The sequence below is a fragment of the Isoptericola sp. NPDC056573 genome, from assembly GCF_042793335.1.
GTDB lineage: Bacteria > Actinomycetota > Actinomycetes > Actinomycetales > Cellulomonadaceae > Isoptericola.
The window spans coordinates 119,205-175,669 of record NZ_JBHTUY010000007.1; the positions used below are offsets into that span (position 1 = coordinate 119,205).

Annotated in this window: 51 protein-coding genes, 1 tRNA gene and 4 riboswitches (2 of these 56 cut by a window edge); of the genes, 33 read left to right on the forward strand and 19 right to left on the reverse strand. The window is 75.4% G+C overall.

The genetic code is table 11. The features are described 5' to 3' along the window. From ACFQ8E_RS13860 to ACFQ8E_RS13870, 3 genes are all read left to right on the forward strand, one after another. A protein-coding gene (locus ACFQ8E_RS13860) for an aminotransferase class IV (RefSeq protein WP_430551135.1) crosses the window boundary here: on the forward strand, nt 1–752 show its 3' portion. 115 nt of this gene lie to the left of the window's left edge; 752 of the gene's 867 nt are visible here — the last part of the coding sequence; its start codon lies off the left edge, out of view; its stop codon occupies nt 750–752. A 59-nt stretch (nt 753–811) separates the two neighbouring features. After that, nucleotides 812–883: transfer RNA gene (locus ACFQ8E_RS13865), tRNA-Val, on the forward strand. A 220-nt stretch (nt 884–1,103) separates the two neighbouring features. After that, a complete protein-coding gene (locus ACFQ8E_RS13870; RefSeq protein ID WP_430551136.1) occupies nt 1,104–2,756 on the forward strand; it encodes an FAD-binding protein in 1,653 nt (550 codons plus the stop codon). Between the two features lie 68 nt (nt 2,757–2,824). On the opposite strand, the gene ACFQ8E_RS13875 is transcribed toward ACFQ8E_RS13870, so the two are convergent. Together ACFQ8E_RS13875 and ACFQ8E_RS13880 are read right to left on the reverse strand one after the other, a co-directional pair. Next, nucleotides 2,825–3,469 (reverse strand): maleylpyruvate isomerase family mycothiol-dependent enzyme, encoded by a 645-nt coding sequence (locus ACFQ8E_RS13875; RefSeq protein WP_430551137.1) that lies wholly within the window; start codon nt 3,467–3,469, stop codon nt 2,825–2,827. A 98-nt stretch (nt 3,470–3,567) separates the two neighbouring features. Continuing rightward, entirely contained in the window at nt 3,568–4,356 is a 789-nt protein-coding gene (locus ACFQ8E_RS13880) for a hypothetical protein (protein ID WP_430551138.1), read from the reverse strand. Between the two features lie 167 nt (nt 4,357–4,523). Here ACFQ8E_RS13880 and ACFQ8E_RS13885 point away from each other — a divergent pair, with 167 nt between their 5' ends. Further along, nucleotides 4,524–6,056, forward strand: a complete 1,533-nt coding sequence (locus ACFQ8E_RS13885; RefSeq protein ID WP_430551139.1) for an amidohydrolase family protein — start codon at nt 4,524–4,526, stop codon at nt 6,054–6,056. After that, nucleotides 6,053–7,717, forward strand: coding sequence for a S41 family peptidase (locus tag ACFQ8E_RS13890; RefSeq protein ID WP_430551140.1), 1,665 nt, complete (start codon nt 6,053–6,055; stop codon nt 7,715–7,717). Before ACFQ8E_RS13885 ends, ACFQ8E_RS13890 begins: the two co-directional genes overlap by 4 nt. A 42-nt stretch (nt 7,718–7,759) precedes the next feature. Here the strand turns inward: ACFQ8E_RS13890 and ACFQ8E_RS13895 are convergent, their stop codons facing one another. Further along, nucleotides 7,760–8,320, reverse strand: coding sequence for a TetR/AcrR family transcriptional regulator (locus ACFQ8E_RS13895; RefSeq protein WP_430551141.1), 561 nt, complete (start codon nt 8,318–8,320; stop codon nt 7,760–7,762). Between the two features lie 123 nt (nt 8,321–8,443). On the opposite strand from ACFQ8E_RS13895, the gene ACFQ8E_RS13900 reads away from it, so the two are divergent. Both ACFQ8E_RS13900 and ACFQ8E_RS13905 read left to right on the forward strand, forming a co-directional pair. Continuing rightward, nucleotides 8,444–10,264: a flavin-containing monooxygenase gene (locus ACFQ8E_RS13900; RefSeq protein WP_430551142.1), complete on the forward strand. Its 1,821-nt coding sequence runs from the start codon at nt 8,444–8,446 to the stop codon at nt 10,262–10,264. A gap of 54 nt (nt 10,265–10,318) precedes the next feature. Continuing rightward, a complete protein-coding gene (locus ACFQ8E_RS13905; protein ID WP_430551143.1) occupies nt 10,319–11,338 on the forward strand; it encodes a LacI family DNA-binding transcriptional regulator in 1,020 nt (339 codons plus the stop codon). Between the two features lie 46 nt (nt 11,339–11,384). Here the strand turns inward: ACFQ8E_RS13905 and ACFQ8E_RS13910 are convergent, their stop codons facing one another. Beyond that, the gene (locus ACFQ8E_RS13910; RefSeq protein ID WP_430551270.1) at nt 11,385–12,113 is read right to left on the reverse strand and encodes a GTP pyrophosphokinase family protein; all 729 of its coding nucleotides are present in this window, start codon (nt 12,111–12,113) and stop codon (nt 11,385–11,387) included. Nucleotides 12,114–12,371: 258 nt separating this feature from the next. Next, nucleotides 12,372–12,485: riboswitch (SAM riboswitch) on the forward strand. A 380-nt stretch (nt 12,486–12,865) separates the two neighbouring features. Between ACFQ8E_RS13910 and ACFQ8E_RS13915 the strand changes: the two genes are divergently transcribed. The 12 genes from ACFQ8E_RS13915 to ACFQ8E_RS13970 all read left to right on the forward strand — a co-directional run bounded on the left by ACFQ8E_RS13915 (nt 12,866) and on the right by ACFQ8E_RS13970 (nt 24,415). Continuing rightward, nucleotides 12,866–14,125, forward strand: a complete 1,260-nt coding sequence (locus ACFQ8E_RS13915; RefSeq protein WP_430551144.1) for an LLM class flavin-dependent oxidoreductase — start codon at nt 12,866–12,868, stop codon at nt 14,123–14,125. 94 nt (nt 14,126–14,219) lie between these two features. Continuing rightward, entirely contained in the window at nt 14,220–15,176 is a 957-nt protein-coding gene (locus ACFQ8E_RS13920) for a DUF1684 domain-containing protein (protein WP_430551145.1), read from the forward strand. Next, nucleotides 15,173–16,237: an amino acid ABC transporter permease gene (locus ACFQ8E_RS13925; protein WP_430551146.1), complete on the forward strand. Its 1,065-nt coding sequence runs from the start codon at nt 15,173–15,175 to the stop codon at nt 16,235–16,237. Before ACFQ8E_RS13920 ends, ACFQ8E_RS13925 begins: the two co-directional genes overlap by 4 nt. Then, nucleotides 16,234–17,091, forward strand: coding sequence for an amino acid ABC transporter ATP-binding protein (locus tag ACFQ8E_RS13930; RefSeq protein ID WP_430551147.1), 858 nt, complete (start codon nt 16,234–16,236; stop codon nt 17,089–17,091). Before ACFQ8E_RS13925 ends, ACFQ8E_RS13930 begins: the two co-directional genes overlap by 4 nt. Before the next feature lie 77 nt (nt 17,092–17,168). Beyond that, nucleotides 17,169–18,203, forward strand: a complete 1,035-nt coding sequence (locus ACFQ8E_RS13935; RefSeq protein WP_430551148.1) for an ABC transporter substrate-binding protein — start codon at nt 17,169–17,171, stop codon at nt 18,201–18,203. Nucleotides 18,204–18,265: 62 nt separating this feature from the next. Further along, nucleotides 18,266–19,258 (forward strand): nitroreductase family protein, encoded by a 993-nt coding sequence (locus tag ACFQ8E_RS13940; protein WP_430551149.1) that lies wholly within the window; start codon nt 18,266–18,268, stop codon nt 19,256–19,258. Nucleotides 19,259–19,359: 101 nt separating this feature from the next. Beyond that, nucleotides 19,360–20,559: an LLM class flavin-dependent oxidoreductase gene (locus ACFQ8E_RS13945; RefSeq protein ID WP_430551150.1), complete on the forward strand. Its 1,200-nt coding sequence runs from the start codon at nt 19,360–19,362 to the stop codon at nt 20,557–20,559. Between the two features lie 31 nt (nt 20,560–20,590). Beyond that, nucleotides 20,591–21,028, forward strand: coding sequence for a rhodanese-like domain-containing protein (locus ACFQ8E_RS13950; protein WP_430551151.1), 438 nt, complete (start codon nt 20,591–20,593; stop codon nt 21,026–21,028). 42 nt (nt 21,029–21,070) lie between these two features. Continuing rightward, nucleotides 21,071–22,207, forward strand: coding sequence for an LLM class flavin-dependent oxidoreductase (locus tag ACFQ8E_RS13955; protein WP_430551152.1), 1,137 nt, complete (start codon nt 21,071–21,073; stop codon nt 22,205–22,207). After that, nucleotides 22,207–23,343, forward strand: coding sequence for an LLM class flavin-dependent oxidoreductase (locus tag ACFQ8E_RS13960; RefSeq protein WP_430551153.1), 1,137 nt, complete (start codon nt 22,207–22,209; stop codon nt 23,341–23,343). The genes ACFQ8E_RS13955 and ACFQ8E_RS13960 overlap by 1 nt, the downstream gene beginning before the upstream one ends. A gap of 108 nt (nt 23,344–23,451) precedes the next feature. Next, nucleotides 23,452–23,898, forward strand: a complete 447-nt coding sequence (locus ACFQ8E_RS13965; protein ID WP_430551154.1) for a thioredoxin family protein — start codon at nt 23,452–23,454, stop codon at nt 23,896–23,898. Between the two features lie 61 nt (nt 23,899–23,959). Beyond that, complete coding sequence (locus ACFQ8E_RS13970; RefSeq protein WP_430551155.1) at nt 23,960–24,415, forward strand: DUF4395 domain-containing protein; 456 nt, start codon at nt 23,960–23,962, stop codon at nt 24,413–24,415. 6 nt (nt 24,416–24,421) lie between these two features. On the opposite strand, the gene ACFQ8E_RS13975 is transcribed toward ACFQ8E_RS13970, so the two are convergent. Both ACFQ8E_RS13975 and ACFQ8E_RS13980 read right to left on the reverse strand, forming a co-directional pair. Then, nucleotides 24,422–25,288: a GntR family transcriptional regulator gene (locus ACFQ8E_RS13975; RefSeq protein WP_430551156.1), complete on the reverse strand. Its 867-nt coding sequence runs from the start codon at nt 25,286–25,288 to the stop codon at nt 24,422–24,424. 50 nt (nt 25,289–25,338) lie between these two features. Further along, entirely contained in the window at nt 25,339–26,607 is a 1,269-nt protein-coding gene (locus ACFQ8E_RS13980; protein ID WP_430551157.1) for a carotenoid oxygenase family protein, read from the reverse strand. Nucleotides 26,608–26,788: 181 nt separating this feature from the next. After that, a riboswitch (SAM riboswitch) is annotated at nt 26,789–26,902 on the forward strand. A gap of 72 nt (nt 26,903–26,974) precedes the next feature. On the opposite strand from ACFQ8E_RS13980, the gene ACFQ8E_RS13985 reads away from it, so the two are divergent. The 12 genes from ACFQ8E_RS13985 (at nt 26,975) to ACFQ8E_RS14040 (ending at nt 41,653) form a co-directional block, all read left to right on the forward strand. Further along, entirely contained in the window at nt 26,975–28,612 is a 1,638-nt protein-coding gene (locus ACFQ8E_RS13985; RefSeq protein ID WP_430551158.1) for an ABC transporter substrate-binding protein, read from the forward strand. Between the two features lie 4 nt (nt 28,613–28,616). After that, a complete protein-coding gene (locus ACFQ8E_RS13990; protein WP_430551159.1) occupies nt 28,617–29,597 on the forward strand; it encodes an ABC transporter permease in 981 nt (326 codons plus the stop codon). Further along, the gene (locus ACFQ8E_RS13995; RefSeq protein WP_430551160.1) at nt 29,594–30,511 is read left to right on the forward strand and encodes an ABC transporter permease; all 918 of its coding nucleotides are present in this window, start codon (nt 29,594–29,596) and stop codon (nt 30,509–30,511) included. The genes ACFQ8E_RS13990 and ACFQ8E_RS13995 overlap by 4 nt, the downstream gene beginning before the upstream one ends. Next, on the forward strand, nt 30,508–32,235 hold the full coding sequence (locus tag ACFQ8E_RS14000; RefSeq protein WP_430551161.1) for a dipeptide ABC transporter ATP-binding protein: 1,728 nt from the start codon (nt 30,508–30,510) through the stop codon (nt 32,233–32,235). The genes ACFQ8E_RS13995 and ACFQ8E_RS14000 overlap by 4 nt, the downstream gene beginning before the upstream one ends. Then, entirely contained in the window at nt 32,232–33,632 is a 1,401-nt protein-coding gene (locus ACFQ8E_RS14005) for a M20/M25/M40 family metallo-hydrolase (protein ID WP_430551162.1), read from the forward strand. Before ACFQ8E_RS14000 ends, ACFQ8E_RS14005 begins: the two co-directional genes overlap by 4 nt. A gap of 107 nt (nt 33,633–33,739) precedes the next feature. Then, on the forward strand, nt 33,740–34,207 hold the full coding sequence (locus ACFQ8E_RS14010) for a GNAT family N-acetyltransferase (RefSeq protein WP_430551163.1): 468 nt from the start codon (nt 33,740–33,742) through the stop codon (nt 34,205–34,207). Nucleotides 34,208–34,293: 86 nt separating this feature from the next. Continuing rightward, nucleotides 34,294–34,407, forward strand: a riboswitch (SAM riboswitch). Nucleotides 34,408–34,421: 14 nt separating this feature from the next. Beyond that, nucleotides 34,422–35,750 carry an O-acetylhomoserine aminocarboxypropyltransferase/cysteine synthase family protein gene (locus ACFQ8E_RS14015; protein WP_430551164.1) on the forward strand — a complete coding sequence of 443 codons (1,329 nt, stop codon included), beginning with the start codon at nt 34,422–34,424 and terminating at the stop codon, nt 35,748–35,750. Continuing rightward, entirely contained in the window at nt 35,747–37,066 is a 1,320-nt protein-coding gene (locus ACFQ8E_RS14020) for an LLM class flavin-dependent oxidoreductase (protein WP_430551165.1), read from the forward strand. The genes ACFQ8E_RS14015 and ACFQ8E_RS14020 overlap by 4 nt, the downstream gene beginning before the upstream one ends. Before the next feature lie 190 nt (nt 37,067–37,256). Then, the gene (locus ACFQ8E_RS14025; protein ID WP_430551166.1) at nt 37,257–38,498 is read left to right on the forward strand and encodes an LLM class flavin-dependent oxidoreductase; all 1,242 of its coding nucleotides are present in this window, start codon (nt 37,257–37,259) and stop codon (nt 38,496–38,498) included. 81 nt (nt 38,499–38,579) lie between these two features. Continuing rightward, nucleotides 38,580–39,971, forward strand: a complete 1,392-nt coding sequence (locus ACFQ8E_RS14030; protein WP_430551167.1) for an NtaA/DmoA family FMN-dependent monooxygenase — start codon at nt 38,580–38,582, stop codon at nt 39,969–39,971. A gap of 19 nt (nt 39,972–39,990) precedes the next feature. Then, on the forward strand, nt 39,991–40,509 hold the full coding sequence (locus ACFQ8E_RS14035) for a gamma carbonic anhydrase family protein (RefSeq protein ID WP_430551168.1): 519 nt from the start codon (nt 39,991–39,993) through the stop codon (nt 40,507–40,509). A 124-nt stretch (nt 40,510–40,633) separates the two neighbouring features. After that, entirely contained in the window at nt 40,634–41,653 is a 1,020-nt protein-coding gene (locus ACFQ8E_RS14040; protein ID WP_430551169.1) for an aldo/keto reductase, read from the forward strand. Nucleotides 41,654–41,684: 31 nt separating this feature from the next. On the opposite strand, the gene ACFQ8E_RS14045 is transcribed toward ACFQ8E_RS14040, so the two are convergent. The 8 genes from ACFQ8E_RS14045 to ACFQ8E_RS14080 all read right to left on the reverse strand — a co-directional run bounded on the left by ACFQ8E_RS14045 (nt 41,685) and on the right by ACFQ8E_RS14080 (nt 48,086). Further along, nucleotides 41,685–42,050 (reverse strand): nuclear transport factor 2 family protein, encoded by a 366-nt coding sequence (locus ACFQ8E_RS14045; RefSeq protein ID WP_430551170.1) that lies wholly within the window; start codon nt 42,048–42,050, stop codon nt 41,685–41,687. 50 nt (nt 42,051–42,100) lie between these two features. Then, entirely contained in the window at nt 42,101–42,493 is a 393-nt protein-coding gene (locus tag ACFQ8E_RS14050; RefSeq protein ID WP_430551171.1) for a hypothetical protein, read from the reverse strand. A 141-nt stretch (nt 42,494–42,634) separates the two neighbouring features. Further along, a complete protein-coding gene (locus ACFQ8E_RS14055) occupies nt 42,635–43,369 on the reverse strand; it encodes a GNAT family N-acetyltransferase (protein WP_430551172.1) in 735 nt (244 codons plus the stop codon). 34 nt (nt 43,370–43,403) lie between these two features. Then, nucleotides 43,404–44,831, reverse strand: coding sequence for an LLM class flavin-dependent oxidoreductase (locus ACFQ8E_RS14060; protein ID WP_430551173.1), 1,428 nt, complete (start codon nt 44,829–44,831; stop codon nt 43,404–43,406). 9 nt (nt 44,832–44,840) lie between these two features. After that, entirely contained in the window at nt 44,841–46,046 is a 1,206-nt protein-coding gene (locus tag ACFQ8E_RS14065; RefSeq protein ID WP_430551174.1) for an LLM class flavin-dependent oxidoreductase, read from the reverse strand. Nucleotides 46,047–46,063: 17 nt separating this feature from the next. Beyond that, nucleotides 46,064–46,630 carry a flavin reductase family protein gene (locus ACFQ8E_RS14070; RefSeq protein WP_430551175.1) on the reverse strand — a complete coding sequence of 189 codons (567 nt, stop codon included), beginning with the start codon at nt 46,628–46,630 and terminating at the stop codon, nt 46,064–46,066. Next, nucleotides 46,627–47,235: an NADPH-dependent FMN reductase gene (locus ACFQ8E_RS14075; RefSeq protein WP_430551176.1), complete on the reverse strand. Its 609-nt coding sequence runs from the start codon at nt 47,233–47,235 to the stop codon at nt 46,627–46,629. Before ACFQ8E_RS14075 ends, ACFQ8E_RS14070 begins: the two co-directional genes overlap by 4 nt. Nucleotides 47,236–47,257: 22 nt before the next feature. Next, nucleotides 47,258–47,389: riboswitch (SAM riboswitch) on the reverse strand. Nucleotides 47,390–47,504: 115 nt separating this feature from the next. Continuing rightward, complete coding sequence (locus ACFQ8E_RS14080; RefSeq protein WP_430551177.1) at nt 47,505–48,086, reverse strand: NADPH-dependent FMN reductase; 582 nt, start codon at nt 48,084–48,086, stop codon at nt 47,505–47,507. A gap of 155 nt (nt 48,087–48,241) precedes the next feature. On the opposite strand from ACFQ8E_RS14080, the gene ACFQ8E_RS14085 reads away from it, so the two are divergent. Next, entirely contained in the window at nt 48,242–48,712 is a 471-nt protein-coding gene (locus ACFQ8E_RS14085; protein ID WP_430551178.1) for a winged helix-turn-helix transcriptional regulator, read from the forward strand. Nucleotides 48,713–48,764: 52 nt separating this feature from the next. Here ACFQ8E_RS14085 and ACFQ8E_RS14090 read toward each other — a convergent pair whose 3' ends face one another. Further along, complete coding sequence (locus tag ACFQ8E_RS14090) at nt 48,765–49,340, reverse strand: DoxX family membrane protein (RefSeq protein WP_430551179.1); 576 nt, start codon at nt 49,338–49,340, stop codon at nt 48,765–48,767. A gap of 139 nt (nt 49,341–49,479) precedes the next feature. Here ACFQ8E_RS14090 and ACFQ8E_RS14095 point away from each other — a divergent pair, with 139 nt between their 5' ends. Beyond that, nucleotides 49,480–50,562, forward strand: a complete 1,083-nt coding sequence (locus tag ACFQ8E_RS14095) for a DNA polymerase IV (protein ID WP_430551180.1) — start codon at nt 49,480–49,482, stop codon at nt 50,560–50,562. Nucleotides 50,563–50,581: 19 nt separating this feature from the next. Here the strand turns inward: ACFQ8E_RS14095 and ACFQ8E_RS14100 are convergent, their stop codons facing one another. The 4 genes from ACFQ8E_RS14100 to ACFQ8E_RS14115 form a co-directional block, all read right to left on the reverse strand. Then, on the reverse strand, nt 50,582–51,682 hold the full coding sequence (locus tag ACFQ8E_RS14100; protein WP_430551181.1) for a GDSL-type esterase/lipase family protein: 1,101 nt from the start codon (nt 51,680–51,682) through the stop codon (nt 50,582–50,584). After that, entirely contained in the window at nt 51,679–54,408 is a 2,730-nt protein-coding gene (locus ACFQ8E_RS14105) for a Tat pathway signal sequence domain protein (protein WP_430551182.1), read from the reverse strand. The genes ACFQ8E_RS14100 and ACFQ8E_RS14105 overlap by 4 nt, the downstream gene beginning before the upstream one ends. A gap of 135 nt (nt 54,409–54,543) precedes the next feature. Beyond that, nucleotides 54,544–55,572 (reverse strand): hydroxyacid dehydrogenase, encoded by a 1,029-nt coding sequence (locus ACFQ8E_RS14110; protein WP_430551183.1) that lies wholly within the window; start codon nt 55,570–55,572, stop codon nt 54,544–54,546. Then, on the reverse strand, nt 55,569–56,465 hold the final stretch of the coding sequence (locus ACFQ8E_RS14115; RefSeq protein ID WP_430551184.1) for a DUF2264 domain-containing protein. 1,302 nt of this gene lie beyond the right edge of the window; 897 of the gene's 2,199 nt are visible here — the last part of the coding sequence; its start codon lies beyond the right edge, outside the window — the gene reads right to left on this strand; the stop codon is at nt 55,569–55,571. Before ACFQ8E_RS14115 ends, ACFQ8E_RS14110 begins: the two co-directional genes overlap by 4 nt.

Below are 56,465 nucleotides of genomic sequence, written 5' to 3' on the forward strand. Positions count from 1 at the left end.
TCGACGGCCGGGCGTTCGCGCTGACGCGGCACCTGCGACGACTCGCGCGCTCCGCGACCGGGCTCGGCCTCGCCGCCCCCGACGAGCAGAAGGTGCGCGACGGCGTCGCGGCCGCGCTGGCCGAGGCCGTGCGCCTGGACGGCGCGTTCGACGGCCGGCTCCGCATCACCGTCACGGCCGGTGTCGGCCCGCTCGGCTCCGGTCGCGTCGACGCGCCGCAGACCGTCGTCGTGGCGGCGCAGCAGTCCGCGATGGCGCCGACGTCGCGGTCCGCGAGGTCGCCGTGGCCCCGCAACGAGCGGTCCGCCGTCGCCGGGCTCAAGACGACGTCCTACGCGGAGAACGTCGTGGCGCTCGCGGACGCCGTGCGCAAGGGCGGCGACGAGTCGATCCTGCCCAACACCGTCGGCGACCTGTGCGAGGGCACCGGCTCCAACGTCTTCGTGGAGCGCGACGGCGAGCTGGTCACCCCCACCCTCGACTCGGGCTGCCTGGCCGGGATCACCCGCGCCCTCACGCTCGAGTGGGCGGCGGAGGAGGGCCTGCCCGTGCGCGAGGCGAAGGACGGCGAGCTGCCGTTCACCGTCCTCGACGAGGTGACCCGGGGGAAGGCGCAGCTCGCCCTCACCTCGTCCGGGCGCAACGTCCAGCCCGTCGTGTGGCTGGACGGCGCCGACGTCGAGGTGGGGGACGTGTCGCGCGCGGCGCGCGAGCTGTTCGAGCGGAACTGCCGCGAGCGCCTCGACCCCTGAGTGCCCGTGGCGCCGGTTTGGTCCGCCGCCCGATCTGTGGCTAATATCGTCCACGCACCGGGCGATTGGCGCAGTGGTAGCGCGCTTCGTTCACACCGAAGAGGTCACTGGTTCGAACCCAGTATCGCCCACCCGTGAGCAAGGCCCCCTGACCGGCGGAAAGCCGGTGAGGGGGCCTTCGTCGTGCGGCGCGGTGGTGCCCGCCTTCCAGGTGATCCCCGGCGACGACGCCGCGGCGCGACCGTGCCCGGCCTGTCGGGCTTCGCCTGACCCCATTGACGCCCGGCCTCCGGTGCAGGACCATCGGTGCTCAGCGAACCGGACAGTGGTGTCCGGATGAGAGGAGCCGTCATGCCTGTGCCGTCCCAGCCCCGGTTCGACCACACCTACGACGTCGTGGTGGTGGGGAGCGGGTCCGCGGGCTTCGCGACCGCCCTGGGCGCCGTGGATGCAGGGCTCAGCGTCCTGATCGTCGAGGGCACGGAGAAGTGGGGCGGCAGCTCGGCGATGTCCGGGGGCGGGCTCTGGCTGCCGGCCAACCCGCTGATGGAGCGTGCCGGCGCCGGTGACTCCCGCGACGAGGCGCTCACGTACCTGGAGGAGACGGTCGGGGAGGTCGGCCGCTCGACCTCCCGGGAGCGCAAGGAGGCGTTCGTGGACGGGGTCGCGGACTTCGTCACGACCGCCGAGCGCCACGGGATGCGGTTCGCGCGTGGCAAGGACTACCCGGACTACTACCCGGAGCTCCCGGGCGGGAAGATCGGGCGGTCGATCGAGGTCGAACCGCTGGACTCCCGGCCGCTCGGCGACTGGTGGGGCACGCTGCGCTCCGCGGTGCCGCTGCCGGCGAAGACCGACGACGTGTGGCTGCTGGGCCGGGCGTGGTCGACGCCGTCCGGGTTCGTGCGGGGAGCCCGGTTCGTGTTCCGCGCCCTGGGCGGCCTGGTGACCGGCAAGCGCCTGGTGGGCATCGGGAACGCGCTGATGACGTCGTTCGGTCGCGCGCTGCTGGTGGAGCGGGACGTGCCGCTGTGGCTGTCCTCGCCGCTCGAGGACCTCGTGGTCGACGACGCCCGGGTGGTCGGCGTCCGGGTGCGGCGCGAGGGGCAGGTCGTGACGGTGGGCGCGAGCCGCGGCGTGATGCTCGCGGCGGGCGGCTTCGAGTCGAACCCCGACTGGCGGCAGAAGTACCACGGGATCGACGGCAACCCGTCGGGCAACCCGGGGAACGTCGGGCAGGTGATCGAGATCGCGCGCGAGGCCGGCGCGGCGCTGGAGCTCATGGACGACGCCTGGTGGGGTGCCTCGATCGAGGCACCGCCGGGTGGCACGCCGGCGTTCATCGTCGGGGAACGGTCGATGCCGTACTCGATCATGGTCGACGCGCAGGGCGCGCGGTTCGCCAACGAGTCCGAGTCGTACGTCGACCTCGGGCACCACATGCTCGACCACGACAAGGACGGGCCGTACTGGCTCGTCTTCGACTCCCGCGCCCCGCGCCGGTACCTGCAGACCTTCGCGATGGACCCGCGCGCCACGAAGGCGATGAAGGCCGCCGGCATCGTCCACAGGGCGGGCACGCTCGAGGAGCTGGCGGCTGCCGTCTCCGTCGACCCGGCGACGTTCCGGGCCACGGTGCAGCGGTTCAACGGGTTCGCGCGGTCCGGCGTCGACGGCGACTTCGGGCGGGGGAACTCGGCCTACGACCGCTACTACTCCGACCCGCTCGTGCACCCCAACCCCAACCTCGGCCCGATCGAGAAGGGACCGTTCACGGCGTACCGCGTGGTCATCGGCGACCTCGGGACCAAGGGCGGCGTCGTGACGGACGCCGACGGGCGGGCGCTGCGCGAGGACGGGACGGTCATCGACGGGCTCTTCGCCGCCGGCAACGCCTCGGCGTCGGTCATGGGGCGCACGTACCCGGGTCCCGGCTCGACGATCGGCCCCGCCACCGTGTTCGGCATGCGGGCCGCCCGCTTCATGGCGAGGTCTCGCGTCTGAGGTCGACGGGGCTGCGAGGACGAGTCGCCGTCCGCCCCGGCTCGTGCGGGGATCCGGCTCGTGGGGGGCTAGAGCCGGCCCGCGAGGAGGGGCAGGCCCGCGCCGTCGAGCCGGGGCAGGACGGCGGAGCGGCCGCACGCGCCCATCAGCAGGTCGATGCCGCGCCCGGTGAGCGCGGCGCCCTCGCCCCAGGACCAGTCGAGGTCGGTGGCCGCCAGGCGCAGCCCGCGCAGCCGGCCGCGCGGGGCGAACCCGACCGCACGCCCCGTCGTGATGAACTCCAGCCCGACGCGGACCGTCCCGGGGTCCGGGTCGTGGCCGAGCCCCAGGGGGAGCCGCATGTCGCCCTCGTGGACGAGGAGGTCGGTAAGGGGCGCTCGCGGGCCGGTCAACGGCGGGCTGAACCGGCTCTCGGCGCGCCGGCGCAGCAGCGTCACGGTCTCCGCGACCGGTCGCTGCCCGGCGCGCCGGGCAGCGGCGTCGTTCGCGCGATGGATGCTGCCCCGGGCATGGACGACGTCCTGCAGGAACTCTCCGAGAGCCCCGGGAGCCGCGGTCTGGGCGAGGTGCGCGCCGACGGTGAGCACGTCCCAGCCGGCGCACAGGCTCGGCGCGGCGAGCTGCGACTCGTCCAACGCCTCGAGCAGGTCCGCGACGGCGCGGCGTCGCTCGGCGGTCGCGGCGAACACGTGCGCCAGTGCGGATCCGTCCAACGCCGGTCCTTCCAGGTGGGGCCGAGAACGGAGGTCGAGAAGAGCATGCCAGGTCTGCCGGGAGTGCGGACCGTCGGACGGCGCAGGGGCGGCGGTCGTCAGGCGGAAGGCACCTCGACGCTGATGTTGGCACGCTCGGTGCCCGGCGGGTCGCCGAGCACCGCCCAGAAGTCGGTGTCGCGCATCCAGGCCGGGATGCCCGCCGGGAGGTCGCGGCTCGGGACGGCGGGCAGCTCGTCCGGCGTGAAGTCGGCGCCGTAGGGGATCAGCGGTCGCACCTCGTCGGGCGCCTGGACCCTCGCGTGCAGCCGTTCCAGCGCGACGTTCCAGTTGTCGAGCAGGTCCTTGCGGCTGATGGGCCCGCCGGGCTTGTCGGCCGTCGGGTGCAGGGCCCGCTGGTGGAACACGGACACCCCGGCTCCCTCGGGGGAGGTCACGAACGTGCGCCAGGCCTCGAAGGCGGGGGTGCCGAAGGTCACGACCGCCTCGATGCGGCCGGGCGCGAGCGCCGCCGCGAACCACCGGTGGCGGTAGGCGACGACCTCCGGGTCGTTCAGGTGCGGCAGCGCCATCGACTGGTTGTAGATGCCGTACAGGAACGCGTTGACCATGAGGTAGCTGGACGTGAACCCGAGCTTCTCGACGAAGCCCTGCACCCGCCGTCCCGCCTGTCCCGACAGGATGCGCCGGGTGAACGCCTCGGTCTGCGCCGGGTCCTGCCCGACGACGAGCAGCCGGGCGGCGCCGTTCGCGCGTCCGCGGTAGAACACCGGCCCCCACAGCGACCGGAAGCCGTCCGTGCCGCGGAACACCGTGTCGTCCGGGTAGGTGCGGCACAGCGTCCGGAACCGGCCGGTCGGCCCGGTGTCGAACGGATCGGTGATCATGGCGCCTCCCTCACCGACAGGGAGCGCCCAGGGCGCGCGACACGCACGCCCGCCACCGGGTGAAGTCGGTGCCCGGGGCCGGTGGGGCACCGCTGACCGTGGCGACAATGAGGCGACAGTCCCGGTGCGGGCGCCCGCCCGCCGGGGTCGACGGCAGGGGGACGGCCATGGCGCAGCTGGTCATCACCGGGAACGTCGCGACGATGGCGCAGGGGGCGTCGGAGCCCCCGTCGCGAGGGCGGGTCTGGATCGACGGCGACACGGTCGTCGACGTCACGACCGGTCGCCGGCAGGTCGCCGGCTTCGCCCGCGCCACCGAGGTCGACGTCGGCGACGCGTCCGTGCTGCCGGGCTTCGTGGACATGCACAACCACCTGGCCTACAACGCGCTGCCGCTGTGGACCGAGCCCGGCCGCACCGAGCCCTGGCTGCACAACAAGCACTGGCCGGACGCCGACACCTACACCGAGTCGATCACCGAGCCCGCCTGGGTGTACGCGAAGGCCTGTCCCGAGGCGTTGCTCGCGTACGTGCAGGTGCGCGCGATGGCCGGGGGAGCGACCGCGGCGCAGGGCTGGCCCACCGCCAACCGCGGGTATCGCACCGTGATGCGCAACGTCGACGCCGAGGACGTCGGCACCGGTCGGGACGACCTGATCTACACCTCGGTGGTCACCAAGACGGGCGAGGCGCTCACCACCGCCGTCCGGCGCATGACCGCCGGCTCCGGGTTCATCTACCACTGCGCGGAGGGGCGTCGCGGCTCCCGGGTCCTGGCCGACTACACGGACCTCGACCGCGCCGACGGGCTGCTCCCCACGCTGCTGGCCGTGCACGCCTGCGCGGTGGACGCCGACGGGTGGGCCCGGTGGGACCCCGCCGAGGCGGGCGGCGTCGTCTGGTCGCCGCTGTCCAACCTGCTGCTCTACGCGGAGACGACCCTCGTGGACGACGCCCGCGCCCGCGGCGTCACCGTGTGCCTGGGCAGCGACTGGGGCCCGTCGGGCACGAAGAACCTCCTCGGCGAGATGAAGGTGGCCCGCATCGCCGCCGACCGTCTCGGCTACGACCTCACGGACGCGCAGATCGTCGAGATGGTCACCAGCAACCCCGGCACGCTCCTCGAGCGGTGCTGGCACCGTCCCGTCGGCCGCCTCGTCCCGGGGGCGCTCGCGGACGTCACGGTCGTGCGGGGCCGCGGGCGCGGGGACGCCTGGACGCGCGTCGTCGCCGCCCGCGAGCGGGACGTCGCCCTCGTCGTCGTCGGCGGCGTCCCCCGCTACGGGGACTCGGGCCTCATGACGGCGGCCGCGGCGCCGCCCACCTTCACCGCCACGGTCGGGGGCCGACGGCGCCGGGTCGCGCTGCCCGACCCGGCCGACCCGCAGCGGGCCTGGTCGTGGCGCGCGGTCCTGGACAGGCTGCGGGAGGTGCAGCAGGACCCCCAGCAGGCCATCGCGACCGCCCAGGCGCGCGCCTCCGCCGGGCCCCGCTTCGCGCCGGACGCCGAGCTCGAGCTCTTCCTCGACATGCCCGACACCCGCCGCACGGGTCGCGCGGGTCCGCCCAAGGACCCGGGCACCGTGCGGATCCCGCCGGTGCCCGCGCTGGAGCACGACGCGGCGTACTTCGACCTCCTCGACGCCGCGCCGATCCCGGACGGGGTCCTCGCCCCGCTGCGCGCGAGGTTCGGGTCGTGACGCCGTCGCCGAGCCCGGCCGCCCTCCGCGCGCGCGCCGGCAGCCGCCTCGACGACGTCGTGCCGTCCCGGGCCGAACCCGGGCCGGAGCCGGTGACGCTCACGGCGACGCAGCAGCACGACCTGGTCGACCTCTGGACCACGCTGCTCACCGACGTCTACGTGCACTACGGGCAGAAGCGGACGCTCTACGGCTACGACCCGCTGCGGGCGCTCGCGGCCCTGCGCCGGGAGATCCCCCTGCTCGACGGCGCCGGGTTCCTGCGGGCGCTCACCAGGGTGGTCAACCGGCTGCGCGACCAGCACACCCAGCTGTTCGTGGGCGTGCCCGGGGCCGACCCGTACGTCGCCGCGCTGCCGTTCCTGGTGGAGTCGTCCGGCCCGTACACGTCGCCCACGTTCCTGGTCACGAAGACGACGGACGAGGTGCCCGACCCGGCGTTCGCCCCCGGGGTCCGGCTCACCACCTGGAACGCGGTGCCCTTCACCCGCGCGGTCGACCTGTTCGCCGACACCCTCACCGGGGGACGGCCGGACGCCCGCCGGGCGCGGGCCCTCGAGACGCTCACCCAGCGGCCGCTCGCCTTCCTGCCGCCGCCGGACGAGCTGTGGGTCGACGTCGGCTTCCGGAGGCCCGAGGACCCGGCGGGAGACCCGGACCGCACCGCCAGGTTCGAGTGGCGCGCCATCCGCCCGGGAGCCGCGGCGACGGCCGACGACCGGGTCGCGACCCGGACGCGCCGCGGGATCGACGTCGTCGGCGAGACCGCCCGCCGCGCTCGCAAGCTGCTCTTCGCCACCGACCTGTGGGAGGGCGACCGGCGGGGCGTGCAGCCCCGGGCGAAGGGCTCCGGGTGGCTGCGCACCAGCATCGCGGACGCCCTCGCCGCCCGGCCGGTGACGACGTCGCACGGCACGTTCGGTTACCTGCGGATCTGGACGTTCGACGTGCGCCATCCCGGCCGGTTCGTCGACGAGGTCGCCCGGCTGCTGCGCCGGCTGCCGCAGAACGGGCTCGTCGTCGACCTCCGTTCCAACCCTGGCGGCGTCGTCGACGCGGCCGAGCGGCTGTTCCAGCTCTTCACCGACGAGCGGGTCGAGCCGGCGCGGTTCGCGTGCCGCGCGACGCCGGCGATGGCCGACCTCGCCGAGGCCGACGGCAACGGGGCCGACCTCGCCGACTGGGCGGGCTCCCTGCGCGCCGCCCTCGACCTCGGCGAGGAGTTCTCGCAGCACCTGCCCCTCGCGGACCCCGACCTGTGCAACGGCGCCGCACGGGCGTACCGGGGTCCGGTCGTCGCCGTCGTCGACGCCAACACGTACTCCTGCGGCGACCTCTTCGCGGCGGGCCTGGTGGACCACGGCATCGGGCGGGTGGTCGCCGTGGGTGCGGCGACCGGCGGGGGCGGCGCGAACGTCTGGAGCGGCGACGACGTCCAGTACGCCTACCACGCGGCCCACCGCGCGCTCCCGCCGTTGCCGCCCGGGATCGGCTTCGCGCTCGCCGTGCGGCGCATGGTCCGGTCCGGCACCTCCGCGGGCCTCGCGATCGAGGACGTCGGGGTGGCGGGCGAGGAGCGCTACGACATGACCGAGCGCGACGTCGTGGACGGGAACCTCGACCTCCTTGAGCACTGCACCGCGCTCCTGGCCTCCGCGTAGCCGCGCCAGCCCGCCGGTGCCGCGCGACCCCCGGCCGCGACGTCAGGACGCCGGGACCGCCGTGGTGAACAGGCCGCGGTGCACGATCTCCCGGGCCTGGGTGCCGCGGGCGCCGCCACGGTCCCGCCGTTCGAGGGCGAGCGCGGACATGGCCATCGGCAGGGCGAGCATGAGGTGCTGCGTCGTCACGCCGGGGTGCACGACGCCGGCCGCGAGGCCACGCGCGAGCAGCGGCGCGAAGGCCGCCGCGGTGCGCCGCGCGAGGTCGGCGAGGGCGGGGGAGTCGCTGAGGGCGACGAGCGCGAACGACGGTGCGGCGACCTGGACGTCCAGCGCGTGATGGAGCAGCGTGACCACGCCGTCGTCCGCGTCGCCCAGGGCGGTGGCGAGCGTCTCCAGGTCGGCGACGTTCTGCTCGAGCACGGCCGACGCCAGCGCCTCGCGGCTGGGGAAGTGCCGGTGCAGGGTGGTGCGGCTGACGCCCGCGGCGGCCGCGACCCGCTCGAGCGGGACGTCGGGGCCCTCGGCCGCGAGCACGCGGCGGGCCGCCGCGAGCAGCAGGTGGCGGTTGCGCGCGGCGTCGCGACGGACGGGTTCGGCCATGGCGCCGAGGGTACCGACGGACCGACACGGCGTCAGAGGCGGACGCAAAACGTACGTTGATGTACGTTTCGTGGGTGCAGGGCTGTCGCCCTGGCGAACCGTTCTCCTGACGAAAGGCCCTCCGTGACCGACACGACGACGCCTGCCGACCGCATCGCCGCCCTCGACCCCGACGCCCTGCGCGAGCGGTACCGGCACGAGCGCGACCGCCGGCTGCGCCCCGACGGGAGCGCCCAGTACCGGCGGGCGGCGGGGGAGTTCGGCTACTACGCGAAGGACCCGTACACCGAGCGCACGGAGCGCGCCCCGCTGACCGACCGGGTGGAGGTGCTGGTCGTCGGTGGCGGGTTCGGCGGCCTGCTCACGGGCGCCCGGCTGCGCGAGGCGGGCTTCGGGTCGATCCGGATGATGGACGAGGCTGGCGACTTCGGCGGCACCTGGTACTGGAACCGCTACCCGGGGATCCACTGCGACATCGAGGCGTCGGTGTACATGCCGCTGCTGGAGGAGACGGGGTACCTCCCGACGATGCGCTACGCGCCCGGGGAGGAGATCCGGCGGCACGCGGTGCGGATCGCCGAGCAGTACGGCCTGTACCGCGACGCCGTCTTCCAGACCCGGGTCACGGAGCTCACCTGGGACGAGGACGGCGCCGAGTGGCTGGTGCGCACCGACCGGGGCGACGCGATGCGCGCCCGGTACGTGGTGGTCTCCTCGGGCACGCTGACCCAGCCGAAGCTTCCCGGCATCCCCGGGATCGAGGACTTCCGCGGGCACACGTTCCACACCAGCCGGTGGGACTACGGCTACACCGGCGGCAGCGCCGACGGCGGGATGACCGGGCTCGCGGACAAGCGCGTGGCCGTGGTCGGCACCGGGGCCACGGGGCTCCAGGTGATCCCGCACGTGGCCCGCGACGCGGCGCACCTGTACGTCATGCAGCGCACGCCGTCGTCGGTGGACGTGCGCGACAACCGGCCCACCGACCCCGCGTGGGCCGCCTCGCTGCGGCCGGGCTGGCAGCGCGAGCGGATGGAGAACTTCCTCGCGATCCTCTCGGGCGAGGATGTCGCCGAGGACCTGGTCGGCGACGGCTGGACGTCCACCGCGCGGCTCCAGCGGCAGATGATCACCGGTGCCGTCGACACGACCCTCGACCCCGCCGAGCGGGAGCGGCGCGACGAGCTCGCCGACTTCGCGAAGATGGACCTGATCCGGGCGCGCGTGGACGAGGTGGTCGCCGACCCGGCCACGGCCGAGGCGCTCAAGCCCTGGTACCGGTACATGTGCAAGCGCCCGGGCTTCAGCGACCAGTACCTCCAGGCCTTCAACCGGGACGACGTCACCCTGGTCGACACCGCCGACCACAGCGGCATCACGCGCATGACCGAGACGTCCGTCGTCGTGGGGGACGCGGAGTACGAGGTCGACTGCGTGATCTTCGCGACCGGGTTCGAGGTCGGCGTCTCCGGCGTCGTCTCGGGCACGATGCCGGTGCACGGGCGCGGCGGGACCACGCTGCTCGAGGCCTGGGGCCGCGGGCCGCGCACCCTGCACGGCTTCTTCTCCCACGGCTTCCCGAACCTGTTCCACCTCGGGGCGATGCAGAACGCGAACTCGGTGAACTTCGTGCACATCCTCACCGAGCAGGCCGAGCATCTCGCCGCCGTCCTCGCCCGCGCGGCCAAGACCGGCGCGCGGTACGTCGAGCCGACGGCGGAGGCCGAGCAGGCGTGGTGCGACACGATCCTCGACGTCACGGTCGACAACTCGGCCTTCCTCGCCGAGTGCACCCCCGGCTACTACAACGGCGAGGGCACGCGCCGCGCGACCCCGACGTCGTACAGCCCCGGCCCCGTCGCGTTCCACCGCCTGCTGGCCGAGTGGCGCGAGGGCGACATGCGCGACGTCCTCGTGCCGCCCGTCGACGAGCTCGCGGTGTGAGCGCGGGTAACCTCGTCTCGTCCCCACCCGCCGGCCCGAGGAGCGACGACCCCGGTGAGACGTTCGTCCCCGAGCATCTCGGACGTGGCGCGCGCCGCCGGTGTGTCGATGGGCACGGTGTCGAACGTCCTCAACGGCACGGTGCGCGTCACCCCCGCGACCCGCGCCCGGGTCGAGGCGGCGATCCAGGAGCTCGGGTTCGTCCGCAACGGCGTCGCGCGCTCGCTGGCGGCCGGGCGGAGCTCGACGCTCGGCTTCGTGATCATCGACCTCGCGAACTCCTACTTCCTGGACATCGCGCGGGGCGCCGAGGAGGAGGCCGGCCGGGCGGGCCTGAACCTGCTGCTGGCGAACTCCGACATGTCGGAGGAGAAGCAGCGCACGTACGTCGACCTGTTCGTCGAGGACCGCGTGGCGGGCATCCTCGTCGCGGCGAACCACGGCTCGACGCAGGACCTGCACCGCTCGGCCCCGGGCGTCCCGCTCGTCGTCGTCGACGCGCCGGGCGACCACTCGGACGTCTGCTCGGTGGTGCCGGACAACGAGCTGGGCGGGTACCTGGCCGCGACGCACCTCGTCGAGCAGGGGCGCCGGCGGCTGCTGTTCGCCGGCACGACCGAGCTCGTGCCGGTCCGGGACCGTCTGCTGGGGGTCGAGCGCGCCGTCGCCGAGCACCCGGGCGTGGTGCTCGAGGTGGAGCAGACGGGGAACGTCCAGGTCGAGGACGGCCGGCGGGTGGGCGACGACCTCGTGCTGCGCGACCCGCGCGAGCGCCCGGACGCCGTCGTCGCCGCGGCGGACCTGCTCGCCGTGGGCGTGCTGCAGTCGCTGCTGCTGTCGTCCTCGCTGCGGGTGCCTGACGACGTCGCGATCATCGGCTACGACGACAACCGTGCCGCGTGGGACTCCGCCGTCCCGCTGTCGACCGTCCGGCAGCCGGGGGAGGCCGTCGGTCGGGAGGCGGTGAAGCTCCTGCTGGAGGAGCTGGTGACGGGCGCCGAGGCCCACCGGCACCGGCTCGTGACGTGCGAGCCGCAGCTCGTGGTGCGCGCGAGCACGGCCGGGCCCGGCTGACCGCCGCGGGGCAGTCGTCGGGTCAGTCGTCGGGTCAGTCGTCGGGTCAGTCGTCGCGGGTGGTGCGCAGCGTCAGCCGCTCCGCCCGAGCCGCGCCCCAGAAGTTGTGGAAGATCTCCTCGGGGCTGAGCAGGGAGTCGCGGCGCTCGACCGGCTCGTCGGCGCCGGCGATCGCCTTGACCTCCTCGTGGATACGTTCCATCGAGCTGTCGAGCGACGCGGCGACGTCCGCGGCGAGCTTGAGGGAGTCGGTGAGGTGGCGCGGCACGTCCCGCTCGTACTTGTAGTAGATCTTGTGCTCCAGGCTGGCCCAGAAGTCCATGGCGATGGTGCGCAGCTGGATCTCGACGATCACGTGCTCCACGCGGTCGGAGAGGTAGACCGGCACCTGCACGATGAGGTGCAGCGACTTGTACCCGTTCGCCTTGGGGTGCGCGATGTAGTCCCGCTCCTCCAGGACGGTGAGGTCGGCCTGGTTCGTGAGCATGTCCCGCACCTTGTAGAGGTCCGAGACGAAGCTGCACGTGACGCGCACGCCGGCGACGTCGAACATCTGCTCGCGCACGCCCTCGGGAGTCAGCGGGATGCCCTTGCGGCGGCACTTGGCGACGATCGACTCGAGCGACTTGAGGCGCGAGCCCACGTGCTCGACGGGGTTGTAGTTCTGCATGTGCCGGAACTCGTCGCGCAGGATCGAGATCTTGGTCATGACCTCGTCGATCCCGAACTTGTACGTCAGCACCAGGCGTCGGAGGTCGTCCACGAGCGCCCTGATCTCGGCGGCGTCGGGGGAGCGGTGCTCCGCGTCGTGTGCGGCGTGCTGCCCTGGGTCGTGCCTCGCGTCCTGGCTCACGCGTCCCACGGTAGACGGGATTCCTGCGTGACCAAGTATCCGATAAATCCGGTCGGATCTGTTCAGTATCCGAGACGTGCGGGGGGAACCGTTGACACCCCCCTGTCGGGCACCTACGTTCCTGCGCACCGGGTCGGACGACCGCGGCGCCGTGAGGCGGCGCGTCCGGCCGTCCCGGGTGGTCACGAGCTCCGACGCGAAGCCCCGGCTGGTCGGACGGCAACCCCCAGCGCGGGTGGGTGCCCCGGGTGAGGACCAGGCCGGCCGTCGCCGACGGTACGGCAACACGCGAACCCCGCCCCGGCGGGGAGCAGGAGAGGACGAGCATGCACCGCGACGCGATCAGCACGCGCCCCCTGTCGTCCCGGACCCGGCACGTGCCGTCCGCCTCGCCGATGTCCATGTCGATGTCCATGTCGACGTCCGTGTCGATGTCCGTGCCGACGTCCACCCCGGCGTGGTGTCGACGCCGCTGATCGCGGCCTGAGCGTCCGCCGCCCCGCGGCGGACGCCCTCCTCGACGGCCCGGCTCCTGCCGGGTCCGGCCGCAGACGGCCCTCGCCCGCCGCTCCTGGCGGGCCTTCCTCCCCTGCCCTCCCGGCGGCGGTGCGCACCCGCGGGTCCACGACCCGCGCCCGAGCGCGCCCGCCCGCCGCGCCCCGATCGGAGCCGACGTGCCGTACTCCCCGACCACCACGCCCGCGCTGCCCACCACGCCCGGCACCGCCCCGTCCCCCCTCGTCGTCGGTGTGGACCTCACGGCGGCCGGCGCCCGCCCCGGCGTCCACCGGGCGCGCGGCATCGTGCAGCCCCGGTCGTTCGACGGCGAGCGCTTCGTCCAGCTCGTGCGCACCGCCGACGACGGCGGCCTCGACCTCGTCACCCTCGACGAGGGCTTCCTGCTGCACCCGGGGCGGCGGCAGGTGACCGGGCGGCTCGACGCCGCCGTCGCCGCCGCGCGGGTGGCGCCGCACACGAGGCGCACCGGGCTGGTCGCCGCCGTCGACACCGCGCACGTGGACCCGGCGCACGTCGCCCAGGCCGTCGCCCGCGTCGACCAGGCGAGCTCCGGCCGGGCCGGGTGGCAGGTCGGCCTCCCCGCCGGCGCCGTCGTGCAGGACGACGCCTGGGCGGCGCAGGCCCGCGGCGTCGCCGCGCAGGTCGTGCGGCACTGGGACGGGCTCGCGACCGGGGCCGCGGGTGACGCCGCCGGCGCCGTCGCCGTGGACGACGAAGGACGCTTCCGCGTGGACCACGACGGCATCCGGTTCGCGGTGCGCCGGCACCGTCCGGCCGAGGGCCAGGCCGCCGACGCCCACCGTGGGGGCGGGACGCGGCAGGGCCGGCCGCCCGTCGTCGTCTCCGTCCGGAGCGAGGCCGCGATCGACCTCGCCGCCCGGACGGCGGACGTCGCCCGCGTGGCCGCCACCGCGCCGGCGCGCGCCATCCACCTGCGCACCCGGCTGCGCGACGCGGCCGAGGCCGCCGGCCGCGACCCCGACTCGCTGCGCGTGCTCACCGAGGCCTACGTCGTGCTGGCCGAGGACCGGGCCAGCGCGCAGGCGCGGCTCGAGCTGGTCGAGGCCCTGGAGGGCCCGGAGATCTCCGGCGGGCTGCTGGTGGTGGCGGGGACCCCCGACGACCTCGCCGAGACCATCGTCGACTGGCGGGACGCCGGCGCGTCCGACGGGTTCCTGCTGCGGCCCTCGTCGCTCGGCCCCGACCTGGACGCCCTCGTCGACGGGGTGCTCCCGCGGCTCGTGCGCGACGGCGTGCGGGCGGTGGCGTCCCCGGCGCCGCGCACGCTCCGCGCGACGCTCGGGCTGCCCGACGTCGACCCGGCCGCCACGGCCGTCGCCGCCCCCGCTCCCGCGCACTCCCGGCCGCGCGCCCGCGCGGGCCGCACGGCCGACCCCCGGCTGGTGCGCGCGTGACCGCCCGACCCGACGCGCGCCGCGTCGCCCCCGCCGCCCGCGTCGTCGGAGCCCACCGCGACGCTGCTCGTCCTCTCGTGACCGGAGGTCCCCGATGACCGTCACCGACGCACCGCGCGTCCGCCTCTCCGACCCTGCCGCCGACCCCGCCGCCGACCCCGCCGCCGACCCCGCCGCCGACCCCGCCGCGGAGCGACGCGCGCGCCGGCGGGCCGACCGCGAGCGAGACCTCGCCGCGCCCCACGGCTGGCTGAGCCTGGCCGGCTACCACTGGCTCCCGTCGCGACCGGAGCCGCTGCCCGGCGTGCCCGGGCTGTGGCTGGCGGACGACGCCGGCGCGCACCTGCGTCCGGGGGAGGCGGACGGCCCCCGGGTGCAGGGCCCCGAGGTCGCGGACGGCGCGTACGACGGCGACGTCCCCGAGGGCGGCAGCGTCGTCCTGGGCACGTTCCTGCCCGCCGGGCGCGAGCCCGTCGACGGTGCAGGCGGTGCCGACGGCGCCCGGCAGGACGCCGACGGGGTCGCGGCGGGCGAGACGGCCGCGGTGGCGATCGAGCTGGTGCGGCGCACCGGCCGCCTCGCGATCCGGCTGCGCGACCCGCACGCCCGCACCCGCCTCGACTTCGCCGGGGTGCCGGCCTTCGACCACGACCCGTCGTGGCAGGTGGAGGCGCCCGTCCGGCTCTACGAGACTCCGCGCGACCTGGTGGTCGGTGCCGCCCGCCCCGGCCTGGTGCACCGGCTGCAGGCGGTCGGCGAGCTGGACCTGACCCGTGGCGACCGGACCGTCACCCTCGTGCTCACCGGAGGGCCGGGCGGTGCGCCGACGCTGCTGTTCAGCGACGAGGCCCCCGGCGTCGCGCCCTGGCGGGTGGCGCGCCCCGAGCTCTCCGGGTCCCTGACCCCGGGCGGCGCGGGCGTGGCACGGCTCGACCTGAACGACGCCGTCAACCTCCCGTACGCCTTCAGCGACCACGGCACGTGCCCTGCCCCGCCGCCGGGGAACCACGTACCGTTCGCCGTCACCGCGGGGGAGAGGGCGCCGCGATGACCGCCGTCAGGACCGCGGGCGCACCCGCCCCGGCGCTCCCGTCGCCCGCGCCGGACGCCGGGGACTCCCCGTACTCGCACCTGCGCATCGTCCCCGCCCGTCACCCCGGCCGGTGGGTCGCGACCGCCGGCGTGGCCGTGCTGCTCGCGATGGTCGTCAGCTCGCTGCTCACCAACGACCGGTGGGAGTGGGACGTCGTCGCGCAGTACCTCACCTGGCCCTCGATCCTGTCCGGCGCCTGGGCGACCATCCGGCTCACGGCCGCGGCGTCGGTGGTCGGGTTCGCGCTGGGCACGGTGCTGGCGCTCATGCGCCTGTCGCGCTCGCCCCTGCTCGTCGGGGTCTCGTGGGCGTACACGTGGGTGTTCCGGTCCGTGCCGCTGCTGCTGCAGCTGCTGCTCTGGTACAACCTCGCCTACCTGTACCCGCACCTGAGCCTCGGCGTCCCCTTCGGCCCGGAGTTCCTCTGGTTCGACACCCTCGGCGTCATCGACAAGTTCGGCGCCGCCATCCTGGGCCTGGGGCTCTCGCAGGCCGCGTACTCCGCCGAGATCGTGCGCGCCGGCATCCTCAGCGTCGACCAGGGGCAGCAGGAGGCCGCCGCCTCGCTCGGCATCCCGCGCCGCCGCCAGGTGACCCGCATCGTGCTGCCGCAGGCGATGCGCTCGATCGTCCCGACGGCGGTGAACGAGGTGATCGGGCTGCTCAAGGGCACCTCGATCGTCTACGTCCTGGCGTACGGCGAGCTGTTCTACATCGCGTCCGTCATCTACGGCCGCAACGGCAAGGTCGTGCCGCTGCTCATCGTCGCGGCGATCTGGTACCTGGTCCTCACCACGCTGATCACGATCGTCCAGTACTACGTGGAGCGGCACTACGCGAAGGGCGCCGTGCGCACCCTGCCGCCCACCCCGCTGCAGCGGCTGCGCTGGTCGTCCGCCGTGACCGCGGCCCGTCTGACCGGTCGTCCGGTGCCCCCGCACGTGCCGCCGGCGTTCGCGGCCCGCGCGCGGGTCGGCGTCCTCACCCGCACCGCCCGCACCTCGGGAGGCCCCGCATGACCGCCACCACGACCCGCACCACGACCCGCACCACGACCCGCACGACGCCCACGACGGCGCCGGACGATGCCGCGGGACGCGTCGAGGTGCACGGCCTCCACAAGAGCTTCGGCACCCTCGAGGTGCTCCGGGACGTGGACCTCACCTTCGAGCCGGGCACCGTGACCGTCGTCCTCGGGCCGTCGGGCTCGGGCAAGTCCACGCTGCTGCGCGCGATCAACCACCTCGAGAAGGTCGACGCCGGCTTCGTCACGGTGGACGGCGACCTCGTCGGCTACCGCCGTCGGCACGCGCGACGCGGTGGCCGCCGGGGCGAGGTGCTGCAGGAGCTCAAGGAGCGGGAGATCCTCGGGCAGCGCACCCGGATCGGGTTCGTCTTCCAGAGCTTCAACCTGTTCCCGCACCTCACCGTGCTGGAGAACGTCGTCGAGGCGCCGCTGTCGGCGCAGCGCCGCCCCCGTGCCGAGGTGGAGGCCGAGGCGCGCGAGCTCCTCGCCCGCGTCGGGCTCGCCGACAAGGCGGACGCGCGGCCCCGCCAGCTGTCCGGCGGACAGCAGCAGCGCGTCGCGATCGCCCGCGCCCTCGCGCTGCGGCCCCGCGTGCTCCTCTTCGACGAACCCACGTCCGCCCTCGACCCCGAGCTGGTCGGCGAGGTGCTCGAGGTCATCAAGGACGTGGCGAGCACCGGCACCACCCTCGTCGTCGTCACCCACGAGATCGGCTTCGCCCGCGAGGTCGCCGACAACGTCGTCTTCATGGACGGCGGCGTCGTCGTCGAGCAGGGGCCGCCCGACCAGCTGCTCTCCCGCCCGCGTCACGACCGCACGCGCGCGTTCCTCGACAAGGTCCTCTGACCTCCCCGGCGTCCCCGCGCCCTTCCGGCACCACCTCACCCGCGGCCCCGGCCGCCCACCCGTCCCAGGAGACACCCATGACCGCACCGACCCGTCGAGCCCGCGCGCTCGCCCTGCTCGCCACCGTCCCCCTGCTGGCCCTCACGGCGTGCGCCGGCGTGAGCACCTCCGCGCCCGAGGCCGCCGGCACCGACGACGGCGTCGAGGCGCCCGCCGGCACCAGCTCCGAGGGCGCGGCCGCCGCCGGGCTCGAGGTCAGCACCAGCCCCGACCAGGACCGCATCAGGTCCACCGAGTCGGCCGAGGCCGTCGGCCTGCTGCCCGACGCGTTCGCGGACAAGGACGACTTCGTCGTCGCCGTCAGCGCCGGCGCGGCACCGCCGCTCGGCTTCTTCGCCGACGACGACAAGACCCCGATCGGCAACGAGACCGACATCGCGCAGCTCGTCGCCGACGGCCTCGGCAAGGACCTCCGCCTCGAGGTCAAGGCCTGGGCCGACTGGCCCCTGGCGCTGCAGTCGGGCGACGTCGACGCCGTCATCTCCAACGTCACCGTGACCGAGGAGCGCAAGGAGACGATCGACTTCTCCTCCTACCGCAACGACGAGCTGGGCTGGCTGACCAAGGCCGGCTCCGACGTCTCCGAGATCACCGAGCGGAAGGACGTCGCGGGCCTGCGGGTGGGCGTCGGCTCGGGCACCAACCAGGAGAAGATCCTGCTCGAGTGGAACGACCAGAACGTGGCCGAGGGTCTCGAGCCCATCGCCGGCGGGCAGCCGGAGTACTACGAGCAGCTCTCCGACGTCCTGCTCGCCCTGAAGTCCGGCCGCCTCGACGTCTACGTCGGCCCCAACGCGTCCCTCGCGTACCAGGCCAAGATCTCGCCCGACGAGCTCGCCGTCGTCGGCACGCTCAACGGCGGCTGGCCCGACACCGCGCAGATCGCCGTCGCCACCAAGAAGGGCAACGACCTCGCGCCCGCCGTCACCGCGGCCCTGCAGCAGGCCTTCGACGACGGCACCTACTCCCAGGTGCTCGAGCGCTGGGGCCTGGAGACCGAGGCCGTCGAGAAGCCCGAGACCAACCCGCCGGGCCTGCCCAAGACGGAGTGACGGCACCGGCCGTCCGCACGCCCGACCCGTCCCCTGACCCGTCCCCGAATCGAGGAGTGCCCGTGACCGAGAACACCACGCCGTCCGCCGTCGCGGTCCCGCGACCCCCGGGCAGGCCCCGCCCCGCCCGTCCCGCGACGCCGCGGGTGGCCGCGGACCTGCGGGAGCTGCAGGCCCGCGCGCGGGTCGCCGCCCGCTACGGTGTGCGACCCGAGGACGCGGACGACGCCGCGCCCGGCGTCGCCTCGGCCCTCACGAGGGCGCTCGCCACGTCGCACGGCGCAGCGCGCCCCGGTGCGCCGGCCGGCGGCCCGGCGGCCCTCGACGTCCAGCTGGGTCATCGCTCCGTCCGGGCGTTCCTGCCGGGGCCGCTGGAACCGTGGGTGCTGCCCACCGTCGTCGCGGCGGCGCAGTCCGCGCCGTCGTCGTCGAACCTGCAGCTGTGGAGCGTCGTCGCGGTCACCGACCGCGACCGCCTCGCGAGGGTGGCCGCGCTCGCCGGGCACCAGGAGCACGTGCGCGACGCGCCGCTGCTGCTCGTGTGGGTGGCCGACGTGGCCCGCGCCCGGGAGCTGGGCGCGCAGGACGGCGTCGAGCTCGAGGCCGCGGGCTACCTCGAGACGACGGTCGTCGCCTTCCTCGACGCCGCGCTCGCCGCGCAGAACGCGGTGGTGGCCGCCGAGTCGCTCGGCCTCGGCACCGTGTACGTCGGCGCGGTCCGGAACCACCCCGAGGACCTCGCCGCCGAGCTCGGCCTGCCGCCCGGGGCGGTCGCCGTCGTCGGGCTGGCCGTCGGGCACCCCGACCCCGACCATGCCCCGCGCGTCAAGCCGCGCCTGCCCCAGGACGCCGTCCTGCACCGCGAGACCTACGACGAAGGGCGAGTCGCGCACGTCGCCGACTACGCGCCGCGCATCGACGCGTTCTACCGCGACGAGCGGCTCGACGGGTCGTGGTCGCGGCGGGTCGTCGACCGGCTGCGCGGCGGCGGCTCGCTCAAGGGCCGCGAGCGCCTGCGCGAGGCCCTCACGGCCCTCGGCCTGCCGTCGCGCTGACCGTCCGCGCGCACCACGCACGACCCGCACGACACCGCACGACACCGCACGACACCGCTCGACCCGCACGACACCGCACCACCCGCGACCTGGAGACCACCATGACCGACCCCGCCGCGACCCCGACCAGCAGGGTGCCCCTGTCCGTCCTCGACCTCGCGCTCGTGCCCGAGGGCCGCACCGGGGCGCAGGCGGTGCGCGACGCCGTCGACCTCGCCGTCGACCTCGACCGGCTCGGCTACCGCCGGGTCTGGTACGCCGAGCACCACCTGTCGCCCGGGGTCGGCTCCGCCTCGCCCGCGGTGCTCGCGGCCGCCGTCGCCGCCCGCACCGAGCGCATCCGCGTGGGCTCGGGCGCGGTGCTGCTGAGCACCACGAGCCCCCTCGTCGCCGCCGAGCAGTTCGGCACCGTCGCCGCCCTGCACCCGGGGCGGGTGGACCTCGGCCTGGGCCGGGCGTTCACGCCGCCGCAGGGCGGCCGCGCCACGCGTCCGGCCCCGGCAGCGGCCGCGGCGGGCGGGCCGCGGGTCGTCGACGGGCTGTACGTGCCCCCGGCCCCGCCGACCGCGGGGGACTCCGTGCTGCGCGAGCGGGCGCTCGCCCAGGCCGCGGTGGTGGGGGCCTCGCGCACGCCGGCGAGCTTCCGGGCCGAGGTCGAGCTCGTGCTCGGGCTGCGGGCGGGTACCTACACCGACGACGGCGGGCGCCGGTACGTGTCACCGCCGGTGCAGGACGCCGCCTTCGACCTGTGGGTGCTCGCGTCCTCCGGCGGCGAGAGCGCCCGGGTGGCGGGGGAGCTCGGCCTGCCCCTGGCGGCGAACTACCACGTGAGCCCGTCGAACACCCTCGAGACCGTCGCCGCGTACCGGGCGGCCTTCCGGCCGGGGGTCCTCGCCGAGCCGTACGTCGTCGTCTCCGCGGACGTGCTCGTCGCCGACACCACCGAACGCGCCCGCGAGCTCGCGGCGCCGTTCGCCGACTGGGTGCTCTCCATCCGCCGCGGGACGGACGGCGCGATCGCCTACCCCCGCCCCGCCGACGCCACGCCCTGGGCGGAGCGACCCGAGGCGGAGCGCGCGGTGGTCGCCGACCGGGTGGACACGCGCGTCGTCGGCGACCCGACGACCGTCGTGGACCGCCTGGAGACGCTGGCCCGCGTCACCGGGGCCGACGAGCTGCTCGTCACCACCGCCACGCACGACCCCGCCGACCGGCAGCGGTCGTTCGCGCTGCTGGCCCAGGCGTGGGGCGCCACCGAGGGCGAGGCGCCCCGCGTGCCCGCCCTGGCCACCTCGCACTGACCTCGTACCGACCACCCTCGAGGAGGACCTCATGACCACGTCCGAGACCACCACGTCCGAGACCACCACGCCCGACCCGACGACCGGCACGACGCCCGCGACGGACGCGGCGACGGCCCCGCCTCCGCAGGACGCCCGCGCGGCCGGCGCCCGCGTCGAGCGCGGTGCCCTGCTGGTCGACGTGCGGTCGGCGCGCGGCCGCGCCGCCGCCGGCGACATCCCCGGGGCCACGCTCGTCGACCGCGACGACCTGGACGCCTTCTTCGGCCCGGCCGGCGCGCCCGCGGTCTCGCTCGACACCCCGGTGGTCGTCGTGTGCGGGTCGGTGAACGGCTCCGGGCCGGTCGCCGCCGCTCTGGCGGCCCGCGGCTACACCGACGTCACGCACGTCGACGGCGGGTTCCCCGCCTGGCGCGACGCCGGACTGCCGGCGACCGCCCCGGCGGACGACCCCGCCGCCGGCGCCTGACCGCCCCGCTCGCGCCCGCCGTACCCTGCGAAGGAGACCCCCATGCCCGTCGAGTTCCTCGGCATCGCCACCACGAACGACGCCTCCGAGACGTCGGCCCGCACCACCGCCGCGTTCGACCCCGCCTACCTCGAGCGCATCGTGCGCGCCCACGAGGACAACGGCTGGACCCGCGTGCTGTTCGCCTACGGGTCCTCCGGCCCCGAGCCGGCGGCCCTCGCCGCGCACACCGCCGCGAGGCTGCAGAGCATCGAGCTGCTGCTGGCGCACCGCCCGAACGTCTCGTACCCCACGTACGCCGCGAAGACGTTCGCCACCCTCGACCAGCTCTCCGGCGGACGCCTGTCGGTGCACTTCATCACCGGCGGCAACGACCACGAGCAGGGGCGCGAGGGCGACCGGCTCACCAAGGACGAGCGGTACGCGCGCACCCACGAGTACATCCGGATCGTCAAGCAGGCGTGGACCAGCCCGGAGGCGTTCGACCACCACGGGCAGTTCTACGACTTCGAGGACTTCGTGCTCGACGCGAAGCCGTTCGAGGGCCACGTGCCCACGGTCTCCTTCGGCGGCTCCTCGGACGCCGCGTTCCGGGTCGGCGCGGCCGAGGCCGACATCTACGCCGTCTGGGGCGAGCCGTTGGCGCGCACGAAGGAGCAGATCGACCGCGTGCACGCCGAGGCCGCTGCCGCCGACCGGGAGACGCCGCCGCGCATCCACGCCGCGTTCCGCCCGATCGTCGCCCCCACCGAGGAGCTCGCGTGGGAGAAGGCGCACCGCGTGCTGGACCGCATCGAGGCACGCAAGGCGGAGCTCGGCGGGCAGCTCTCCCGGCGGCACCCGATCGACAGGCCGGAGAACGCGGGGTCGCAGCGGCTGCTCGAGATCGCCGCCGAGGGCGAGCGGTACGACACCGCGCTGTGGACCGCGACGGCCAAGGCCACCGGCGGGGCCGGCAACTCCAACGCGCTGGTCGGCACGCCCGAGCAGGTCGCCGAGGCGCTGCTCGCGTACTACGACCTGGGCGTGCGGGTCATCTCCGCCCGCGGCTACGACCTGCTCGACGACGCGATCGACTTCGGCCGGTACGTCATCCCGCTGGTGCGCGAGGGCGTCGCCGCGCGCGACCGTGCCGCGGCCGAGACGGCGACGGCCGGCGCCGAGGAGCGCGTCGCCTGATGCGCTTCCAGCTGCTCGACATCGTCTTCAACCCGCCGCATCCCGTCACGGGGGAGACGGTGCCGCCCGCCGACCGGCTGGCGCGCGTCGTCGAGCACGCCGTGCTGGCCGAGGAGCTCGGCTTCGACTCGTTCGCCGTGGGGGAGCGGCACGCCGGCGACGTGCTGTCGTCCGCGCCCACGGTGATCCTCGGCGCCGTCGCCGCCCGGACCGAGCGCATCCTGCTGTCCACCGGCGTCACCGTGCTCTCGCTGCTCGACCCGATCCGGGTGGCCGAGGACCTCGCGACCGTCGACCAGCTCTCCCGCGGGCGGCTGGAGATCGTCATCGGGAAGGGGAACGAGGAGCTGCAGTACCCGCTGCTCGGCCTCGACATCGCCCGGCAGTACGAGTACCTCGAGGAGAACTACGAGCTGCTGCGCCTGCTGCTGTCGGAGGAGGACGTGACGTGGTCCGGCCGCCACCGGCACGCCCTCGAGCACGCCACCACGCTGCCGCGGCCCTACGCGGGGGCGTTCCGCATCTGGCACGGCTCCGCGACGAGCGAGTTCGCCGTCGACCTGGCCGCCCGCTGGGGCGACCCGATCGTCAGCGCCAACGCGCTGCAGCCGCGGGAGAGCTACGGGGTGCTCATCGACCGGTACCGCGAGCGGTACGCGGCGGCCGGGCACGACCCGGCCCAGGGGTTCGTCGGGGCAGGGTCGGGCGGGCTGTTCCTCGCCGACACCACCGAGCAGGCGATCGAGGAGTACCGCCCGCTGTACGAGGGGCAGGTCGCGCGGCTGCGGGCCCGGGGCTACGACCCCGCGACGCACGTGGGCAAGGCCCTCGCCTTCGAGACGATCGAGGACGCGGTGGAGCGCGGGCCCGCGCTGGTCGGCTCGCCGGAGCGGGTGGCGGAGAAGATCCTCGACTACCACGGGACCTTCGGGCACGTGCTGCAGTCGGTGTCGGTGAACCACCTGCTCGAGCCGTCCCACCAGGAGGACGTGCTGCGCCGGTTCGCCGCCGAGGTGGCGCCGCTGGTGCGCGCCGAGGTGTCGACGACGCTCTGGGGTCCCCACGACGCGCGCCGGGCCGCCGGGTTCACCGCGGCGGGGCACCCCGGCGACCGCGTGGCGGCGGTGCCCGCCTAGCTCCGCGATCCGGTCGACGAGGTGTCCGCCATGCGGGCACCCCGTCGACCGGATGGTGGGCGACGAGGAGAATGGCCGCGGACGTCGACCGTGGCGAGGGAGGGAACCATGACCGTGCAGCCGACCCAGCTCGTGGTGCTGGGGGTGCTCGTCCTCGGGACCGTCGTCCTGGGCGCGCTCTGGAAGGCGCGCCAGGGCCGCGTCCGCACGACCCCCGCCCGACGGGACCCCGGCGTGGACTGGGCGGCCCGCGGCGTCCGGCTGGGGGAGCGGGCCACGTTCGTCCAGCTGTCCGCCGAGGTGTGCGCCCCGTGCCGCGCCACCGCCCGCGTGCTGCGCGGCCTCGCCGAGCGCGAGGCCGGCGTCGAGCACCACGAGCTCGACGTCGACGACCACCTCGACCTCGTGCGGGAGCTCGGCGTCCTCAGCACCCCGACGGTGCTGGTGCTCGACGCCACCGGGGCGCAGGCCGCCCGCAGCAGCGGCGGCATGTCGCCCGCCCAGGCGCGCCAGGCGCTGGCCGCCGCCCTCCCGGTACCCGCCGGCGTCGCCTGACCCGACCCGCCCGGCCCGCCTGACCCGACCCGCCTGACCCGACCCGCCGCAGGAGGCGACGATGACCCGCGAGACCACCACCACGCAGGCGCCGGCCGGCATCGACCCGCGGGGGCCGCGCGTGGGCGCCGGGATCACGTCGCTGCTGCTCGCCGTGGTCGTGCTCCTCGGGGCGAGCACCGCCGGCCTCGTGCTGCTCGCCGTCGTGGCGGCCGGGTTCCTCCTGGGCGCCGTGCGCGGCGCGCAGGGCACGGTGCAGGGCTGGCTCTTCAAGACGCTCGTCCGTCCCCGGCTCGCGCCGCCCGCCGAGCTCGAGGACCCGCGGCCGCCGCGGTTCGCCCAGCTCGTCGGCCTGGTCGTCACCGGCGTCGGCGTGGTCCTCGGTCTGGCGGGCGTGCTCGCCGCCGTGCCCTGGGCCGCCGGCCTCGCCTTCGTGGCCGCCGGGCTGAACGCCGTCGTCGGGCTGTGCCTCGGGTGCGAGCTGTACCTGCTGGGCGCCCGCCTGCGCCGAGGCTGAACACCCCTACCGGGGCGTGAGCAGCAGCGTCAGGCCGTCGAGCAGACGCTCCAGACCGAAGGTGTACAGCGACTCGAGGTCGAGCTCCGTGCCGGGCGGCGTCACCTGGGCGACCAGCGCGCCGTCGACCGCGCGCCGGACGACGGACCACTGCCTGCTGGTCATCCCGGTGTCCGCCTCGGCGCCCGCCTCGGCCTCGATGTTGATCGCGGTGCCGCGGACGTAGTTGACCAGGGTCCCGTACACGTGCAGCCGGGTGGTCGGGTCCAGGCCGAGATCGTCGAGCGCGCGCAGGGTCCATGCGCCGTACTCCAGGAGTCCGGGCAGGGTCGCGGGTCGGAGGATGGACACCAGGCGCGGCAACCAGGGGTGACGCTGGTAGGTCTCCCACTGGAGATGAGCGGCGGTCCTCAGGTGGGAGCGCCAGCCGGGCGGCGGTTCCGGGTAGACGATCTCGGCGAACGCCGCGTCCGCGACGAGCTGGGTGAGCTCCGTCGTGCCGTCGAGGTGACGGCGCAGGGTCATCGTCGCGACGCCGAGCTCGGCCGCGACCGCCCGCAGGGACAGGCCGGGCACGCCGCTCGTGTCGGCGACGCTCATCGCCGCGCGGACGACCTGGTCCCGCTCGAGCCCTCCGGTCGCGCGCGACGGAAGCCTGCGAGAGGCGACCACCGCGCCGACCCGGGGCACCGTCTCGATCGCGCCCGACTGCCGGAGCGTGGCCAGGGCCTTGGTGGCGGTCGCCATCGCGACGCCCCACTCGTGCACGATCGCCCGGGTCGTGGGCACGCGATCACCGGGCTGGAGGTCGCCGTCGGCGATGCGCCGCTCGAGGTCGGCGACGATCACGAGGTACCGCGGCGTGTCGGTCACGGCGTCATGCTGCCACGGCGTCGACGGCACCGAGACTCGTCGGTCGGGAGTCATCGGTCCGGGAGCCAGCTGCCGTGCAGACCGAGGGGCACCCGGGCCGGCAGGTGGACGCGGGCGACGGGCGCGCCGGTGAAGTCCTGGGCGGCGAGGATCACCAGGTCGCTGGCGTTCCGCGAGGGGCTGTGGACGTAGGTGAGCAGGTATCCGTGGTCCTCGACGGCACCGTCGGCCCCGGCCGCGGCGAACACGGCCTCGCCGACTGCCTCGTCCCGCCCGAAGCGGTGCACCTCGGACGTGCCGTGCGCGAGGTCGTGCTTGACGAGGGCGTTGGTGAAGGAGTCGTCGCCCGGCGCTCCCTCGGGCTCGAACGGCACCCCGTAGAGGGCGGTCGCCGCCGAGTAGCCGAAGCGGTAGGGGCGGGTCAGGCGCGACTCGTTCACCCGCGGGAAGTCCTGCGGCCGGTCGTCCACCCGCTGCTGGTGGATCGTGCCCGGCCCGATCGTCCAGCGGTCCAGCATCGGGCGGATCGCGCCGGGCGCGGCGGGGTCGAACGGTCCGTCGGCCGTGATGACGTCGACCACCACCGAGTCGCCGTCGTCGTAGGCGTTCAGCGTGTGGCTGACGTGGACGGGGTCGACGTCGAACCAGCGCACCTCGCCTCCCGCCCGGGGCATGACGCCCACCCGGGTCGGGTGGTCCGGCAGCCAGCGGCACTCGAGGCCGTCGAAGCCGAGCGGCGTGTCCCAGAGCACGACGTGGCTCTCGGTGAGCGCGAAGTCGTGCATGAACGGCGTGCGGGTCATCGGGATCGAGGTGGTGCCGGTGACCGTCCCGCCGGCGTCGGTCACGATGTGCTGCACGACGTCGCGGCCCGGCATGTACGACAGCGAGTGCAGCTCCCCGGTGCGCGGGTCGTGCTTGGAGTGCGCCCCTGCCATGAACCCCTCGGGGGTGGCGCCGAGGTCGCACGACCCCAGCGTGTTCAGCTCCTCGTCCAGCTCCGCGGGCGGGAGGCCGCCTTCCGCCAGGGCGAACGTGCGCTGCGCGTGCTCGATCACGTGGACCATGGGCGCGAAGCCCGACGTCCGGACGAAGCGGTTGCGGTACCACTCGGCCCGGCCGTCGCGCAGCCGCACCCCGTGCACCATGCCCTGGCCCATGCCCCAGATGTGTACGCCGGGATCCTCCACGCCCAGGGCGTTGGGCCCGTTGCGCAGGTAGCGGCCGTTCAGCTCGGCCGGGATCCGCCCGGTGACGGGCAGGCCGTAGGCGGTGATCTCTTCGGTGACGGGCTCGAACGGCCCTTCCAGGTAGCGCATGGGTTCACCGTAGGAACGCACGCCCCCTGACCTGGACAGACGCGGGACGCTCGGCGGCTGTGCACTAGTGCAGCGGGCGCGTGCACGGCGGGACGCCCGGCCCGAGGGGGAGGCATCCGAGATATGAGACGACCACGGCATTCCTTGACTCGCGGGCCCCGGGCCGCTTCCCTGCCGCCCAGGTGACGAGCGCCAGCACCCAGGCCCGGCTCGCTGGCCAGCAACCCTTCGACGTGACGGGGTGCTCCGGGAACGACCTGACCCTGCCGCGCCCGCGGCGGGGTAAGCACGGCTCCGGTCGTCCACCGGGTCCCGGCAGCGCGCCGGGGCCGGGACGACCCGCCACGACCACGAGGAACGCCACGCGATGACCACCACCCCTCGCACCCACCGCCGCCGGACCCTCGGGCTGGCCGCGGCCGCCTCGGCCGCCGGCCTCCTGCTGGGCGCCTGCTCGAGCGGCGCCGACGCGACCGGTACCGGCGCGTCGGCCGACGCCGAGCCCGTCGCCGGCGGCGACCTGACGTTCGCCATCACGGTGGACTCGCACTGCATCGACCCGCAGCAGGTCGGCAACAACGACGCGATCGCGGCCGCCCGGCAGACCGTCGCCTCCCTGACCGCCCAGGACCCGGAGTCGGGCGAGATCCTGCCCTGGCTCGCCGAGAGCTGGGAGGTGAACGACGACGCCTCCAGCTACACGTTCCACCTGCGCGACGACGCCACCTTCGCCGACGGCACCCCGATCGACGCCGAGGCCGTCAAGACCAACTTCGACGCTATCGTCGACCTCGGCGCCGTGGCGTCGCTCGGGTCGCAGTACCTGGTCGGCTACGCGGGCACCACCGTGGTGGACGAGCACACCGTGACCGTCGACTTCGACGAGCCCAGCGCGCAGTTCCTCCAGGCCACGTCGACGTTCTCCCTCGGCCTGCTGTCGCCCGGCTCGGCGAAGCTCTCGGCCGAGGACCGGTGCGCCGGCAAGTACGTGGGCTCCGGGCCGTTCGCCGTGCAGACCTACGCCCAGGACCAGGAGATCGTCCTGGAGAAGGTCAAGGACTACGCCTGGGGCTCGGAGGCGAACGCGCACACCGGCGAGGCCTACCTCGACACCGTGACCTTCAAGGTCATCCCCGAGGCCGGCGTGCGCACCGGCTCCCTGCAGTCCGGCCAGATCGACGCCACCGCCGCGCTGAACGCCGTCGACCTGCCGCAGTTCGACGGCAACGGGTTCTGGCTGCAGTACCGCGCCAACCCGGGCGTCGTGTTCAACCTCTTCCCGAACGAGTCCAGCCCGCTGGCCGCCGACGAGGCCGTGCGCACCGCGCTCGTCAAGGGGATCGACCGCCAGCAGATCGTCGACACGGTGCTGACGCCGCAGGACCAGCCGGCCACGGGCGTGCTCTCCCACTCGACGCCGCTGTTCGAGGGCGCCGACGACCTGCTCGCCTACGACCCCGAGGGCGCGAAGAAGATCCTCGACGACGCCGGCTGGGTCGAGGGCGCCGACGGCATCCGGGAGAAGGACGGGCAGACGCTCACCACGACCGTGACGTTCTGGCAGGTGCCCGAGCCGCTCGAGCTCGTGCAGCAGCAGCTGCGCCAGATCGGCGTCGACCTGCAGCTCAAGCACGTGACCGTCGCCGAGAAGGAGGCGGCGAACGAGGCCGGCGACTTCGACTTCGACTACTACAACCTCACCCGGTCCGACGCCGACGTGCTGCGCACGATCTTCTCGGCGAACGCGCGCAACATCAACCAGCGCGACGCGGAGGAGGTCGACCAGCTCCTGGACGACTCCGCCGCGGCCACCGACCCCGAGGAGCGGAAGAAGCTCGTGGCCGAGGCGTCCAGGCTCCTCATCGAGCGCGGGCACGCCATCCCCGTCTACGAGCTGTCCACCACGATCGCCGCGAGCGACCGCGTCCAGGGCCTGACGTTCGAGGCGTCCTCGCGCCTGGACTTCTACGACGCCTGGGTCACCGACGGCGCGGGTGAGGAGTGACCGGATGACCCGCTACGTGCTGCGGCGCGCCGGGCAGGGGGTGTTCGTCCTCTGGGCGGCCTTCACCGTCGCGTTCTTCGTCCTCTACCTGCTGCCCAGCGACCCGGCCGCCCTGGTCGCGTCCGGTGGCGGCGAGGTGAACCAGGTCGACCCGGCCCAGCTGGCCGCGCTGCGGGCCGAGTACGGGCTCGACCGCCCGGTCCTCGTGCAGTACGGCGCCGCCCTGCTCGCCGCGCTGACCGGCGACTTCGGCACCTCCTACGTGAGCGGCGCACCCGCGACCACGCTCGTCGCGCAGGCCCTGCCCGAGACGCTCAAGCTCACCGGCACGGCGCTGGTGGTCGCCGTCGTCGGGGGCACCGCGGTCGCCGTGGCCAGCGTCTTCCCGCGGGCCCGGTTCCTGCGCCAGGCGCTGTCCGCGCTGCCGCCGCTCGGGGTCGCGCTGCCCACGTTCTTCGTGGGCCTGGTGCTGCTGCAGTGGTTCTCGTTCCGGGTGCCGGTGTTCCCGGCGATCGGCAACGACGGCGCGATCAGCCTCGTGCTGCCCACGATCACGCTCGCCGTCCCGGCCGGGGCCCAGCTCGCCCAGATCCTGTCCCGCTCCCTGCGGGGCACGCTCGGCGAGCCCTACGTCGAGACGGCGTGGGCCAAGGGCGCGAGCCGCACCCGGGTGCACCTCGCGCACGCCCTGCGCAACGCCGCCATCCCGGCGTTCACCGTGCTCGGCGTCATGGTGGGCGGCCTGCTCGGGGGCGCCGTGGTCACCGAGACGGTGTTCTCCCGCGTCGGGCTCGGCCGGCTCACCGTGCAGTCGGTCAACCAGCAGGACGTGCCCGTGGTCCTGGCGATCGTCGTGCTGTCGGCGCTCGTCTTCGTCGTCGTCACCCTCGTGGTCGACCTCGTCTACCCCCTGCTCGACCCCAGGATCCAGGTGCGGGCCCCGCGCCGGGCCCGCACGAGGCGACCCACGGCGGTGACCGCATGACGCTCCAGACCCTCTCCCGGCCCGCGGCCCGGGCCGCCGCTCCCGTCCCGGCGACCGCCGCCGGCGCGGCGCGCGACGGTCGCCCCCGGGCCGCCGTCCGCGCCGTCCGCCACGTGCTGCGACGGCCGGGGCTGCTGGTCGCCGTGGCCGTGCTGCTGCTCGTCGCCGCCTGGGCGGTCGTGCCGCAGGCGTTCACCGCCCAGGACCCGCTGGGCGGCGTCCCCGCCGACCGGCTGCAGGCGCCGTCGGGCGCGCACTGGTTCGGCACCGACCACCTGGGGCGCGACGTGTACGCCCGGGTGGTGCACGGCGCGTCGCTCACGCTGCGCACGACGGCGCTCGCGGTGGTCGTCGGCCTCGTCCTCGGTTCCCTGCTGGGCCTGCTCGCGGGCTTCCTGCGCGGCTGGGTGGACGACGTGATCGGCCGGCTGGTCGACGTGCTCCTCGCGATCCCGAGCATCCTGCTTTCCCTGGCGATCATCACCGCGCTCGGCTTCGGGCCGGTCAAGGTGGCGATCGCGGTGGGCATCGGCTCGGTGGCGACCTTCGCCCGCGTCATGCGGGCCGAGGTGCTGCGCGTGTCGACCTCCGTGTACGTCGAGGCGGCCCGGGCGTCCGGGCTACGTTGGCCCGCCGTGCTCGGGCGCCACGTGCTGCCGAACTCCTCCGGCCCCGTGCTGGCGCTCGTCGCCCTCGACTTCGGCACCGCCGTGCTGGCCGTGTCCGCGCTGAGCTTCCTCGGCTACGGCACGCCGCCACCAGCGCCCGAGTGGGGCGCGCTCGTCTCCGGCGGGCGCGACTACCTCGCCACCGCGTGGTGGCTCACCACCCTGCCCGGGCTCGTCATCGTGGCCGTCGTGCTCGCCGCCAACCGTGTGTCGCGGGCCCTGGAGAAGTCGGGAGAGGACCAGTGACCGGAGCAGCACGCCCGCCGGCGGCGGAGGCGCCCGCGCCCCAGACCCCGGTGCTCGAGATCAGCGGCCTCGAGGTGGCCTACCGGGCCGCCGACGGCGGCACCCGCCCCGCCGTGCGGGGCGTGGACCTGCGGGTCGGGGCGGGAGAGGTGGTGGCCCTGGTCGGCGAGTCCGGCTCGGGCAAGAGCACGACGGCGCACGCCGCCCTGCACCTGCTTCCCCGCGGCGGCGAGGTCACGGCCGGCCGCATCCGGCTCGACGGCCGGGACCTGTCCGACCTCACGGCGAAGGAGTGGCAGGACGTGCGCGGCCGCCACGTGGGCCTGGTGCCGCAGGACCCGACCGTCTCCCTCAACCCGGTGGTCCGGGTGGGGGACCAGGTCGCCGAGGTGCTCGTCATCCACGGGTTGGCGCGCCGCGCGGACGCCAAGGTCCGCGCCGTCGAGCTGCTGCGCCAGGCCGGCGTGGACGACCCCGCGGCGCGGGCGCGCCAGTACCCGCACCAGCTCTCGGGCGGCCTGCGTCAACGGGTGCTCATCGCGATCGCCATCGCGGCCGGGCCCCGCCTGATCGTCGCGGACGAGCCGACCAGCGCCCTCGACGTCACCGTGCAGCGCCGCATCCTGGACCACCTCGACTCGCTCGTGCGCGAGACGGGCACCGCGGTGCTGCTCATCACCCACGACCTGGGGGTGGCCGCCGACCGGGCCGACCGCATCGTGGTCCTCGAGCAGGGACTGGTGGTCGAGGAGGGCCCCGCCGCCCGCCTGCTCGCCGAGCCGCAGCACCCGTACACGCGCGCGCTCCTGGCGGCCGCGCCGAGCCTGGCGAGCTCGCGCCTCGTCGTCGGCGGCGACCGCGGCCCCGCCCCCGACGCCGAGCGGCGCGCGGAGCCGGCGCCGTCCTCCGTGGAGGGCACGGCGTCGCCGGTGCTCGCGCTCGACGGCGTCCGCAAGGAGTTCCCGCTGCCGCGCGGGGCGGAGCGCCGCACCCTCGTCGCGGTCGACGACGTGAGCCTCGCCGTGGGGCGGGGGCGCACCTACGCCCTGGTCGGGGAGTCCGGCTCGGGCAAGAGCACGACGGCGCGCCTGGCGCTGCGTCTCGAGCAGCCCACGGCCGGGAGCGTCGTGTTCCGCGGCGAGGACATCACGGACGCGCGCGGACGGGAGCTGCGCGCGCTGCGACGGGGCTTCCAGGTGGTGTACCAGAGCCCGTACGCGTCGCTCGACCCCCGGTTCACGGTGGAGCAGATCGTGGCCGAGCCGCTGCGCGCCTACGGCGTCGGCGATCGTGCGGAGCGCGCCGACCGGGCGCGGGCCCTGATCGAGGACGTCGCGCTGCCGGCCGACGTGCTGCGGCGCGGCCCCCGGGAGCTCTCCGGCGGCCAGCGCCAGCGCGTCGCCATCGCGCGGGCGCTCGCCCTGCAGCCGGAGCTCGTCGTGCTGGACGAGCCGGTGTCCGCGCTCGACGTCTCGGTGCAGGCGCAGATCCTCGAGCTGCTGGTGCGGCTCCAGGCCGAGCACGGGCTCGCGTACCTGTTCATCTCGCACGACCTCGCGGTCGTGCGGCAGGTGGCCGACCAGGTCGGCGTGATGAGCCGCGGCCGGCTCGTGGAGCAGGGTGCGGCGGACCAGATCCTGCTGGACCCGCAGGAGGAGTACACGCGCGAGCTCGTCGCGGCCATCCCCGGCCGCCGGGCCGTGCAGAGGCTGGAGACGGTATGACGACCACGACGACCTCCACGACGACGTCCACGACGACGGCGGCGCCCACGAGCGGCGGGCGGCGGCTCACGACCGAGGAGGTGCTCGCGGGCCAGACGGTCGAGCTGTTGCGCGCGCTCATCCGCAACGCGTGCGTCAACGACGGCACGGTGGGCTCGGGCCAGGAGGTCCGCAACGCGGAGACCATCGCGGACTTCCTCGACGGCGCCCGGCTGGAGCTCGAGCGGGTGGAGCCGCAGCCCGGGCGCACGTCGCTGGTCACGCGCGTGCACGGCACCGACCCGACGGCGCCGAGCCTCGGCCTGGTCGGGCACACCGACGTCGTCCCCGTCGAGCCGGACGGCTGGAGCCGCGACCCGTTCGGGGCCGAGCTCGTCGACGGCTGGGTCTGGGGCCGGGGCGCGATCGACATGCTCGGGCTCACGGCGGCCTACGCCGTCGTGACGCGGGCGCTCGCGACCTCCGGCCGCCCGCCGCGCGGCGACCTGCTGCTCGCCGCCGTCGCGGACGAGGAGCACGGCAGCGTGTGGGGGGTCGACTGGCTCACCACCCATCGGTGGGACCTGGTGCGGGCCGACCACGTGCTCACCGAGTCCGGCGGCGTGCCCGTGGGGCCGCTCGGGGCGCGGACGCTGGCCGTGGGGGAGAAGGGCGGCGCCGGCCGGCTGCTGCGCGTGCACGGCCGGCCCGGGCACGGCTCCGGCCCGTGGGGCAGCAGGAACGCCATCGTCATCGCCGCGGAGGTGGTGCGGCGCATCGCCGCCGCCCGCGGCCCCGTCGTCGTCGGCGACCTCTGGCGCCGGTACGTGGACGCGCTGGCGCCGGAGCCAGACCTGCGCGCCGCCCTGCTCGACCCGGAGCGGCTCGACGACGCGCTCCCGCGGCTCGGCGCCCTCGGCGCGGTCGCGCACGCCACGACGCACACGACGCTCGCCCCGACCGTCATCGGCGCCGGGTCCAAGCCGAACGTCATCCCGGGCCTGGCCGAGATCACGCTCGACATCCGCGTCCTGCCGGGCACCCGGCCCGGCGACGTCGAGGCGCTGCTCACCGAGACCCTCGGGGACCTGGCGGAGCACGTCGAGATCGTGGGCGACCGGTTCGGCGAGCCCTCCCTGTCGCCCACGGACAACGACCTGTACCGCGTCATCGAGCGGACGGTGTCGGCCCGCACCGGGGGCGCCCCCGTGGTGCCGACCCTCGGCACGGGCGGCACCGACGGGCGGTTCTACCGGCGCCGCGGCGTCCCGGCCTACGGCTTCGGGCTGCTCAGCGCCGACTGGGACCCCGGCGCGTGGCGCGGGCTGTTCCACGGCAACGACGAGCGGGTCGACGTCGCCTCCCTCGAGCTCACCACCGCCGCGCTGCACGACGTCGTCACGACGTTCCTGCGCTGAGGGCGGGCATGGGAACGGCCACCGCCAGGGTCCCCGGCCCCGCGACTCCCGGGGACGGCCCGCCGGGACCGGCGCGATGGGTCGCCACCGGATGGGACGACCGCCGCGTGGCCGCCCTCCGGGACGCCATGGACGCGGACCTCGCGCCCCGCTACGCCGCCCTGCGCGCCGAGCGGGCCCGCCTGTTCGCGGCGCGCGCGCCCGGCGGCCTCCAGGTCGTGCCGACGGCCGAGGAGGTCCTCGTGACCTGGTTGGCCCTCGTCGGCGACGAGCCTGTCGCGACGGCGTCGCTGCGCCGGCTCGGCACGCCGGACGCGGCGACCGACGCGGTGACGTACGAGGTCAAGCGGCTCTTCGTGCGCCCCGCCCACCGGCGGCGCGGCCTGGCGGCCGCGGCGTTGACGGCGGTGGAGGGCTCGGCGCGGGAGCGGGGGATCGGCGAGCTGCGGCTGCAGACCGGTGTGCTGCAACCGGAGGCGGTCGCGCTCTACGAGCGCGAGGGGTGGCGGCGGATCCCGCCGTACCCGCCCTACCCGCCCGAGTCGAGCGTCTGCTTCGTCAGGTCGCTGCGTTAGCCGGGACAGCACGTGCGGGTCCGGCATACGAGACCGCGCCGGACCGGGGTTGACGGCCGCGCCCTCGTCGGCTTCCCTGCGCCCCAGGTGACGAGCGCCAGTGCCAAGGCCCGGCTGGCTGGCCGGCAACCCTTCGACGTGACGGGGTGCCCCGGGAGCGACCTGACCGCCGCGCGACCGCGCGGGGGTAAGCACGGTTCTCCTGGAGACGACGTTGACGACCCTGACCGAGACGCACCCCACCGACCCGACCCGGCCCCACGGGTTCACGACGAATCAGGTCCACGCCGGAGGTTCCGAGGGCGACGGCCCCGGGAGCGCCAGCCCGCGAGCGACCCCGATCCATCTCACGGCGGGGTTCCGGTTCGCCGGCTACGAGGACGCCGAGGCGCACTTCGGCGCCGGCGAGGGATACGCGTACACGCGCCACGGCAACCCGACCACGGAGTCCGTCGAGCGCCGGATCGCCCGCCTGGAGGGCGGTGCCGAGGCGCTGTTCCTCGCCTCGGGCCAGGCGGCGATCACGACGACGCTCCTCGGCCTCGTCGGCGCGGGCCAGCGCGTGCTCGCCTCGCCCAGCCTCTACGAGGGCACGCGGGGGCTGTTCCTGGAGAACCTGCCCCGCCTCGGGATCGAGTCCGACTTCGTCGCGGACCCCGCGGACGTCCGCGCCTGGGAGCGGGGGATCACCCCGGACACCCGGGTCGTGTTCCTGGAGTCGATCCCCAACGCGCGCGGCGACGTGCACGACCTCGCCGCGATCGCGCGGGTCGCGCACGCCCGCGGTCTCGCGTTCGTCGTCGACAACACGCTGGCCACCCCGTACCTGCTGCGACCGATCGAGCACGGCGCCGACGTCGTGGTGCACTCCGCGAGCAAGTTCCTCGCCGGGCACGGGTCGGTGCTGGGCGGGGTGGTGGTCGACGCCGGGACGTTCGACGCCGAGGCGTCGGGCCGGCTGTACCCGCACCTGGTCGCCCCGTCGCGGCTCGGCGGGGCGAGCCTCGTCGAGCGGCACGGCGGCCGGGCCCGGATCGCCTACCTCCGCGAGAGCGTCGCGCCGCGGTTCGGGCCGACCCCGTCGCCGATCAACGCGTTCCTCGTGGGGCAGGGCGTCGAGACGCTCTCGTTGCGCGTGGCACGGCAGAGCACGAACGCGCTGGCCGTCGCGCGGTTCCTCGAGGGGCGGCCGGAGGTCGACCACGTGGACTACCCGGGCCTCGGTTCGAGCCCGTCGGACGGGCTCGCGCGCCGCTACCTGCCCGACGGGCAGGGCGCCGTCCTGCAGGTGACGCTCCACGGCGGCGCGTCGGCGGCGCGCCGGTTCGTCGAGGGCCTGGGGATCGTCACGCACATGACGCACGTGGGCGACGTGCGCTCCCTCGTGCTGCACCCGGCGAGCACCAGCCACGTGCTGCGCACCCCGGCCGAGCAGGCCGCGCAGGGCGTCCACCCGGGCACGCTGCGCCTGTCCGTCGGCATCGAGGACCTGCCCGACCTCCTGGACGACCTCGAGCGCGGCCTCAAGGCGGTGGCGGCATGACCCGGCTGCAGCACCTCGGCTGGTTCCTCGCGCGCGGCTTCGGCCCGCACGGCTGGGGCCACGACTCCCTCGGGTGGGGCTACGACTGGACCCGGCCGGACCTCTACCAGGAGTCCGCGCGGGCGCTGGACCAGGCCGGGCTCGACCTGCTGATCATCGAGGACGCGCCGTCCCTCGGCGGGCCCGAGACGCTCGACCTGCGGGTGCGCGCCGCGTTCGGCGGGCCCAAGCACGACCCGCTCCTGCTGGCCCCGTACCTGTTCGCCGCGACGCGGCACCTCGGCGTCGTGCCGACCGTGAACCCGGCCGCCGTCCTGCCGTACACCGCGGCGCGGCAGCTCGCCTCGCTCCAGCACCTGTCCGGCGGGCGGCTCGGGATCAACGTCGTGACGGACGTCGGCAGCGCGCGGCACTTCTCCGACGCGCCACCGCTGTCCCACGACGCCGCGTACGACCGGGCCGAGGAGTGGCTGGCGGGGGTGCGCGACCTGTGGCGCAGCTGGGACGACGGCGCGCTCGTCGCGGACCCGGTGACCGGCCGGTACGCCGACGGGTCGCGGCTGCGGCCGGTGCGTCACCGCGGCGAGCACTACGCGTTCGACGGGCCGCTGAACGCGATCCCGTTCCCGGACGGGGACGAGCCCGCGATCGTCTCGCCCGGCGGGTCGGCCCGGGGCCTCGGGTTCGCCGGGGCCAACAGCGACGTGCAGCTCGCGCTGGCCCCGCTGACCCAGGAGGGCGTGCGCGCCTACCGGGCGAAGGTGCACGCCGCGGCCCGCGACGCGGGGCGGGCGCCCGAGGACGTCAAGGTGCTCTTCGCGATCAAGCCCGTGCTGGTGTCCAGCCCCGAGGAGGCGGACCGGGTGGTCGCTGCCTCGGCGCGCCCTGACGAGGCGACCCTGCTCCGGGTCGCCGAGCAGCAGTCGAGCGACCTGGAGACGGACCTCACCGCCCTCGACCTGGACGCGCCGCTGCCGCCGGGGACGTTCGGCGAGCACGTGTCGCACGGGTCGGTGCGGCGGCTCGTGGGGGACCACGACGTCGCGACGACGCCGCTGCGCGCCCTGCTCACCGCGTTCGCGCGGGCCGGGCGGATCGCCGACCGCAGCGGGTGGGTCGGCACGGCCGACGAGCTCGCCGACCTGATCGAGGAGCTCGGCGAGTGGGGCAACGACGGCGTGCTGCTGTGGGGCGACCTGCACCCGGTCACCGTGCACCGCACGCTCGACGAGCTGGTGCCGATCCTGCGCCGCAGGGGGATCCTGCGCACCGAGCACGCCGAGGGTGGCCTGCGCGCCAACCTCCGCAGCTTCTGACCGTGGCGGCCGGGGCGTCCGCCGCCGGCCTGCCGGGCCGACCGTCTCACCTGAAGAGACGCTCGGCCGGAACCCTGGGGCGCCGCGCGCCGCGGACCTAGGTTCCCGCCACCGGGACCGGCCGTCATCGCCCCGGGGCCCCGGGCCCCGCGGCGGCACGGACATCGACGCAGACTTCGAGGAGCAGCACATGTCGAGCACCACCACCCCGAACAGCATCCCGTCGGCCGCGCGACCGGTCGTCGCCGTCGCCCTCGACGGCGCGGGCTGGCACCCGGCCGCGTGGCGGGAGCCGGCGGCCCGCCCCGAGGCCCTGACCGACCCGCACTACTGGGTGGACCTCGCCCGGCGTGCCGAGGCGGGCCTCGTCGACCTCGTGACCTTCGAGGACAGCTTCGGCCTGCCGACGGTGCCGTACGACGACCCGGACGGGGAGCGCGTCGACCGCGTGCGGGTGCGGCTCGACGCCGAGCTGGTCGCCGCGCGGGTCGCCCCCGCCACCCGGCACGTCGGCCTCGTCCCGGTGGTCACCACCACGCACACCGAGCCGTTCCACGTCTCCAAGGCGCTCGCCACGCTCGACCACACGAGCCGCGGGCGCGCGGGTTGGCAGGTGCGGGTGTCGGCGGTCGCCGCCGACGCGGCCCTGACCGGCCGTCGCGAGGTGCCCGAGGTCGCGTTCGAGGACTTCCTCGCGGTGCGCGGAGCCGAGCACGTGGCCGACCTGTTCGACGAGGCCGTCGCCGTCGTCGACACCGTGCGCGCGCTGTGGGACTCGTGGGAGGACGACGCCGAGATCCGCGACGCCGCGACGCGCCGGTTCATCGACCGTGACAAGGTGCACCGGGTCGACGCCGAGACGCCCTGGTTCTCGGTGCGCGGGCCGTCGATCACGCCGCGCCCGCCGCAGGGCCAGCCCGTCGTGACCCTGCTCGCGCACGCCGCGATCCCGTACGAGGCGGCCGCCCGGGCGGGCGACGTCGTGTTCGTCACGCCCGCGGACGACGCCGGCGCCCTGGCCGTGCTCGCCGACGTGCGCGCGGCCGAGGAGCGCGTCGGGCGCACCGGCGAGCCGCTGCGTGTGGTCGCGGACCTCGCCGTCGTGCTGGACACCCCGGGGGAGCGCGGCGCGGACCGCCTCGCGCGCCTGGACGACCGTGCCGGCGGGCCGTGGGTCACCGACGTGCGCGTCGTCGTGGGCAGCGCGGCCGAGGTCGCCGACGTCGTGGAGGCGTGGGTGCGGCTCGGGTACGACGGCGTCCGGCTGCGGCCCGCCGTCCTGCCCGACGACCTGGACGCGATCACCGCCGACCTGCTGCCCGAGCTGCGGCGCCGTGGGCTCGCGCGCAACTCCTACGACGCCGACGGCGCCACCCTGCGCGGGCTGCTGGGCCTGCCCGCCGACGTCCCGAACCGCTTCGCCGCCGTCTGAGACGGCCCTGGCAGCGCCGACCGTGGCAGCGCCGACCGTGGCATCGCCGACCGTGACACCGCCGACCGAGAGGACCCGACCATGAGCATCCCCGAGAACAAGCCCCGCAAGCAGATCATCCTCGGCGCCTACCTGGGCGGCGTGAACCACCACACCCTGTGGCACCTGCCCGAGGCGGGCAGCCAGATCGACTTCTCGTCGTTCGAGCACACGGCACGCACCGCCGAGCGGGGGCGCTTCGACTTCTTCTTCCTCGCCGAGGGGCTCGCCCTGCGCGAGCGCGACGGCGAGGTCTTCGACCAGGACGTCGTCGGGCGCCCCGACACGTTCACCGTGCTGGCCTCCCTCGCGGCCGTGACGGACCACCTGGGCCTCGCCGGCACGATCAACTCGACGTTCAACGAGCCGTACGAGCTGGCCCGCCAGCTGGCCTCACTGGACCACCTCTCGGGCGGGCGCGCGGCGTGGAACGTCGTGACGAGCTTCGACGCCTTCACGGGGGCCAACTTCCGGCGCGGCGGCTTCCTCGACCGCTCCGAGCGCTACGAGCGCGCGGCCGAGACGCTGGCCACCGTGCGCGAGCTGTGGGACTCCTGGGCCGACGACGACCTCGTGATCGACAAGGAGGCCGGCGTGTTCGCCCCGCGCGGCGCCGGCGCCTTCCGGCACTCCGGCCCCCAGTTCGACGTGGCGGGGCGGTTCGGGGTCCCGCGGCCGCCGCAGGGCCACCCCGTGATCCTGCAGGCCGGGGTGTCCCCGCAGGGGCGGGACTTCGCCGCGGCCGGTTCCGACGCGATCTTCTCGCCGTACGGCAGGTTCGAGGAGGCGCGGGAGTACTACGTGGACGTCAAGGCGCGGGCGGCGCGGCTCGGGCGCAACCCCGACCACCTGAAGATCCTGCCCAGCGCGTCCTTCGTGCTGGGGGACACCGAGGCCGAGGCCCGCGAGAGGTCCCGGTGGGTGCGCGAGGAGCAGGTGCCGGGCCGGACGGCGCAGATCCTGCTGGAGCAGATCTGGAACCGCGACCTGTCGGGGTACGACCCCGAGGGCCCGCTGCCCGACGTCGAGCCCCTCGTGGACGCGCCCCCGTTCATCGCGGGGCGGGCGCTCATCCACGCCGACCGGCCCGCCACGGTCGCCCGCCTGCGGGCGCGGGCGCAGGCCGAGGGGCTCTCGCTGCGGCAGACGGCGATCGAGGAGTTCACGCGCGGCAGCTTCGTCGGCACGCCCGCGCAGGTCGCCGACGCCCTCGACGACTTCGTGCAGCGCGACGGGTCGGACGGGTTCGTGCTCGGCTCGCACCTGGTCCCCACCGGGCTCGACGAGTTCGTCGACCGCGTGGTCCCGCTGCTGCAGGAGCGGGGGTCGCTGCGCACCGAGTACTCGGGCTCGACCCTGCGGGACAACCTGGGGCTGCCCGCGCCCGTGCGCGCAGACTCCGCCCGGGCGGAGGTGACGGCCGCCGGCGTGTGACGACGGTAGGGTCCGGGTCATGGCGACGGTGCTCCCCTTCGACGGCCACACCCCCGAGATCGACCCCACGGCGTGGGTCGCCCCGACGGCGACGATCATCGGACGCGTGCGCATCGGGCCGCGCGCCAGCGTGTTCTACGGCGCCGTGCTGCGCGGCGACATGGACGCGATCGTGCTCGGGGAGGGGTCGAACATCCAGGACAACTGCGTGGTGCACACGGACACCGGCGTGCCCGCGACCATCGGCGCCGGGGTGGGCGTGGGGCACGGCGCGATCATCCACGGCGCGACCGTCGGGGACGGCAGCCTGGTCGGCATGGGCGCCACGCTGCTGAACCACGCCGTCGTGGGCGAGGGCGCGTTCGTGGCCGCCGGGGCGCTGGTGCGCGAGGGGCAGGAGATCCCCGCCGGGCACCTCGCCGTGGGCGTCCCCGCCAAGGACCGCGGGCCGCTCGACGCCGAGGGCGCCGAGCGCGTGCGCCGCAACGCGATCGAGTACCAGGAGCTGGCCGAGCGGCACCGCCGCTCGATCGGCTGACACCGCCGGCTGACACCGCCGGCTGACACCGGCGGCGACGCCCCTCGGCGGGGCCGGGCGTCCAGCATCCGAGAGGCGCGCCGCCGGCCTTGCGGGGCCGCCGCGGGGGTGGTCGGCTGCGCGCATGACGACACCCTCCACGGGCACCCTGCCCACGCGCGCACTGCCGACCCGCACCCTGGGCTCCGGCGCCCACGCCCTCACCGTCTCGGCCGTCGGCTTCGGCGGCATGTCGGTGGCCGACTCCTACGGCCCGGCCGACGCCGCGGAGGCCGAGGCCGTGCTGCGCCGCACCCTCGAGCTCGGCGTCACGCTGATCGACACGGCGGACGTGTACGGCGCCGGTCGCAACGAGGAGCTCATCGGGCGGGTGCTCGGCCCGCAGCGCGACCGGATCGTGCTGGCGTCGAAGTTCGGGCTCGGGAAGCATCCCGACGGTCGCCCCGTCGACGGGCGCCCGGAGTACGTGCGCGCCGCGATCGACCGGTCGCTCGCCCGGCTCGGCACGGACCACCTCGACCTGTACTACCTGCACCGGGTGGACCCGCAGGTGCCGGTGGAGGAGACCGTCGGCGCGCTCGCCGAGCTGGTCGCGGCGGGCAAGGTCCGCGCGATCGGGCTCTCCGAGGCGGGCGCGGACACGGTGCGCCGCGCGCACGCCGTGCACCCGGTCACCGCCGTGCAGAGCGAGTACTCGCTCTGGACGCGCGACCCCGAGGACGCCGTCCTGCCCGCGCTGCGCGAGCTCGGCATCGGGTTCGTGCCCTTCTCCCCGCTCGGGCGCGGCATCCTCACCGGCACGGTCGACCAGGTGACCGACCTGGCCGCCGACGACGTGCGCCGCAAGCACGCCCGCTACGCCGGGGAGGCCTTCGAGCACAACCGTGCCCTGGTGCGGGCGCTGGAGGACCTCGCCGCCACCCGGGAGGTCACCACCGCGCAGCTCGCGCTCGCGTGGCTGCTCGCGCAGGGCGAGGACATCGTGCCCATCCCCGGCACCAAGCGCCTGCGCTACCTGGAGCAGAACGTCGCCGCCGCGTCGCTCGACCTGGGGCCCGACGACCTGGCGGCGATCTCCGCGGCCATCCCGCGCGGCGCCGTGCAGGGCGTGCGGCACCCGCAGCCCGACCTGCTGGAGGCCTGAGCGCTGCAGGCCCGAGCGGCCGCCGGGCCGGTCAGGCCGGCTCGGCGGCGGGCGCGAGCGTGGCAGCCAGCACCCGCCACCCCTCGCCGGCACGCACCCAGAGGCGCGTGTAGACCAACCGCGCGGACACGGCGGTGCCGCCCTGGATCGCGTCCACGGCGGCGACCAGCCGGGTCGTCCCGCTCGCGACGTCCTCCTGGACCTCGAGCGACTCCTCCTCCAGGCGGGTGATCTGCAGGAAGCCGGAGCGGTAGCTCTCGAGGTCGTCGTGCTTGGAGAAGACGGACCCGTCCGGGCCTGCCCCGACGCACCGAGGGTGCAGCAACGCCTCGAGCGCGTCGACGTCTCCGGCGCGCTGGGCGGCGTGCAGCGCGTGCTCTGCAGCAAGAAGGCTCATCGCCCGAGCCTACGCACCGCCGAGCCCGTACCGCGCCGGCGTGCATGCCCTCACTCGTCGGCAGACACGAGCCAGAACGGCGCGGTCTCGCAGCCGTTCGTCGTCACGCCGTCAGGCAACCGGTCGTGCGCCCCTCCCACCAGCTCGACGTCCTCGCCCAGAGGCGGGATCGGCGCCTCCGCAGGGAAGATCACGGTGTAGACCGTGTCCGAGGACTCGTCGTCGACGACGATGCACCCGTGGACCGCGGCGACCCGTCCTCGGAGGAGGGCCTGGTCACCTCCGGCGCCCGTCGGTTCGTAGCGGGCGACGACGACGTCGGGGTCGACGCTCGGCCCGGGCGCCGTCTGGCACCCCGCGAGCACGGCCACGCCGACCGTCAGCAGGGCCACGCTCGACACACCGCGCCCGCGCATCCGCCGCCCCGCTCTCGTCGCCGTCACCAGGCGTCTGTGGTGCAGCACGGGCGCCCTCACCACACTGGTGTCGTCACACGTCGAGGACTTGCACGGTCCGCAGGGACGAGGGCACCCGTTCCGCCGGAACCGGGTCCTTCGCCACCCCGCACGGCCCTCGGTCACGCCCTAGGCGAGCGGCGTGCGGATCGCGCCGAACGCGGTGCGGGCGCGCAGCCGGAACCCGAGGTTCTCGTAGAGCCGGATCGCGTTCGCGTTGTTCCCCGCCGCGTGCAGCATGGGCCGGGCGCCGCGCTCGCGGACGTGGTGCGCGACGTCGAGCACGAGGCGGGTGGCCAGGCCCTGGCCGCGGTGGTCGGGATCGGTCGTCACGGCGCTGATCTCGGTCCAGCCCTCCGGCTGCAGCCGCTCGCCGGCCATCGCGACCAGGCGTCCGTCGCGCCGGAACCCGACGTAGCGGCCCATGAGGTACGTGCGCGGCAGGAACGGGCCCGGCCGCGAGCGCTCGACGAGGGCGAGCATGTCGGGCACGTCGTCGGCGCCGAGCACGAGCGCCTCGTCGTCCGGGCGGGTGGTCAGCCGGTCCGTCTCGACGAGCTGGACGCCCTCGTGGAGCGAGGCCCGCTCCCACCCCGCGGGCAGTGCCACGTCCGCCGGCGGCCCCGGGAACTCCGCGCCGTGGCCGGCGACGTCCACGATCGCGTCCCAGACGTCCGGGTCGTCCCACGACCGGACCGCGGCGAACGGGGACACGTCGGCGGGGTAGCGCAGCACCAGCTCGTTGCCCTCCGCCAGGTGCGCGTGCGCCCCGGTGAGCGACGACCAGCGCGGGTTGTCGAGGACGGCCTCGGACGCGGTGCCGAGCGTGCCGGCGGGAGCGTCCGGCGTGGTGGTCGTGGTCATGTCGCCTCCTGGTCTGCCGTCGCAGAGTACGTGCTCAGGGCGTGGGAACGAGCGTCGGTTCGCTGTCGGCGTCGACGGTCGCGGACCGGCTCCGGGCTCGCCGGGTGAGCGGTTCGCGCAGCCCGAGGTGCTCGCGCAGCGTGACGCCCTCGTACGCGGTGGGGTAGGCCCCGCGCTCCTGCAGTGCGGGCACCACCTTCTCGACGACGTCGTCCAGCCCGGACGGCACGATCCACGGGCTGAGGTTGAACCCGTCGACGGCGCCGGTGCGCACCCAGCGGGTCAGCTCGTCCGCGACGGCGCCGGGGGTGCCGGTGAAGCCGCGCTCGCCCGCGTTGCGGATCACCAGCTCGCGGATCGACAGGTGCTCCGCCTCGGCGAGGGCGCGCCACTGCCGGGCGACCTCGTGCGTGCGCGCCCCCGTGGTCGCGGAGCCGCGCTCGCCGCCCAGCTCCTCGACCACCGGGTCGTGCGCGGGCAGGGGGCCGTCCGGGTCGTACGACGAGAGGTCCTCGCCCCAGATGTTGCCGACGATCGACAGCGCGGTGGCGGGCGTGACCTGGGCGTGCCGCACCCAGCGCGCCTTCTCCTCGGCCTCGGCCGGGGTGTCGCCGACGACGATCGCGGTGCCCGGGAAGATCTTCACGTCGTCCTCCGGCCGTCCGGCGGCGACGACGCGGCGGCGCACGTCGGCCGCGAACTCCAGCGCGTCGGCGAGCACCGCGCCGTGCCGGGAGAAGATGACGTCGGCGTGCGCGGCGGCGAAGTCGCGCCCCTGGGGCGAGTCGCCCGCCTGGAAGATCACCGGGTGGCCCTGCGGGCTGCGGGGCGTGGTGACGTCGAGCACCAGGTCGCGGGGGGTGCGCAGGTCGGCGCCCGGCACGTTCACCCGCGCCACGTCGCCGTCGGGGCCGTCCGGGAACGCGTCCCAGACCCCGCGGGCGACGGCCAGCACGGCGGCGGCCCGCTCGTAGCGGTCGGCGTGGTCGAGGTAGCCGCCGCGGCGGAAGTTCTCGCCGGTCCACGCGTTGTCCGTCGTCACGACGTTCCACGCCGCCCGCCCGCCGGACAGGACGTCGAGGCTCGCGAGGCGCCGGGCCAGGTCGGCAGGGTCGTGATACGTCGTGTTCTGGGTGGCGACGAGGCCGATGCGCTCGGTGATCGCCGCCAGCGCGGCGAGCTGGGTGATCGCGTCGGGGCGGCCCACGACGTCCAGGTCGTGGATCCGGCCGCGGGTCTCGCGCAGGCGCAGGCCCTCGCCGAGGAAGAACGCGTCGAACAGCCCGCGCTCGGCGGTGCGGACCACGCGCTCGAAGGAGGCGAAGTCCGTCTGCGACCCGGACTCCGGGTCGGACCAGATGGTGGTGTGGTTGACACCCTGGAAGAAGACGCCGAAGTGCACCTGCGCGCGGGGGCGGGTGATCGGCGCGTCGGGGGCGTGCGGTGTCGTCGGTGTGGTCATCGGAGTTCCTCAGGCGGTCGCGACGGCGGTCGGGGCGGCGGTCGGGGCGGCGTGCCGCGCCCGGGTGCCGGCGTCGGGTCGGGTCTCGTAGCGGTTCGCGGGGCGCGGCAGCCCGAGCGTCTCCCGCAGGGTGGTGCCCGCGCGGGGCGCCGCGGTGAGCCGGGCGGCGCGCAGCGCGGGCAGCACGTCGCCCGAGAGCACCGGCAGGTCGGCGTCGAGGACGGCGGGCAGCAGCCGCACGCCGGCGACGTCGCCCGACGCGGCGAGCTCGGCGAGGAGGCCGGCGAGGCCCGGGCCGTCGCCGGTGTACCGCAGCGCGCCCGTGCCCCAGCCGGTGCGCGCTCCCGAGGGTGTGGCGGCGTCGAGCTCGGCGAGCCGGGCGGTCGCGGTGCGGCCGCCGGCGTCGAGCACCACCTCCAGGTCGAGCACCGCCCGGGCGGCGCCGTCGGGCCCGCCGGTCCCCGCGGCCGTCGCGGCGCGTGCCGCCGCGCGGGCGGTGGCGACGTCGGTGCCGCCGACGAGCGCGACGTCGACCAGGGGCTCGGCGCGCACCGAGGGCGCGACGTCGGCGGCCGCCGCGAGCACCACGAGCTGACCCTGGGGCGGGCGCGGCGTGATGAGCGGGCCCTTGACGGCGAAGCTCTCGCCGACGAAGTCGACGTGGTGCAGCCGGTCGCGGTCCACGTAGCGGCCCGTGGCGACGTCGCGGATCACGGCGTCGTCCTCCCACGAGTCCCACAGGTCGCGCACGACCTGCACGACGTCGCGGGCCTCGCGGGCGAGGTCGGCGACGTCGTCGCGGCCGTAGGCGGCCGCTGTCTCCGGGGTGCGGGTCGTGCCGGCGAGCCAGCCGCCCCGGCCGGAGGCCGCGATGTCGAGGGACGCGAGCTGGGCCGCCACGTGGAACGGCTCCGGATAGGTGGTCGGCACCTGGGGCACCAGGCCGATCGCCGTGGTGGTGCGGGACACGAACGCCGCGCGCGTGACGGCGTCGAGCCGCGCGGAGGACGGCGACCCCGCGACCGCGGGCAGCAGGGCGTCGGCGAACGTGGCGAAGGTGACGCCGGCGTGCTCGGCGCGGCGCACCGTGCGGGCGAGCCGTGCGGCGGAGACGAGCTCGGTCACGGCGATCCCGGTGCTCGTGACGGCCGCGGGGTGCGCGCCCGCGCCGTCGACGTCGAGCCCCACGAGGAAGGGAGAGGTCAGGGTGGTCATGGTGCGGGGGCCGCCTCTCAGATCTGGGACTCGTCGCCGAGCCGGTGGTAGGTCCGGTCGAGGTAGACGAGCGGCGAGGCGTCGTCCGACCCGGACTGCAGCGCGCGCAGGGACACCAGGTAGCTGTCGCCGACCGGCGTCCGCTGCACCACCCGGGCCCGCACCCACGAGACCGCCCCGTCGATCACGGGCTCGCCCGAGGGCAGGGCCGTCCAGCCGCCGTCCGCGAAGCGGTCGATGCCGCTCGTCGCGAACCGGGCGGAGAGGTGGTCCTGGTGGTCGGCGAGGAAGCTGATCGCGAGCGTGCTGGCCTCCGAGACGGCGGGCCACGACGAGGAGGTGGACGCCAGCGAGAACGCCAGCAGCGGCGGCGCGGCCGACACGGAGATCACGGACGTGGCGGTGAACCCGACGGGGCGGCCCTCGTGCGCGAGCGCGACGACGGCGACGCCTGCCGGGTGCTGGCGGAAGACCGTCTTGAACTCGTCGGGGGACAGCTGGGGCTCGTCCTGCTGGGCCAGGAGCTCCTCGATCTCGGACAGGGCGGACAGGTCGGTGTGCGCGTGGGTGTGCTCCGTGGTCACAGGGCGGCTCCCGTCAGCTCGGCGGCGGTGGCGTCCGTCGTGGTGGTGGTCGTGGCGGTGGCGGCCGGCGCGGCGGGTACGCCGGCGGCGCGCCGCAGCGGCGTCGCCCAGCGGGCGAACCAGGGGTCGAGCGACTCGCCGAGGTCGGGCAGCTGCGCCTCGGTGAGGGTCAGGGTGCGGGTGGGCACGACGGCACCCAGCTCCACGAGGACGGGCCGCAGGTGCGCCTCGCCGGCGAGCGCGTGCGCCGGGTTGCCGGACACGACGAGCGGCACGACCACGACGCCCGCCAGGCCGTCCGGCCCGTAGAGGTCGAGGAACGACTTGAGCAGACCCGTGTAGGAGGCCTTGTAGACGGGGGTCGCGACGACGGCGACCGTGGCGCGCGCCAGGCGGTCCTTCGCCTCGTCGGCGGCCGGGTGCGCGGCCGTGAGGATCTCGCCCGCGAACGCCGCGAGCTCGATCGTCGCCACGTCCGTGGTGCCGAGCAGCTCGGCGACGCGGCGCCCGGCGGCCTCGGCCGCGGCCAGGGTGCGCGAGCCTTCGCGCGGGTTGCCGGAGACCACCACCACGGAGGCGGCGGAGGGGCGGGTGGGTTCGGTCATCGGGTGTACCTCGCAAGTCCGTCGATCACGCTTGCCGCGCGGCGTCTCGGCCCGCGGACGGGCCGGCCGGCGGCCTGGTCATCCTCCGGAGCACCCCGCCGTGACGTGGGGTTGCTGCCCAGCCAGCCGGGGCTTCGCGCTGGGGCTCTTGACCTGGGGCGGAGGTATAGCAGCCGTTTCGCAGAACGCCAGGCTGCTCCCGAGAATTCTCACGATCCGGACGCGGTGCGGTCCACGTCGACCGCGCCGCGTCCTCCCCGACGGGTCGGTCAGGCCGCGGCGGCCGCCGCCCGCGCCGCGCGGAGCGGCGCGAGGGCGTCCGACCAGGCCACCACCTGGTCCAGGAGCTCGTCGAGCGCGGCGCGCTGCCGGGGCTCCGGGTCGAGCTCGCGGTACTCGCGGAAGTCGTGGTGGAACGACAGCGCCACCTGCGTGCGGACCGTCGCGAGCTGCAGCTCGGCCGCGACCAGGCGCAGGTGCTCCACGGCCCGCGCGCCCCCGAGGACGCCGTAGCCGACGAACCCCGCCGCCTTGTCGTTCCACTCGGCGTACAGGTAGTCGAGGGCGTTCTTGAGGACCCCTGGCACCGAGTGGTTGTACTCGGGGGTCACGAACACGAAGCCGTCGAACGGGGCGACGGTCGCCGCCCACCGCCGGGTGTGCTCGCCGGCGTACTGCCCGCCCGAGGCGGGGACCGGCTCGTCGAGGTGGGGCAGGTCCTGCTCGGCGAGGTCGACCAGCTCGAAGCGGGCGTCGTCGCGCCGTCCCGCGACGTCGAGCACCCAGCGCGCGACGCGCTCGCTGTAGCGGCCGGGTCGGGTGCTGCCGGTGATGATCGCGATCGTCGTCATGGTGCGCCTTCCGTCGGGTCGGGACGATCTCGGTCGCCCCGACGTGTTGTGGTCGATGGCGGGAACCTCCGGTGACCGGTGCCCTATGCCCGGTCGGCCACCCGCACCATGAAGTGCGTCACGCACCCCGGGGTGCGGATCGGGACGGAGCGAGCATGGCGAGCACGGAGATCGGGGACGGCGCGGAGATCTGGGACGGCGCGGGGACCTGGGACGGTGCGGCGGGCTCGGCGTGCGCGGGCGAGGACGACCGGCGCAGGGTCCGGGAGCTCTTCCACCGCGTGGGTGACAAGTGGTCGCTGACGGTGCTGGCCGAGCTCGGCGACGGGCCCGTGCGGTTCACGACGCTGCTCGGCAGGGTCGAGGGCATCTCCCACCGGCTGCTCGCGGTGACGCTCCGGCGCCTCGAGCGGGACGGGCTGGTCGCGCGGACCGTCTACCCGGAGGTGCCCCCGCGCGTCGAGTACGCGATGACGGGGCTGGGTGCGTCGCTCCTGGTGCCGCTGGCGGCGTTGGCGGGGTGGGGCGAGCGGCACGGGCCGACGATCGACGCGCACCGCCGCGCGGACGACCGGCGGCGCGGGGTCGGCCGGGCGTCGCAGGACGGTGTGCCGGAGGGCCGCTGACCGGTGGTCGGCGGCCCTCCGACGATGACGCGGGGCGGGTGCGGCGGTCCGCTCACGCCTCGAGCCGCAGGCGGGCCCCGAGTGCGCACGAGGCGACGACGGCCGCACCGGCCACGAGGACGACGTCCTTGAGCACGTACTGCCCGAGCAGGGTCATGCCGTGCCCGAACAGCTCGTCGCCGAACAGTGCGACGGGCGACAGGATCCCGACCATGGCGACGGCGAGGACGACCAGGCCCACGCGCAGCAGTCGCCCGCTGACCAGGGTGAGGCCGATGAAGGTCTCCATGACCGCGACCAGGACGACGGCGGTCGCGGCGGGGACGAGCCCGAGGGTGAGCGTCTCGACGGTGCGGCCCGCGATCTGCTCGGCGGGGCTGGCGCCGGGGAAGAACTTCAGGACGCCGAAGCCGAGGAACACGAGCCCGAGCGCGACGCGCAGCGCAGGGACGGACCACCGGGTGAGGAACCGGGCGAGGGCGGTGACGGCGACGTCGAGCCGCAGCGCCACCTGCTCGGCGAGCGCGTTCGGGAGGCGGCGCGCGGCCGGGTCGGCGGGGGTGCCGGGGGCGGGGACGCCGGCGGTCGGGCGGTGGGTCGGGCGGTGGGTCGGGGTGGAGACGGACATGGTGGTGCTCTCTTCCAGGGGGGTGGTGCGACCCGGGGGTGGTCGCCCTGGGAGAGAGGCGTCGTCGGGGCGCCGAATGCGCGGGGGCCCCGGTTTTCGCCCGCTCGTCACCCGCAGGGCGGTGACGCAGACTCGGGGCATGGGCCCGCGCAGCTTCCGCTGGGTGTTGCACGTCGACCTCGACCAGTTCCTGGCCGCGGTCGAGATCCTGCGGCGTCCGGAGGTCGCGGGGAGGCCGGTGATCGTCGGCGGGCGCGGCGACCCGACGGAGCGCGCGGTGGTCTCCACCGCGTCGTACGAGGCGCGGGCGTTCGGCGTCCGGTCGGGGATGCCGCTGCGTGCGGCGGCCCGCAAGGTGCCGGACGCCGTCCTCCTGCCGGTGGACCGCCCGGTGTACGAGGAGGCCTCCGCCCACGTGATGGAGACGCTGCGCGGGCTGGGCACGGTGGTGGAGGTCCTCGGCTGGGACGAGGCGTTCCTCGGGTACGACGGCGAGGACCCGGAGGGGTTCGCCCGGCTCGTGCAGCGGGCGGTGCTCGACGCGACCTCGCTGCACTGCTCGGTGGGTATCGGCGACACCAAGGTCCGCGCGAAGATCGCGACCGGGTTCGGCAAGCCGGCGGGCGTGTACCGGCTCACCGCCGAGAACTGGTTCGAGGTGATGGGGGAGCGACCGACCGTCGACCTGTGGGGCGTGGGAGCGAAGGTGTCGAAGCGGCTCGCGGCGCACGGTATCGACACGGTCGCGCGGCTCGCCGCCGCGGACGAGGCCGTCCTGGTCGGCGAGCTCGGGCCGCGCCTGGGCGCCTGGTACGGGGAGCTGGGCCGTGGGCAGGGCTCCGCCGTCGTCGACGACACCCCGTGGGTGGCCCGGGGGCACAGCCGCGAGACGACGTACCAGCGCAACCTAACGACGCCCGAGCAGGTCGCTGCGGCGCTGCGGGAGCTGGCGGCGCAGGCGCACGCCGACACCGAGGCCGAGGGGCGGGCCGTCTTCCGGGTGGGGCTGAAGGTGCGCTACGCGCCGTTCTTCACCAGGACGCTGTCGCGGAAGCTGCCGGCGCCGACGCGCTCCCTGCAGGAGGTGACCGCCGCGGTGCTCGACCTCGCGGCCGGGCTGGAGCCCGGCCGCGAGGTGCGGCTGCTCGGCGTGCGCGCCGAGATGGTCATGCCCGAGGACGGCACGGACGCCGCGACCACGCCGGTGCGCGGGCGGATCTGAGCCACGTGGGCACGAGGGCTCAGCGCCAGTACCGCTCCGGCACCAGCCCCAGCCGACGCAGCTCGCCCGCCACGAGGTCGGCGTAGACGCCGGCGCCGTACCACGAGGTGTGGGTGCGGTCGCCGTTCTCCCGGACCAGGTAGATCGGCTGGGCGTCGACGGGTCCGAGCCCCTCGACCAGCTCCTCGCTCAGCGCGGTGAGGTCGACGAGGTCGACGTCGAGGTCGGCGGCGACGTCACGGACGTGCTGCGGGAGGCTGCCCGCGGCGGTCTCGATGAGGCCGGCGGAGTCGAGCTGGTCGCCGTCGAACCGGAGCCGGACGATCGGGGTGACGAGCACGGGAGTCGCTCCCGTGGCCCGCACCCGGGTGACGATCTCGGTCAGGTTGGCGCGGTACTGCTCGGCGGTCGTGGTCTTGTCGTTGTGCGCGAGCTGCACGAGCGCGACGTCGCCGGGCCGCAGCTGGGGCACCAGGGCGTCGAACATCTCCGGCTTGGCGAGCACGGAGACCGTGCTCTCGCCGGAGCCGGAGTGGTTGACGACGCTCACCCCGAGCCGGAGGTGCGCGGGCAGGCGTTGGCCCCACCCGGTGTAGGGCGCACCGCCCTGGTCGGTGACGGTGGAGTCGCCGAGCAGGGCGAGTCGCGGGGTGCGGACGTCGGCGGGCCGGATCCCGATCCCGGCGACGTGCGGCGCGTCGCCGGTGAACGTGAGCGTCAGGCCCGGGGTGCCCTCGCCGGCGGGCTGGTTCTGCTGGCTCTCGGGGTCGCGCACGTTGACCGTGAACGTGCGCCGGGCCAGCTCGCCGTCGGCAGTGTCGACGGCGGGGACCATGAGGCGCCGGGCCTCGGCCTGCACCTCGGTGCCGGCCGGGCCGTGCCGGTCGCCCAGCATCACGGTGACGTCGTAGTGGCCGGGCGGCAGGTCCGGGTAGGTGCACACGACCGGGGCGGTGCCGGTGCACGCCTCGAGCAGCGCGGCGTCGGGCCGGGGGCCGCCGAGGCCCGGCCGCCCGGCGTCGGCCGCCGGACTCGCCGAGGCGGCCGGGCCTCCCGTGACGACGGCGGCCGCGGCGAGCAGGAGCGCCGCGGTGCGGCGTCCACGCGGTGCGGCGCTCACGACAGCTTCTCCCCGACGAGGGCGAGGCACTGGATCGCCGCGAGCCCGTACTGCGCCGACGCGTTGGACGAGAAGCCGGCCTCGTCGACCGCGCGGAGCACGGCCGGCGGCTCCACCCGGTGCGTGCCCCAGTCCATGTCGTCGGGGTAGCCGGCGTGCCCGGTCGCGAGCTCCTTCCAGGCGCGGGCGGCGAGCGCGTCGTCGTCGAGCCGCACGGCGGCGTACGCGGTGGCGCGGGAGTACGACTGCTTGAGGTTGAGGCTGCCCCAGTCCGAGCCGGTCGCCTCCTTCTGCTCGGCCTTGGAGCTGTTGTACAGGCGGCAGAACTCCACCCAGCGGGCCTCGACCTCCGGCTCGTCCACCAGGTCCAGCAGCTCCGTCATGACCTCGATCAGGCCGAACACGGAGCTGAGGCTGCCGACCTCCACCGCCTTCTCCGGGCCCGAGCTGAACGTCGCCGTCTCCAGGTCGTAGGTGGAGCCGGCCTGCACCCACGCGTTGGGCAGCGCGGCGATCGACCGCGCGCTCGCCAGCAGCCGCTCCCGGGCCCGCGGGTCGCCCCCGCGCTCCCACTCGGTGAGCCACGCCCCGGCGATGGCGCCCCAGTCGGTGGTCTTGCTCAGCGGGAGCGCCGTCGGGTCGGGGTCGTACTCGCCCGTGGAGCCGTCCACCTTGCGGCCCGCGTTGAGGACCAGGTAGGTGCGGTCGGAGTCGACCAGCTCGCGCAGCAGGTCGCCGGAGCGCTCGTCGCCCGTGAGGAAGTAGGCGAAGCGCCGGTAGTTCGCGTTGCTGATGCGCACCTGCTTGGCGCTGTCGCCCCAGTGCTGCACGCCGTGCCGGGTGCCCAGCCCCTTCCACTCGCCCAGGTGGTACTGGTCGACCTCGCCGGTGTGCCGGCTCATGGCCTCGGCGAAGCGGAAGGCCTGCGCGTCGCCGGTGCGCAGGTAGTGGTACCAGAGCCACAGGTCCGTCGACAGCTCGGAGTTGTCCCAGGCGTAGCCGCCGACGTCGTACTTCCACTGGTGCCGGTCGCCGTCGTAGGAGTGCATGACGTCGCCGTAGTCCCAGAAGCCGTACCAGGAGCGCTGGTCCACCTGCTCCAGGTGGTAGCGGTGGATCGCGTCGAGGCGGTCCTCGATGGTCGACCTCGCCGTCGTGGACCGGTCGACCGGGGACCAGGACCCGAACACGCCCGCGGAGTGGTGGTGCTGCGGTGTGCTCGCGGGCAGGGGCGGGGTGGCGGTCGCCGCGGCGAGCTCGGCGAACCGCGCGGCGGTGGGCGTGGCGGCCAGGGCCCAGAACATCAGCTCGGTGGTGCGCCCGACGCCGTAGGGGGTGCCGAACCCCGGCTCGTAGTCCTCGTAGGTGATCTCGAGCGCGTCGAGCTGCTCGGGGTACGTGTCCTGGCCCATGCCGTCGTGGTAGAAGCGCAGGTCCATCGCCTCGGCGCGCGGCGACCACATCCACACCGTGGCGTCGGCCTCGTCCGTCGCGGCGCCGGTGATCTCCAGCTCCGTGGGGTGCAGCTGCCAGAAGTCGCGCATCCCGAAGGCGAGCCCGCCGGACGGCGTGCCGACGTAGCCGAGACCGGGCGCGCGCGTGCCGGCGTCGGACCGGATCCACGAGTGCCCCGCACCCGTGCGCTTGCGGATCTCGAACCCGTGGGCGGTCAGCTGCGACAGGCTGTGGTCGCCCCAGGCGGGGATCCACTTCAGGCGGGTGGTGACCCGCTGGTCCCAGGTGGCCGGGTCAGGCAGCGCCCGTCCCTCGACCTGGGCGGTGCGCACCGCCTCGCCCGGGTCGCGGCGCATCCCCGTGACACCGCGCACCGCCTCGGCGAGCACGCCGCCGTCCGGGCCGGCGAAGCGGACGTGCCGGTCGTACAGCTCGCCCCGCATCGGCACGGTGAACCGCACGCCGAGCCCGGTGACGAAGTCCTTGTCCTCGTCGCCGTCGAAGAAGAACGTGTGCACCAGCCGGATGCCGTCCGACCCGGCGAACAGGGCGAAGCGCAGCACGAACGGCAGCCAGTCGCGGCGTCCCTTGCGGTGCCTGCCCTCGACCTTGACCACGGCGCGCACCGGACCGGACTGCTCGACGGTGACCTTCTCGACCGTTCCGGCGAACTCCTCGAACCCGACCTTCGCGCCATGGTCGGTGTCGGGGGAGTCCTGCCGCTGGACGACGAGCCGCCCGTCCTTGGCGACCACGTCGCGCCCACGGCGGATCGCCCGGACGACCTTGTCGCCCTGGCGGCCGAACTCGACCTGCACGACGCCGGTGTCCACCACGACGCGGCCCGGGTTCTCCTGCACGGTGATCGTGTGCGCGCCCTGCGCGGGGGTGCCCGGCGCGAGCCGGTAGGTGTCGGCCCGCGGCGCGGACTCGCTCACCGCGTGCGCGGTCCACTTCACCGACCCGTCGGGCCACCACGCGGTGGGCCAGGTCTGCACGGGCACGGACTCTCCGGCCGCGGTGGCCAGGGCGAAGGTCTGGTCGCCGGCCAGCGCGCCGCGCGGCCAGGGCACGCCCCAGGTGGCGCCGCCGGCGAGGGCGGCGGGGGCGCCACCCTCCAGCCAGCGCACGTCGACCGGGTCGTGCCCGGTGGGGACGAGCGGGACCGCGGCCGTGGCCGGCGCGGCGCTCGCGGTGCGCGCGCTGAGCGCGGCGACCGCGCCGGCGGCGAGGGCGGAGGTGAGGACGGTACGGCGGCTGACGTCGACCACGATGGGTCACTCCTTCGTGACGGTGGGTGCGTTGTCCGTCGGTGGACGTGCCCATCGTGCGAGGAGAGCGAGCAACCGATCGTGAAACGTGCAAAACCGGACCCGACGGCCCGGTGATCCTTCGGGCGCGCCCGGTCAGGCGGTGGTGCCGAGCTGCTCCGGGAGCACCTCGTGCCCGAGCGGTGCCCCGGCCGCGAGGAGCTCCACCTCTCCCACGGCGAGGTCGCCGAGGCGGCGCAGCTCGTTGCCCAACGACCCGGCGACGTGCGGCGTGAGGAGCGCCCCGGGGGCGTCCCACAGGGCGTGGTCGGCGGGCAGCGGCTCGGGGTCCGTGACGTCGAGGACGGCGCGCAGCCGGCCGGACACCACCTCCCGTGTCAGCGCCGGGGTGTCGACGAGCCGCCCCCGGGCCGTGTTCACCAGCGTCGCCGCGTCGGGCATGAGAGCGAGCTGGCGCGCGCCGATCATGCGGTACGTCTCCGGCAGGTCGGGGGCGTGCACGGTGACGACGTCGCTCGCCCGCGCGAGGTCGTCGAGCGACACGGCCGTGGCGCCGAGGGCGCGCGCCCCGTCGGCGTCGACCCACGGGTCGTGGAGCAGCAGGTCGACGTCGAACGGCTCCAGCAGCCGCATCACCTGCCGGCCGATCCGCGACGCGCCGACGACGCCGACCGTCAGGCCGTGGTTCCCGAGCGGGTCGGGGAGGTCCCAGCCGTCGAACCGGCGGTGGGCCCCGAACGCGTCCGCGGCCTCGAGCACGCGCTTGCCCGCCAGCAGCACCGTCGCCAGCGTGTACTCGGCCACCGGGCGCGCGTTGGCCGCGGCGGCGCTGGACACCTGCACGCCGCGCGCCCAGAGCGCGGGCGTGACGAGCGGCTTCACCGACCCGGCGGCGTGCACGACGGCGCGCAGCCGGGGCGCGCGCCGCAGCAGCGCGTCGTCGAGCCGGGGTGCGCCCCAGCCGGTGAGGAGCACGTCGACGTCCCCGAGGACTCCGCCGGTCGGCCCCCGCCCGCGCTCGCCGGCCCGGGCGAGCAGGTCCGGGGTGAGCACGCCCTCGGCCACGTCGGCGACGGTGCGCAGCCTGGCCACCGCGGCGTCGTCGAACAGCTCGGACACGAGGTCGGCGTGCCGCATGGCGAAGGCGGCGCGCAGCCGCGTCACGACGCCGAGCCCGTCGGTACGGCGTCGACAGGGCCGTCGGGCCAGCGCACCTCCACGGCGGCGGGCGGGCCGCCGTCGGCGCCGCGACGCACCCGCACGGCGGGCGCCGGCCTGCGCCGGGCGCCGTCCTTGCCCGTGAGGACGACGAGGGCGGCGACCACCTCGCCCGCGGCGACCGGTGCCGACGTGCGCAGCCAGGGCACGGCGGACGCCGCGCCGAGCGGGTCCGACCCGGCCCGGCGCACCGCGCCGACGACGTCGAGCGAGGTCTCGGCCGGTGCGCCGGGCGACGGGGCCGGTGCGCCGCCGTCCTCGACCGCGACGCGCAGGGCGCGCACGTGCGAGGACGTGCCGTCGTCGCGGACGACCCGGACCAGGGTGCCGGAGCGGTCGGCGCTCCGCTCGACGTGCAGCGCCCCGTCCTTCGCCGCGGCGAGCGGCCAGCCGCCCACGTGCAGCCGCCAGGGGCCGGTGTCGACGGGCCACGCGGCGTCCCGGTCGAGGTCCTCGGCCGTGGTGCCCGGCGCCGGCGCGCGGCCGGGCGTCGCGGTCGCGGCGGGAGTCCACCACGCCAGCCGCACCTCGTCCGGCCCGCGCACCACCGAGGCGGTCGTGAGCACCGGGCCGAGCCGCAGGCCCGCCCACCCGGCGTCGTCGCCCTGCCCGTCGTCCGGGCCCTCGCCGTCGGGACCGCGACCGGGGACGTCGAGCCAGCAGACCCGGGAGCGGGACACGGCCACGGCGTCGTCCAGGTGCACGCGCTCGACGGTGTCGCGGTGGGACGGCACGCCACGGGTGTCGAGGAGCGCCGTGTGCGAGTCGAGCGGCGCGGCGACGTCGCCCGCCGCCAGCTGGGGCGACGTGACCCCCGAGTAGGCGAGGCGCCGGTAGAA

Coding starts and splice junctions, on each gene's coding strand:
- ACFQ8E_RS14090 (WP_430551179.1), bottom strand. CDS start 49,340: ATGTCCGTCTCCACCCCGACCCACCGCCCGACCCACCGCCCGACCGCC.
- ACFQ8E_RS14005 (WP_430551162.1), top strand. CDS start 32,232: ATGACGACCACGACGACCTCCACGACGACGTCCACGACGACGGCGGCG.
- ACFQ8E_RS14040 (WP_430551169.1), top strand. CDS start 40,634: ATGACGACACCCTCCACGGGCACCCTGCCCACGCGCGCACTGCCGACC.
- ACFQ8E_RS13985 (WP_430551158.1), top strand. CDS start 26,975: ATGACCACCACCCCTCGCACCCACCGCCGCCGGACCCTCGGGCTGGCC.
- ACFQ8E_RS14025 (WP_430551166.1), top strand. CDS start 37,257: ATGTCGAGCACCACCACCCCGAACAGCATCCCGTCGGCCGCGCGACCG.
- ACFQ8E_RS13970 (WP_430551155.1), top strand. CDS start 23,960: ATGACCCGCGAGACCACCACCACGCAGGCGCCGGCCGGCATCGACCCG.
- ACFQ8E_RS13935 (WP_430551148.1), top strand. CDS start 17,169: ATGACCGCACCGACCCGTCGAGCCCGCGCGCTCGCCCTGCTCGCCACC.
- ACFQ8E_RS14075 (WP_430551176.1), bottom strand. CDS start 47,235: ATGACCGAACCCACCCGCCCCTCCGCCGCCTCCGTGGTGGTGGTCTCC.
- ACFQ8E_RS13930 (WP_430551147.1), top strand. CDS start 16,234: ATGACCGCCACCACGACCCGCACCACGACCCGCACCACGACCCGCACG.
- ACFQ8E_RS13895 (WP_430551141.1), bottom strand. CDS start 8,320: ATGGCCGAACCCGTCCGTCGCGACGCCGCGCGCAACCGCCACCTGCTG.
- ACFQ8E_RS14035 (WP_430551168.1), top strand. CDS start 39,991: ATGGCGACGGTGCTCCCCTTCGACGGCCACACCCCCGAGATCGACCCC.
- ACFQ8E_RS13920 (WP_430551145.1), top strand. CDS start 14,220: ATGACCGTCACCGACGCACCGCGCGTCCGCCTCTCCGACCCTGCCGCC.
- ACFQ8E_RS13950 (WP_430551151.1), top strand. CDS start 20,591: ATGACCACGTCCGAGACCACCACGTCCGAGACCACCACGCCCGACCCG.
- ACFQ8E_RS14030 (WP_430551167.1), top strand. CDS start 38,580: ATGAGCATCCCCGAGAACAAGCCCCGCAAGCAGATCATCCTCGGCGCC.
- ACFQ8E_RS13965 (WP_430551154.1), top strand. CDS start 23,452: ATGACCGTGCAGCCGACCCAGCTCGTGGTGCTGGGGGTGCTCGTCCTC.
- ACFQ8E_RS13980 (WP_430551157.1), bottom strand. CDS start 26,607: ATGCGCTACCTGGAAGGGCCGTTCGAGCCCGTCACCGAAGAGATCACC.
- ACFQ8E_RS13995 (WP_430551160.1), top strand. CDS start 29,594: ATGACGCTCCAGACCCTCTCCCGGCCCGCGGCCCGGGCCGCCGCTCCC.
- ACFQ8E_RS14055 (WP_430551172.1), bottom strand. CDS start 43,369: ATGACCACGACCACCACGCCGGACGCTCCCGCCGGCACGCTCGGCACC.
- ACFQ8E_RS13885 (WP_430551139.1), top strand. CDS start 4,524: ATGGCGCAGCTGGTCATCACCGGGAACGTCGCGACGATGGCGCAGGGG.
- ACFQ8E_RS14060 (WP_430551173.1), bottom strand. CDS start 44,831: ATGACCACACCGACGACACCGCACGCCCCCGACGCGCCGATCACCCGC.
- ACFQ8E_RS14065 (WP_430551174.1), bottom strand. CDS start 46,046: ATGACCACCCTGACCTCTCCCTTCCTCGTGGGGCTCGACGTCGACGGC.
- ACFQ8E_RS14080 (WP_430551177.1), bottom strand. CDS start 48,086: ATGACGACGATCGCGATCATCACCGGCAGCACCCGACCCGGCCGCTAC.
- ACFQ8E_RS13960 (WP_430551153.1), top strand. CDS start 22,207: ATGCGCTTCCAGCTGCTCGACATCGTCTTCAACCCGCCGCATCCCGTC.
- ACFQ8E_RS14020 (WP_430551165.1), top strand. CDS start 35,747: ATGACCCGGCTGCAGCACCTCGGCTGGTTCCTCGCGCGCGGCTTCGGC.
- ACFQ8E_RS14045 (WP_430551170.1), bottom strand. CDS start 42,050: ATGAGCCTTCTTGCTGCAGAGCACGCGCTGCACGCCGCCCAGCGCGCC.
- ACFQ8E_RS13955 (WP_430551152.1), top strand. CDS start 21,071: ATGCCCGTCGAGTTCCTCGGCATCGCCACCACGAACGACGCCTCCGAG.
- ACFQ8E_RS14085 (WP_430551178.1), top strand. CDS start 48,242: ATGGCGAGCACGGAGATCGGGGACGGCGCGGAGATCTGGGACGGCGCG.
- ACFQ8E_RS13880 (WP_430551138.1), bottom strand. CDS start 4,356: ATGATCACCGATCCGTTCGACACCGGGCCGACCGGCCGGTTCCGGACG.
- ACFQ8E_RS13945 (WP_430551150.1), top strand. CDS start 19,360: ATGACCGACCCCGCCGCGACCCCGACCAGCAGGGTGCCCCTGTCCGTC.
- ACFQ8E_RS13870 (WP_430551136.1), top strand. CDS start 1,104: ATGCCTGTGCCGTCCCAGCCCCGGTTCGACCACACCTACGACGTCGTG.
- ACFQ8E_RS14095 (WP_430551180.1), top strand. CDS start 49,480: ATGGGCCCGCGCAGCTTCCGCTGGGTGTTGCACGTCGACCTCGACCAG.
- ACFQ8E_RS13990 (WP_430551159.1), top strand. CDS start 28,617: ATGACCCGCTACGTGCTGCGGCGCGCCGGGCAGGGGGTGTTCGTCCTC.
- ACFQ8E_RS13925 (WP_430551146.1), top strand. CDS start 15,173: ATGACCGCCGTCAGGACCGCGGGCGCACCCGCCCCGGCGCTCCCGTCG.